Genomic DNA, 57020 nt, shown 5'->3' with positions numbered 1-57020 from the left:
TAACCGGGACCCCCACATAAAAAAATTGACTTGGCGAAGGTTGTTGACCTTTGCACAAGTCAATAATAAATCTCGCGGGAAATGGAAAATTTTTGGAAAATACTTGAAGATTCTGGGAGATTCCTGTATAATCATTCTTCGCACGACTTTAAAATTAGGAAGGGACTGTTATTGTGGACGAGATCGAACAAATTTACTCCGGAGAGCTCTACCGGCCGTTTCTTCTTTACTGTGAACGGCATCATTACAAAACCATGGCGGATCTGGCGCGATGCCGGTTTGATCAGCTGGCGGCCTCGGAGGGCCTTCCGCCGCGCTTGGTGAGCCGGATTAAGACGATGTTCCTGATGTATGTCAAACAGCATACGGAGGCGTTCTTGATCGACCGTAGGGCGTCCAGGCCGGCTGCAACGCAGCAAAAGGCGCAAACAACCTCCAATTTGGAAGGGGAACTGGAGAACTTCTTTAAACAAAATCCAGACCGTTTGATCCGTATGCCGGAGGTCACAAAAGCACTCAGCGGAAAGGTGAAGCGCAGCGAGGTCTTGGACATCTTGGAGCGTTCCGATTGGTGCAAAGTGGTGGATGGGACCACCTTCTTCTATTCTTCGGGATGTTGATCGATTCCCACACAGAGAGCTGTTTTGGCTCTCTTTTTTCTTTTCTGCGCAAGTGCTGTTGCGCAACGAAGAGGCCCTCTTTCCAAAGATTGGGAAAGAGGGCCTCAGGCGCCGGTGCTTATGTTTGGGATTCGGGCCTTGTAGGAGGATAGAAAGAAGGGAAGAAGGAGTCCGGCGATTCTTTAAAGCGTTTTACAAGGTCGTCTTGGAGCGTCCCAGCGGCCTTCGGTTTGCGCATCCACGAAGGTTCCGGGTTTTCTTTTGGGTTCATACAGTGGTACACATTCATTTTTACAACCATGTTTCACACCTCCATCCATAGTTTATTCGGCAGGGATGGATTGGTGTCCAAAACGAACAAAAGGAGAGAAAGGGGAAACGATCTATGAAGCGGTATTTTTTCAGGGAGCACAAATGGGATGCAGTGAACGGCCTGTTTGGCGGGCAGAAGGATTTTGATCCGCGCCGTTATGAAACGTATGAGGAATTGGAGGTTGTACAACAGGACGACGGCCGTTTCTCGGTATGGGGGAATTTTGCAGAGGACACGGACCTATTGCGGGATACCCGCAAGGACACACAGGGGCTTTTCGCCGCAGTTGCGGCTCTCGCGGACGAAGTGGTGGTCGAAGAGGGTTGACGGGCATTTAAACAGGACCAGTTTCACGGAGAAGTTGGATTTTTTCCATAGTAGTATGGTACTGTTGGAGCTGTTCCCGCAATACGGCCAGCTCAATCTTCGAATCTTGGTCCGCAGCGGATAAAAAGGAATCCTCCATCAGATGGATGTTCCTGGCACAGCGGAATTCCATCTGATGCAGCGCCTCGCAAATGTTTTCCAAGTCGGCGTTGTTTAGCAGCATCGACATGCCTCCTTTTCAGACAGATTTGTCGTTAGTATGTCCGGCATGGAGAAGAATACTGCAATTGCTTGTATGAACAGGGCCATTTTGACCGAGACTTGAAGGATAAGGAAGGTGTTATCCATGAAATGGCTCAGTCAAATGGAACGCAAATTTGGGCGCTATGCAATACCGCATTTGATGTATATCCTGTCTGGAATCATGTTGGCCGTGTACTTGATCGACCTCTTTTTTCCCGGCACGCCGATGCAGTCCCTGCTGGCTTTGGACATGGATCTAGTCGCGCGGGGACAGATTTGGCGTTTCCTGACCTTTCTCTTTTTACCGTCTTCCAGCTCGCCGCTGTGGGTCCTTTTAAACCTTTATTTTTATTGCCTATTGGGGAATGCGTTGGAAAAGGAATGGGGCACGTTTCGCTTGAATCTATTCTATCTAAGCGGAATTCTCGGGAGCGTTTTGGCCGCGCTAGTCACCGGCTACGGCGTGAACCGATATTTAAACTTGTCGCTGTTTTTGGCGTTTGCAGCGCTCTACCCCAATTTTGAATTGCTACTGTTCTTTGCCGTCCCGGTCAAAGTGAAATATCTGGCGGTGATCGATTTGCTTTACAATGCCAGTTCGTTTTTCTATGGGGATTGGGCATCTAGGGCCGCCATCCTGATGTCCCTGCTCAATGTCCTTCTCTTCTTCGGCGCGGACCTCTTCCATTGGATCAAACGAAAGGCAGACTACTGGATGATGCGGCGGAATTTCCGGAAATATCACTGGTAAAGGAAAGTTTTGGAATTTTTGTATAAAATCGGTTGCGTAATTCTGGCCTTTGGTGGTATAATCTGTTTGAATCTTATAGAAAATGTGAGGAGGCGTTTTATGAAACGGGTTTTCTGTCTGTTGCTGGCGGCAAGTCTCTTTTTGCTCACCGGCTGCTTTGGAAAAAGTGAAGGGGAAGAGACTTCTTCCGAAAATCCCGCGCCTACGTCCTCCACGGTGGGAGAAGGGGATTCTAGTTTCATTCCTGCGTCTTTGCCACCATTGCCGGATGTACATCTGACGATTGGAAAGATTGTCAACATCATTGAGGGGAGTTATGCCAACGTGCGCAGCGCCCCGGACCAAAACAGCGAACCGATTGGACGTGCATACCCAGGGGACGCTTTCCTAGTGGACCCGCTGGGGAGTTCTGGCGACTGGGTCAAAGTTACCTATGAGGGGCAGAGCGGCTTTATTTTTCAGGCATACATCTCTGTAGAGGAGTAAAGCAGGACAGGCTCTTGAAGCAATAGGAGCTTTGCCGACAATACAAAAGAGGCATTCCTACAATAAGCACTTTTCGGAGTGGCGCAGGGCGAAAGCGGCGCCACTCTGTTTTTTTATGGAAGCGATCGCGTTCGAAAAGACGCATATAGCGGTCTTTTCGACCAGCATCATAAATCCCTCTGATGTAGGCGCGTTCTGCTACATCAGAGGGATCGTACGATGGTTTGTATTCTTTTGAGTTCGTCTGACAAATCAGGGACGGATGGCTTCGGCAAAACGGGTGAAGTTCCGCTCCCCGAAGAATTGTTCTTCCCAGACTTTGCGGCAATTGGCGCGCAGGGCCTGCCGTTGTTCCTGTGGAAGGCGGGAGAACGCCACAATTTGCTCTGCCAAAACATTTGGTGCAAACTCCATGGGAAGCAAAAAGCCGGTTTTGCCGTCTTGGACAATCTCGGAGGTACCGCCGACGTCGGTGGCAATGGCCGGGATCCCAAAGGAACACGCCTCCATGATGCTGACAGGAAGCCCTTCCGAGCTGCTGGTGTTGATAAAGAGGTCTGCGGGGTGTTGCTGATAATAGCGCATGAGCGCCTCGTTTTGAATGGGCCCGGCAAGCTGGCAGTCCATAAAACTGAGATGCTCCTTCGCATAGGCTTTTAAGGCGTCGAGGCCGTCCCCGCCGCCGAAGTGCGTCCAGTGCAATTTGAGGCCGCTGTCCTCCAAGAGGGATAGGGCTTGCGCCAAAAGCTCTACGCGTTTCACTGGGGAAATATGGCAGCAGCTCACGATATGCAGCTCGTCCCCTTGCGGCTCCGGGGAGAGGCCGAAATCGCGGGTGCCGAGGTATGCGGTCTCCACCTTTGTCTGGTAAGCGGGGTAGCTTTTTTTCAGAAGGTTACTCCCGTTGGCGGAGCAGGGGTAGACGCGGTCCAGATGCTCCAGCAGATAGGGGCGCAGCGGGAGATAGCCGGTTGCGTTGCGGTCCGCATAAAGGTCGTACCGGTGCGCACGGCTGACGGCCCGTTTTGCCTTTGCCCCGCAGTGGTCCCGCAGGCGGACGGCGGCAAGCGCGATGTCGTAGAACCAGTAGCTGTAAAAGGTCACGCCGTCGTATTGCTCTAAGTTGCAATCGGCCAGTTTTTCGGCCACTGCACGGTAGACGGCTTCAGATTTAGCCAAAAAGTAGGTCAAAAAGCCCCGGCGCTTCAGGGAGCCTTTGACGGCGGCGCGCTCTTCCGGGCCGGCGTATCCACGGCAATTGGTAAACGGCAAATAGGAGAGCGCCGCTCCCGGCAGCGCCCGTTTGATGCGGGAAGCAGGAATGTGTAAAATGGTAGCGTTGGCTGGGACAGAACGGGTTTGTTCCGGTGCATCGGAGGTGCTGGTAGCGGCGATGACGAGGCGGTCAAAGGCCTTGGCCAGCAGGGGAACCTCGTCCTCGATAAATTCTTCCCCCTTGTCAAAGGGGTAGGTTTTGGTCAGGAGAACCAGACAGGTCTTCATGAACAATGCCTCCATTCAAGATCTATGCAAGGTTTGTCACGCTTCCAATGTTTAAGCGTACGGTGTGGATCGGCGTTTTATTGCCCCGCAGGGCTTCGTCTTTTCCTCTGACTATAGTATACTATAATCAAAGGAAAATCAAAGGCTTTCTACTTGCCCTCCCTGGGGCAGGATGGTATAATTTGTACAATCAATATGGAAAATAGAGAAGGGATGATTCCCCGGAAAGAAGGCTTTGCCATTCATGAAATTGCTGTATCTCACCTTCCAGGAGGACGCGCCGCTCTACCTCGGCGTTACACGGAAGATTCGCGGGCAGGCGTCCGCGTTTCAAAAGCTTGGCTATGAGGTGACTTATACCCTGTGGCGGGAGAAGACATTTTGTTTCTGCGGTGAGGACCGCCACGAAGTACAGATCGGGCCGGGCCGCGTGATGAAGCAGTTTTTCCAAATTGCAGCGGACTATGTGGCTGCGCACCGGTTCGACGTCCTGTATATCCGCCTGGACCGGATCAGCTTTGATGTGATTCATCTTTGCAAAGCCGCCCGAAAAGCCGGAACCCGGCAGATCGGGGTGGAAATCCCCAATTATCCCTATTTGAAGGATTACGCGCGAAACATTCAATACGCCAAGGGGATCAAAGCGGGCGCAACGACAGCGGCCAAGATTGCGGCCAATATCGCGGCGGACCGCCTCTCCGGACTCTCTTTAAAGGGGCTAGTCGATGGCGTTGTGCTCTATGGGAACCATGCAGACCACTTCTTCGGTGTAAAAGCAATCAATGCGGACAACGGCATCGATACGGATTCCATCCCGGTGGTTGCGCCGAAGCCGGAAGGGGAACCCATCACTATGTTGGGGGTGGCCGGGACGCTGTGGTGGCAGGGATACGACCGCATCCTGCGCGGCATGCAGGCGTACCGGGCGTCCGGCGGGCGTCATCCGCTGCGCTTTGTGCTGGTGGGCGGCGACCGCACCGAAATGCCGGGATTCCTGGCGCAAGTGAAATCCCTTGGCCTGACGGAGGACGTGCTGTGCCCGGGCTTTCAAACGGGTGACGAGCTGAACCGCACCTACCGTACAGCGGATGTGGGGATTTCCACACTGGGATGCTACCGGCGTGGGTTGACCCGCTGTTCCTCGCTGAAGGCGAGGGAATATGCCGCGGCGGGATTGCCGTTCCTCTACGCATATGACGACGACAGCCTCACCGGTAAGGAGCCGTTCGCGCTCCGTGTGCCGAATGACGATACACCGGTGGATATGGAGCAATTGATTGCATTCGTTGAGCGCTGTAGGCGGCAGGCGGATTGCAGCAGACAAGAACGAACATTTGCAGAAGAACAATACGATTGGAAGGCGATGATGCAGCGCATCCTTGCGTTCCTCGGTGCATAAGGGAATCGGAAAGGAGGCTTTTACGTGCCGAAGGTCAGTGTGATTGTACCGGTTTACAATGTGGAAGACTATTTGGAACAGTGCGTAAAAAGTATTTTGTCCCAAACTTTAGAAGATATAGAGGTTTTGCTTGTAAACGACGCTTCGACGGACGGGTCGTTGAAGGTTGCCCGCTCCTTTGAAACGGACAAGCGGGTGCGTGTCCTGGAGAAACCCCACGGCGGGTTAGGGGATACGCGCAACTATGGTGTGGCGCGCGCTACGGGCGAGTACCTCGCCTTTATCGATTCCGATGACTGGGTGGACCCGGAAATGCTGGAAACCGTCTATGCGGCGGCAAAGGAGCAGGAGGCCGACCTGGTGGTGTTTAACTATATGCGCGAAAACCTGATCGATGGGGAGAGCCGCGCGTGCAGCGTGCCATTGCAGGCGGGCGAGTCGGATGAAGAGCGCAACCGGGCATTGTTGGAAGAATTGATCGGCCCATCGGTGAGCGGGAGTTCCTGGCGCACCACGGAGATGCTGGGCTGTGCATGGCGCAGGCTCTACCGGCGTGCCTGGTTTGTGGAAAATCATCTGGCGTATTTCAATGAGCAGGAGATCATGCTGGAGGATCTGCCGGTGTCCATTATGGCGCATACATTGGCCAAGAAGATCGTCTTTGCCAAAGGCGCTTATTATCACTACCGTTACAACCCGGAGTCCCTCAGCACCCGTTACCGTCCGCACAAGATGGAAATGATGACGAAGTGCTACCAGGTTGTGCAGAAATTTCTGAAACAACAGGGGATGGATAAGCAATACCGGGAACGCCACTTGGCTTGGCTGCTCCGCAATGCAGCGCATTCTGCGCTGGTGAACTGCTTCAGCCCGCACAACCCTGCGGACGCCAAGCAGCGCAAAGCGGAGGTGAAGGGGATCTTGGAGACCCCGCTGTTAAAAGAAGCGGCGGCTTCTTCCTATCTGTTGGGCGGGAATCGGTCCGATCAATTGATCTTGCGGGTGATCCGCACGGGGAATCCGTCGATGGTCTATGCATTTTATCGCTTCTATAGCCATATGCTGTTCCGTGATACGCAAAAAAAATAACCGGAGGAGGGGTCGTTATGTCCCAGAAAAAACAGGTGCTTTTTATCAATTACAGTTTGCACAGCGGTGGGATTGAGAAAAGCCTGGTGACATTGCTCTCTCTGTTCGATTTTACAAGATATGACGTTGATTTGCAGCTTTTTGCCAATGAAGGGCTTTTTTTAGAGCGCGTTCCGCCCCAGGTGAACTTGCTTCCGCCCCTTTTCCCGGCAGAGTATAAGCTGAATATCCGCAAAGCGCTGTTTGCCTTGGTAAAGAGCGGCCACCCGCTGGTAGCGGTCTGCCGCTTGCTGGTGACCTTTGCAGGGAAAACCCCTGGGGGGATGGGGGACCGTTTGGCGCGCATGTGGAAAATTGAAAAGCACTTTGTGCATCCGGCCCGCAAAGAGTACGATGCAGTGGTGGCCTTTATGGAGGGGCAGCCCATCTATTATGCGGTCACCAAGGTGCAGGCCAAGCGGAAGATTGGGTTTATCCACGGGGACTACAACGCTATGGGGTTGAGCCAGGACTTCGACCGGCCCTATGTGAAGCAGCTGGACGCACTATGTACGGTCTCAGAGGGCTGTAAGATGGCGTTGGAGGATAATTTCCCGGAGTTCCGGGAGAAATTCCATGTGGTCTATAACATCCTCTCCGCGCAGTTCCTGCGGAAAATGGCGGAGGCGCCCGTGGATTTTGGGGACCGCTATTCGGGCAGCCGTGTGTTGTCCATTGCGCGTCTCTCCGTACAGAAGGGGTTAGACCTCGCCTTGCCCGCGGTTGCTTCCCTCCGCGAGAAAGGGCTGGAATTCCGCTGGTATATCATCGGTGTCGGTCCCGAGGAGGCCGCTTTGCAGGAGCAAGCGCGCTCCCTTGGCATCGAGCAGGACGTCTGCTTCCTGGGGGAACAGGCGAATCCTTATCCGTTTCTGCGGGCCTGCGATGTGTATTTGCAGCCGTCGCGCTTTGAAGGGAAGTCCATTGCCGTGGACGAGGCAATGGTGTTGTGCAAGCCTATTTTGCTGACGGATTTCTCCACAGCAGCGGATCAGGTGACCTCCGGGGAAAATGGCCTGATCGTCCCCATGACGCCGGAAGGGATTGCGGAAGGCCTGGAAAAGCTGTTGACCGACGGAGAGCTGCGGCAGCGCTTCCACGACGCCTTGGAAGCAGAGGACTATACAAACGAAAACGAGATCGAAAAGGTATATTCACTGATCGGCTCGGAATAAACATAATTGTTTCCAATAGAAACAATGAACGATGGAAAGGAAGCGCCCTTTTGGACGCATCGGGGAAAGGTTATGCTTTTAAAAGATTTACTGGAAGGGTTGGAATATCAGAGTTCCGGCAGTACGGAGTTGGAAATCTCCGCTCTCATTTATGATTCGCGCAAGGCAAAGCCTGGGTGTGCGTTTATCTGCCTGTGCGGGGCGAACGCAGACGGCCACCTCTATGCACAGCAGGCGGTACAGGCAGGGGCTGTGGCGGTGATAGCGCAGCACGAGGTGGACGCATCGGGGGCCACCGTCGTAGTGGTGGAGGATACCCGCTATGCGCTTGCCGTGCTCTCTGCGGCGTATTTTGGGCATCCCGCGAGGGATCTGCGCGTTGTGGGCCTTACGGGGACGAAAGGAAAGACCACAACCTCGTATATGATCCGTTCCATTTTGGAGGATGCGGGGATCAAGACCGGCTTGATCGGCACCATCGGTACGGTGATTGGCGATCAGGTGATTAAGACGGAGAACACAACGCCGGAGTCGTATGAAGTGCAGAAGTCCCTCCGCCGGATGGCGGACGAGGGGTGTGGGGCGGCAGTGATCGAAGCTTCCTCCATCGGCCTGCGGGATCACCGGGTATCCGGTTTCACGTTTTCCATCGGCTTGTTTACGAATTTTTCGCCCGACCATATCGGCGGAAATGAACATAAGAGTTTGGAGGAGTACCGCGCATGTAAGGCGATGCTGTTCCGCCAGTGCGAGCTGGGGATCGTCAACATCGACGATGAAAATTGGAAGGCCATCACAGAAGGGCACACCTGCCAATTGGAGACCTATGGTTTCCATCCGGAGGCGCAGCTGCGCGCCAAAGGGGAGCGCTTACTCTCCTGCCCCGGCTATTTGGGGGTGCATTTTGAATTGGATGGGCCCTATCAGTTCGGCGTGGATGTGGATATCCCAGGGCATTTCAGCGTGTATAACGCGCTGGCAGCCATCGCGGTTTGCCGTCACTTCGGCGTAACCGAGGAGAACATCCGGCGCGGTTTGAATGCGGTCAAGGTGAAAGGGCGTGTGGAGCCGGTCAAGGTGCCGGGAAATTATACGCTGTTGATCGATTATGCGCACAACGCCGTCAGCATGGAGAACATCCTGGAAACGCTGCGGGAATATCATCCAAACCGGCTGATCTGCCTGTTTGGAGCGGGCGGCAACCGGGCGCGCTCCCGCCGGTATGAAATGGGGGAGGTCAGCGGGCGGCTGGCGGACCTTTCCGTAGTGACCGCCGACAACTCCCGGTTTGAGGATGTCATGGACATTATCTCGGATATCGAAGTGGGGCTGCACAAAACAGACGGGAAGTATATCGTGATCCCGGACCGCAAAGAGGCCATCAAATATTGCATGGACCACGCGCAGGAGGGGGACATTATTGTCCTCGCTGGCAAGGGACATGAAGATTATCAGGAGATCAAAGGGGTCAAATACCATCTGGACGAACGGGAAGTCGTTGCGGACATTTTAAAAGAGGAAGGGTTGTCCTGAATTTGGAACGCCCTAGAACATCCAAGAGAAAAGGAGGCAGAACCATGAAGATGACGGTGGAAGAAATTCGTAGAGCCTGTGGAGGGAAACTTCTGTGTGGGGACCCGGAAGCGGTTGTGACTTCTGTGAGCACCGACAGCCGGAAAATAGAGCCCGGCGCACTGTTCGTCCCCATCAAAGGGGAACGGACCGATGCGCATGCATACATCACGGCGACATTTGCGGCCGGCGCGGTGGCAACCCTGACAGAAGAACATACGGAGATGGAGGATTCCCATGTTTGGATCCGGGTCCCCAATACCCTTTCCGCGTTGCAGCTGATCGCCACCGCATACCGCCAGCGGTTTTCAATCCCGGTGGTCGGCGTGACGGGAAGCGTCGGGAAGACGACGACGAAAGAGATGATCGCGCTTGCCCTTTCTGCGGAAAAGAAGGTTATGCGTACGGAAGGAAACCACAACAGCCAGGTCGGATTGCCGCTGACGATGTTCCGTCTGGAGCCGGAGCATGAGGTCGCTGTTGTGGAGATGGGGATGAGCGATTTTGGCGAAATGAGCCGTCTGGCGGAGATCGCAGCGCCCAATTGTGCGGTGATCACCAATATCGGGATTTCCCACATTCAGCAGCTTAAGACACAGCAGAACATCCTGGGGGAAAAGCTGCATATCATCGATCGTTTTCAGGAGGATTCTGTCTTGTTTTTGAACGGAGACGACCCCATGCTGGCGGGCTTGCGGGGAAAGCTCCGGGTAAAAACGCGGTACTTTGGGATGCAGCCATGGTGCGATGACCGCGCCGAACAGATCGCTTTCCACCCCAATGGGGTCCGGTTTGTCTTCCGAACAAATGGGATTGCACAGGAAGTGGATCTGCCCGTTTTGGGGTTGCACAATGTGACGAACGCATTGGCCGGCCTCGCGGTGGCACATTTCCTTGGAGTGGACTTGGAAAAAGCGGCTAAAGCCCTGAAAGAATATCAGCCCCTTGCTATGCGGCAGCAGCTGCACCGCCATAAGGGCATCACGGTTATCGACGATTCATACAATGCAAGCCCGGATGCACTCAAAAGCAGCCTGGATATGCTGGAAAACCTGCGGGAACAGGATGGGCGTTGCATTGCGGCACTGGCGGATATGCTGGAGCTTGGTGCCCTGGAGCACCGCGCGCACTTTGAGGTGGGCGCTTACGCAGCCGGAACCGGCGTGGATGCATTGGTGACGGTTGGAACGCGTGCGGCGGCCATTGCAGAAGGAGCGCGTTCTGTCAAACCGGAAATTCCCTGCCATGTTTGCGCTTCCAATGAGGAAGCGGTAGAGGTCTTAAAGGGGCTTCTTCGCTGCGGGGATGTTGTTTTGGTAAAGGGGTCCCGCGGGATGCACACCGATGAAATTGTGAAAAAGCTCTTGGAATATCTTGGCTAAGGGATTTTGTCCCTATTGTTTTACCGCTGGTAACATTTTTGTTACTTTCTAGCTCGGAAAACCTGCGTAAAAGATGGATTCTTCCCGTCTTTTGCGCAGGTTTTTATATGTTTTTGAGGATTTTCTCCCTCCAACTGGTTACAATTTGTAATTTTTTTTCATGAAAGGGCTTGTCATCCAGTATAATCTGTGCTATACTGTAACCAATTTGTTACAGATTGTAATTTGTATGTAAAAATTGTTACATACTCGAATAAAACGGACAAGCTGTTTCCGCGGGAAGCGGCAGAAAATTGGAGGGGTTACCATTGAATCGGATAAACCGGAAATTTTTGCTTTTCTTTACGTTGCTGTTTGCAGCGCTGACGATTACAGCATCGTTTGGACACAGTGTGACGGCGCAAGCAGCGGAGGAAAAAACCGGCGTGGATTTGGCGGATCATGTCCTTTTAGCATATAAGAATGGCTGGAAATACCGCAGCGGTTGCTATGGACAGTTCGTGGGAAATAAGCGTGCGAGCGATTGTTCCGGTTTGATTAAATCCTACCTTTGGTGGCAGGGAGAGGGCCAGAATCCAAATCCGGGATCGATGTCGGTGGCTGGCAGCTCCGGTGCGATGCTCCAGAGTGCCGAGGTTTCCGGAGACATCAATTACAATGATCCTTCCTCTCTTCCGCGTATCCACGGCTTGATCCTCTATCAGCCTGGCCATGTAGGGGTTTATGTTGGAAACAATACGGCGATTGATAATCGAAGCTCCGGGGAAGATATGAAATATGAAGAGGTCTTCGGGCGTAGAAACATCAAGTGGACAAAGTGGTTTAAGCTTCCCCAGATTACATATCCGACGACGGGATGGGCTACATATGATGGGGACAAGTACTATTATGAAAACGGACAATATGCGATCAACACGATCCGCATTATTGATGGTATTTCTTATACATTCGGTGAAGACGGAAAGATTGTAGAGCAAAAGCCATATGTCGCTTCATAAAGGGAGGGAATAATCCTCTGCAAAGAGAATCTCTTTGCAGAGGATTATTTTGTTTTGCATTGTTTCAACAAAGTACCGGTTGTTTTTTTATCTTCCATTGTTTGAATCATATGTCAAAAATAGGTTTTCATAAAAATATGAATAAATTTTAAAAAAGGATTGCCCTAGTTTGTCCACTTTTGCAATTTTTTGTCGTTGTTAATAGATGTATCAATTTTAAAGGAGGCAGTTCCTATGTTTAAGAAATTCGCAGCCGTATTTTGCGCATTCTGCATGATTGCCAGCGTTGGTACCAACGCGATGGCCGTGGCAGAAGTGCAGCCCGATGAAGTAAGCGCGATTGAGATCCAGCCCCGCTACACTTACGCAGACTATGTAGACAGTTGGCTGGATGTCAGCGGAGGCACCGCTTATGTAGAGGCGGAAGCGGCAGGTAAGTCCAATGTAACCAGTATCCGTTTGACTGTTACGCTTCAAAAGAAGAGCGGCAGCAGCTGGTCGTCTGTCCGCAGCTGGACAGAGTCGGATTCCAGCGATTTTGTAAGCCTCTCCAAGGAGTTGTCCGTTTCTTCCGGAACGTATCGTGTGAGAGCAACAGCCGTCTTCAACGGTTCTGAAACGGTCACGGTTTATAGCAACACAGCACCGTAAGCTACCGATCTTTTATTTAAGACCGTCTAACGGATTTTGGATCAAAATAATTCCATGCGGATTGTTTTGATGGTGTCTTTCCAGCCGCGGGACTACAGTGGCTGGAAAGTGGGTTTCTGTTTTGTACCAGCGGAGCAAGCTCCGTAAAATCTTGCCTACATGCATTTACCAATACAACCAAACGAGAGGGCCGCCCTTCCCCGGGCGGTCCTAGTTTTTTGTCATAAATAATATAAAAAATACCGCTGTAGCGTTTTAACACTACAGCGGTATAGGTCTTTATGGGTGAATTTTTATCGATTGCCGATCATATAATTCAGGAACATGCTCTCATCTTCCGGATTTTCCACCTTCAACTCAGCGGAAACCTTGGAGCTTTTTGCTCCATCCAAGAGAGCCCGAACACCATACAACTGGCACAGCTTGCTTTTCAGGTTGAGGGTGTTTCCATCCTCTGTTACCAAATATACATTTCCTTGTGCTTTATCAAGAAGGTCAAGAAGCTTTTGAATATCGATGTCGTAAAGTTTCATAGTTACTCCCTCCAATGAATTTATAACTTGGGTCTATTATACCATGTAAACTACAGAATTACAATGTGAATGATAGACAAGATTCCAAAGGTTAATCCGCCATTATGTCTTAGTCCACCCACTTACTTTTGCGCAGCGGGACATCCAATAACGGCAAAACATTTCTTCATCTTCTTTGTCTTCAACGATAATTTCAGGAGAGATTTTGTTATCTTTTGAATCCTCGAGCAGCATCTTAATGCCATACAGCTGTGCCAGTTTGCTGTTCATTCCAAAAGAGACGCCCTCTCCCGTAACCAGATAAATGTTCCCTTTTGCATGTTCAAGCAGGTTCACAAATTCACCCACGCTAATGTCGTATAGTTTCATGTTTCCCTCCTTGTAGTTTACATAAAGGATTATATCATACATGTTGCATAATTGCAAGCCTAATTCTTTGTGCAATATTTAAAATCCTGTAAAAAATTGGTAAAGGAATTGTGTATTATTGAGAGATAGGCTCCCACTTGCACACTTTTGCTTCATTGGGTTAAAGTATGCGGGCAGCGCCAAGCATGCTACAGGATTCTTTCGATACGTTATCAAAAGGCGAGAAAAACGGGTAATCACATTCACTTCTTGTCCTTGTAGCACATAAGATGGAGTGGCGTTTTTTATAATCAGTAAAGGAGAGAGTTTTCATGCCATCAATTGTTTATACAGTAAGAGAGGGAGATACCCTTTGGAATATCGCAAAAGCTTATGGCACGACTGTCAACGATATCGCCCGATATAATGGAATTGTCGAAACCGATGTGATTTATCCTGGACAGAGACTGCGGATTTTTGTCCCGGAGGAGAGCACACCGAAATGGTATGTCGTCCGTCCCGGTGATACCTTGACAAAAATTGCGGAGAAGTTTGGGACAACAGTGCAACGCTTGATGTGGCTCAACGATATTTCCGACCCGAATCTGATCTATCCGAGGCAGAGGCTGCGGATCCGTCCGTAAGTGCTTTTACGGCGGCTAGACATAGAAAATCCCCGCTCCATAGATCCTGATGGGGCGGGGTTCTCCTTTAAGAGTTTTTAGAATACGGGTAAACCTTTTCACTTAGCGGTGTACGGCATTTGCCTACCGAGGCAGAGTTTTGGCTGTACAACATTACAATTTCCCACATATCACGGATGAACGTGCGGTACTCTTCCTCAGTAATTGGCTTTGGCCAGCTTAGGATCAACAGCTGATGCGGCGTACAACCCTTTTGATAGGAGGGATGAATATAATAATATCCGTTGTAGTGAAAGCCCAGTCGCTCGTAAAAGCTTTTTCTCCGAATGGATATGTCGTCGATCGGCGGGTCGATCTCTAAAACGATCTTTTGGTTCCGTTTGCAGAATTCTTCTAGGCACCGGGAACCGATACCGCTACCCCGTAGGCTAGGTTCAATGGCAAGATGCTCAATATATTGAAATCCGCTCAATTCCCAATAAAATATTAAGCCGCAAAACTGTTCCCCCTCCCAGATGGTTTCACAGAAAAACCTTGGGTCAGCTAGCGCACGGATGTGGTCATCCAGGGAACGCTGTTCCTTCTCTGGGAAACTCACCTGATATAGAGAAAATGCCTTTTGAAATATGTCGTCCTTTTGGTCCATGTGCCGGATAAATTTCATAATATTCTCGTCCCTTCTATGTTGATGGATTAATTTCTTCATATGGTTTTGGAGCAGACCATTTCCATTCTAGCATATGCCTTGTAAAAAGTCACGGTTCCATGTTTGAAAGGGGAGAGAATCCTTGGCCGTTTAAGAAAACTGGAAGAAAACGCCAATTGATATCAATTCAGAAAATCAGACACGGCGGCAGCCGCCTTGCTTTGCTAAACAGAGAAAAATTTACATATTGTTAATTAAATACTGATGGAGGATATAGTAGAATACTAACGAGTCCAATTTATAGAATTTCGAATGAAAATCGAAAAAACGCGGCGAGGTTCCCTTTGAAATTGGCACGTGGATAGCGGGCTTTGCTTGCAGGTAAAATGCCTATAAGGGGGTGGCCTTGTGTTTGGATATGTCCGGCCTCAGAAGTCTGAGTTACGTGTGCGCGAATATGAAGCATATCGGGCGGTTTATTGTTCGTTATGCCGGCAGCTTGGAAAGAGCTATGGGATGTTCGCAAGAATGACGCTCAGCTATGACTGTACCTTTTTCGCATTGTGGCTGATGGCGTTGCACAAGAAATGCTTGGGTTTTCGAGAAGGCCGTTGCGTGGTGAACCCTCTCAAGAAATGTGGAGCTTGTATAGGGGGGGGAGACGAACTCCGTCTGGCTTCTGCGTTATCGGTGATTATGGTTTACCAAAAGGTGCGGGATAATATTGCAGATGACCGTTTTTTAAAGCGTATGAAGTCCTACATGGTACTCCCGTTTGTCTCCCAAATGCGCAGGAAAGCCGCAAAGGACTATCCGGAGCTGGACAAGATCGTGGCCTTGGCGATGATGGAGCAGGCGGCTGCGGAACAAAATCCAGGGCAGAGTATTGACTTTTATGCAGAGCCGACCGCGAAGATGATGGAGCAGGTTTTCGCCTTTGGTGCGGCTGCCCCGGAACTGAGCCCCGAGGACCGTCTTGTGCGGCAGGCGGGGTATTTTTTAGGCCGCTGGGTCTATATTATAGATGCGGCGGACGATTTGGAAAAAGATTTATATGAAGGAGCATTTAACCCTTTTATCATTAAGGAGCAGTTGCAGCCCAACTGTCCGACGGAACGGCTGAAAGAAGTCAAAGAGGAAGCAAACCGGATTTTAAATGCGACGCTTTCCCAGCTGATCGCAGCAGTCAACTTGATGGACCTTGAGCAGCTCGGCGCGATTGTTTCCAATGTGATGTTTCTCGGCTTGCCGGAGATGCAGCGAGCAATCCTGTTTGAGAAGGAGAAAGAAAAGCATGTCTGACCCGTATAAAATTCTTGGGGTACCTCCCACTGCAACGGACGATGAGGTCAAAAGTGCTTACCGGGCACTGGCAAAAAAATATCATCCCGATAATTATGCCGGCAGCCCTGTTGCAGATCTCGCGGATGAGAAGATGAAGGAGATCAACCAAGCGTATGACACAATTATGGCCCAACGCAAAGGACGCACAACAAGTGGTGCGCAGCAGACGGGGTGGGGTTATACAGGATATTCCTCCTATGCCAATCCTAGGTCCGGTTTTAATGATGTGCGAAACTTGATTATGACCGGCCGGATTGCGGATGCAGAGCAGATTTTGAATGGTGTCCCTGCGGAAGGGCGCGATGCGGAATGGCATTTTCTGAAAGGGACGGTGCTGTATAAACGCGGCTGGATGGAAGAGGCATACAATCATTTTTCAAGCGCCTGCCAGATGGACCCCAATAATATGGAGTACCGGGCGGCAATGAATCAGGCGATCAACCAACGCAATGGCGTTTACGGCGGATACAACCCGAATGTCCAGACCGTGGGTGGTTGTAGCTTTTGTGATATTTGCGCAACGGCAATTTGCTGTGATGCTTGTTGTAATCCGTATGGTGGGGGCGGCTGCTGTTGAGAAACAATACCATAAAGCTGGCGTTCAGCAGTATGCTGGCTGCATTGAGCACGGCGCTGATGTTTATGACCAATTTGTTTCCCGCTGCATCCTATACGCTTCCAGCGATCGCGGGGGCTTTGATGATGCTGACGGTGATCGAACTGGGCAAGAGATGGGCTTGGCCATCGTTTGTAGTGTCGGCTGTATTATCGTTTTTGGTGGTAGCCGATAAAGAGGCGGTCGCGATATTTGTCCTCTTTTTTGGATATTATCCCATTCTAAAAGCAAATTTCGAACAGCTCCCCAAGCGGTTGTTCAGGTGGCTTGCCAAGTTCCTTTTGTTCAATGTAGCGATGGTTGTGGAGTTTTTCCTCTCCATCCATTTGCTGGGCGTGCCGGAGGAAAGCTTTACGGTTTTTGGCGTGTATCTCCCTTGGGTCTTCCTGTTGGTCGGGAATGTGGCGTTTTTGCTGTACGATTATTGCCTTTCCTGCTTAGTCGTCGTCTATTGCCAGCGGATGCATAAAAATGTACAACGGTGGCTTAGGCTGAAATAAAGCTTGATTTTTCAAAATTTTGGTCTTAATATAGAGTGGAACCGTTTTCGCCCTGTGGGCGGCGAAAACAGCTCCACTATTTTTTGCATGATTTGTGGAGGTTGCCGTCGTTTTCTGCATGCGATCGGGCGGCAAATCCGATAAAATACACCGCTCGGAGATGGGATTTGAAATGAATAACTTGTTGACCGCCAGAATTCAAAACAAAATGACCAGTTTTTCGAAAGGCCAGAGACTGATTGCAAAATATATACTGGAGCATTATGACAAGGTGGCGTTTATGACAGCTGCCCGCTTGGGTGCTACGGTTGGCGTGAGCGAATCGACCGTAGTGCGTTTTGCCACGGAGATCGGTTACACAGGATATCCGGAGCTGCAGCAGGCCATGCAGGAGATGATCCGGAACAAGCTTACCTCGGTCCAGCGCATGGAGGTTACGGCCAACCGCATCGGGGACAACGATATCCTCGACTCGGTATTCAACCAGGATATCGACATCATCCGGCGGACCATGGAAGAGACCTCCCATGAGAATTTCTATAAGGCGGCGGACGCGATCTCTTCCGCGCGGAAGATCTATATCTTGGGCGCGCGCAGCTCCTTGGCGCTGGCGACGTTCCTTTCGTATTACATGCACCTGCTGTTTGAGAATGTGCTTCTGGTGCAGTCTACCAGCGAGGGGGAAATCTTTGAACAGATGATCCGCATCGATGAAAACGATGTAGTGATCGGAATCAGCTTCCCGCGGTACTCCCGGAAAGCGGTCAAGGCGATGAATTTTGCCCGCAAGCGTGGGGCGAAGGTGGTTGCGATCACAGACAGCACCTTGTCCCCGTTGGCAGAACCTGCCGACTATCTGCTTTTGGCGCGCAGCGATATTGCCTCCATTGTCGATTCCTATTGCGCGCCGCTCAGCTTAATCAATGCCCTGATTGTCACCATTGCCCTGAAAAAGTCCAATGAGGTCAAAAAGGTCTTCCAGAACCTGGAGGACATCTGGGATGAATACGGAGTTTACGAAAAGGTGGATGAACACAAGAGTGAGCCAAACGTATGATGCGCTGGTGATCGGCGGCGGAGCGGCCGGGATGCTCGCCGCAGGGACGGCCGCGGCCCGTGGACTGCGGACCTGCCTGGTGGAAAAGAATGCACGGCCCGGCCGGAAATTGATGATTACCGGCAAGGGCCGCTGTAATGTAACAAACGATTGCGATGTACAGGAGCTGATCGCCTCGGTCCCCTCCAACGGGCGTTTTTTATACAGCGCGGCATCTGCGTTTCCCCCACGGGATGTGATGGCTTTCTTTGAAGCGCAAGGCCTCCCTCTCAAAGTGGAGCGGGGAAACCGCGTGTTTCCGACATCTGACCACGCGGTTGATGTCGTGGATACGTTGATCCGGTACATGAAGCGCAGTGGTGTGGAAATGCTAACCGGGGAAGCCAAACAACTGCTGTTGGAGGATGGCACGGTGCAGGGGGCGGAGCTGCAGGGCGGCGCACGCATTTTGGCCCGGAATGTGTTGGTTGCGTGCGGCGGTGTGTCGTATCCAGGGACGGGCTCCACGGGGGATGGCTATGCGTTTGCACGTCAGGCTGGCCATATCGTCACGCCGCTGCGCCCCTCGTTGGTGCCCTTGGTGGCCGCCGGGACGGACTGTCCGGAGATGATGGGACTGTCGCTGAAAAACACGGCGATCCATGTCTGGGACACGAAAAAAAAGAAAGAGATTTACCACGATTTTGGGGAGATGCTTTTCACGCATTTTGGCCTTTCCGGCCCGATGGTCCTGAGCGCCAGCGCGCACATGCGCGATATGGCGCCTGACCGGTACCGCGTGGTGGTGGACTTAAAGCCGGCGCTGCGCCCGGAACAGCTCGATGCGCGCCTCCAGCGCGACTTTGAAGCGAATAAGAACCGCGATTTTTCCAATGCGCTTTCTGCACTGTTGCCGCGCAAGATGATTCCCGTGATAGTGCGCCGTTCCGGTATTGCACCGGACACGAAGTGTAATCAGATCACCCGCGAGCAGCGGCGTGCTTTTGCGGAGCTTTTGAAGGCATATCCTGTGGAGATTACGGGATTCCGGCCGGTGGAAGAGGCGATTGTCACCTCCGGCGGCGTATCCGTGAAGGAGATCAACCCGAAGACCATGGAGTCCAAGCGTGTGGCGGGGTTGTACTTTGCCGGGGAAGTGATTGACGTAGACGCCTATACCGGCGGATTTAATTTGCAGATTGCTTTTTGTACCGGCCGCCTCGCGGCGAATTCCATGAGTTAGGGAGGATATACGATGATTGCAATTGCCATTGACGGCCCGGGCGGGGCTGGAAAAAGCACGATGGCCCGCGCTTTGGCCAAAGAGCTTGGATATATCTATGTGGATACCGGGGCGCTCTATCGGGCGATCGGCCTGTATATGAGGCGGAAAGGCATCCCCACGACCGACTTTGCGGCGGTTGCCGGAAATCTGGGAGGCGTGGAGGTCCGGTTGGCCTTCCGCGATGGGGAACAGCGCGTGTTCCTTGCGGAAGAAGATGTTTCCGACGCCATCCGTACGCAGGATATTTCGATTGCAGCTTCCAATGTCTCCGCTGTCCCGGAGGTGCGCGCTTTCCTGTTTGACTTGCAGCGGGATCTCGCAAAGAAAAACCATGTGGTTATGGACGGCCGGGACATCGGGACGGTTGTCCTCCCGAATGCACAGGTTAAGATTTTCTTGACGGCTTCTCCCGAAGAGCGCGCCCAGCGCCGCTATTTAGAGCTTCGGGAAAAAGGCTTAGAGGCCGATTATGACCAGGTCCTGACGGAGCTCAAGCAGCGTGATTACGATGATTCCCATCGCGCGGTCGCGCCGCTCGTTCCGGCAGAAGACGCCATTATGGTGGACAGCACCGGTTTAACGCGGGAGCAGGCCTTCCAGCGCCTTTTGCGCACTGTTCAGGATAAGATTTCTTAAAAGGCCGTTCTCCCAGGGAAGACGGCCAAAACAACACCGGGATTTCCCGGAGATCGGTGGTTTGAAAATGAAGCGTACGCCTCTTTATGTATTTGCGAGGGCAATCGCAGAAAAGGTGACCTTTCCGTTTGTGCCCTATACCGTTAAGAATAAAGAACGGTTCCCGAAAGAGGGCAGGGTGGTGATTTGCTGTAACCATTTGTCCAACTCCGACCCCGTGCGCTTATCCTGTTCCCAGAGACGGCAGATTTTTTATATGGCAAAGGCGGAACTTTTTCAATTTAAGCCTTTTGGCTTCATTCTGAAAAAATTGGGCGCGTTTCCCGTGCAGCGCGGCAAGGGGGATGTCGAGGCGATCGACTCCGCTGCGGAGCTGTTGCATGAGGAATGCGCCATAGGGGTATTCATCGAGGGAACACGGTCCAAGGACGGTGAGTTGGGAAAACCAAAAGCGGGTGCCGTGATGCTTGCCTACCAAAACCAGGCCCCGATCTTGCCGGTTTGTATCACGCCGGTCGGCAGTAAAAAGCCCCGGCTGTTTCACCGTACGATCATTTCCATTGGAGAACTTATTCCCTGCGAACAGCTGGGCATTCAAGAGGGTACCGGTGTGGAATTTCGGAATGCCAGCCGGCTGGTGATGGACAAAATTCGAGAATTGCGGGAACGTGATTTGCGAGAGATGCAGGGATAACGTTCCTCTTTGAGCGTGAGGGCATGTTTACATAGAGCGCAAAGGGGGCCCGGCTATGTCTGTCTATCCATTTTGGAGGAAGCTTTTGGCGCCGGTCGGGAAATGGCTGTTCCGTCTGCAGATAGAGGGAACGGAGAATATCCCAAAGCAGGGACCGTTCATCCTTTGCAGCAACCACCGGTCGGTGCTCGATCCCTTTTTTATGGCGGTAGCGGTTCCCCGAACGATCCGTTTTATGGCAAAGTCCGAGCTTTTTGAGGATCACGGCCGCTTTGCGCGCTGGCTTTTGTACGTCTTTGGCGCATTTCCCGTCCGAAGGGACAAAGGGGATGCGGAGTCGGTGCGGACGGCGGTTCACATTTTGCAGGACGGCGGTGTGGTTGGGATTTTTCCGCAGGGCCGCTGTGTGTTCGATAATTCCCCTTTTCAGCCGAAGGCGGGCGCGGTGTTGGTGGCAGCGAAGGCGCAAGCCCCGATTTTGCCGGCCTGTATTTTTTTCAAGGGGCGTATCCGCCCTTTCAAACGCGTTGTGGTACGGTTTGGAGAAGTCCTTTCGATACAGGCGCTCGACCTTGCGGACGGTTCGCTTCGACATGTACGCGGGGCGGCGGGGCGATTGGCAGAAAAAATTAACGGTTTGCTTGAAAGAAATTGAGCTTTTGCGTTGTATTATCAGTGATGGCGGGAGAGCGTTCGAAAAAGAAGTTTCTTTTTGGAACGAAAACAGGCTTCTTTTTGGATCGCGCAGAGACGCCTTTTTCCCGTGAAAGGGTTCATAATTGGAGCGGGGCCGGGTAAACTTTTTGTAAGACCGGCCGGACAGGAGGACGGATTTTTGAAGGTAACCGTAGCAAAATCGGCCGGTTTCTGCTTTGGCGTGAACCGTGCGGTTCAGATGGTATTTGCATTGTTGGATGCGGGGAAACAGGTGTGTACCCTGGGCCCGATCATTCATAACCCGCAAACGCTGCAGGAGCTGGAATCCCGCGGCGTCCAAATCGTGGAATCGCCGTCCCAAACGCCGCAGGGCGCGACCTTAGTCATCCGCTCGCATGGGGTATCGGAGGCTGTCCTAGAGGAGATCCACCGCTTAGGGATCGCTTATGTGGATGCCACCTGCCCTTTTGTGGCCAAGATTCATAAAATTGTTTCGGAGGCCTCTGCAAAGGGACAAACCGTGCTGATTGCGGGAAATGCCACCCATCCGGAAGTGGAGGGAATTCGAGGCCATTGCCAATCCTGCTATGTTTTTAAAAATGCAAAAGATTTGGAAAATTTAACGAATAATTTTCCAGATTTAAAAAATAAACCGGCATGTTTTGTCGCACAGACGACTTTTAGCGTGGCGGAATGGGAAAATTGTTTGGAAATCATAAAAAAGGTATATACAAATGCCACAATTTTTGATACAATATGTAATGCTACTGCAAAGCGTCAATCTGAAGCGGTCGAATTGTCCGAGCATTGCGATGCGATGATCGTCATCGGCGGCAGGCAAAGTTCAAACACTGCGAAACTCCGCGATGTTTGTAGGCAGAACTGCACTACATATCTCATCGAAACAGCGGAGGAGCTTCCGCTGTCGGCTCTGAAGGGAGCCGCTTCCGTTGGCATTACTGCCGGCGCCTCAACACCGGCAAGCATTATAAAGGAGGTACTAGTTACCATGTCAGAAATTATTGAAAACGCAGGTGCGAATTCAACGGAGAATGCCGATACGAGCTTTGAGGAGATGCTTGAAGAATCCCTCAAAAGTTTAAATACAGATGAGAAGGTACACGGTGTGGTTGTCGGCATTGCCCCCAACGAGGTCTATGTAGATGTTGGGAGAAAGCAGGCCGGATTTATTCCGGTTGCCGAGCTGTCTGCTGACCCGAATGCAAAACCCGAAGATCTGGTAAAAATCGGCGACGAAATGGACCTCCTGATCATGCGCACCAACGATCAGGAAGGTACGATCATGCTTTCGAAGAAGCGCCTCGACGCAGCAAAGGGCTGGGAAACCGTCGCGGCTGCAGAGGAGAGCCAGGAGATTCTGACCGGTGTTGTAACCGAAGTGATTAAGGGCGGCGTGATCGCTGTGACCAACGGCGTGCGCGTGTTTATCCCCGCTTCCCAGGCAACGGCGTCCCGCAACGATCCTCTGGAGGATCTGCTGAAGAAGGAAGTCCGCTTCCGCATCATCGAGGTCAACCGCAACCGCCGCCGTGCGGTCGGTTCCATCCGTTCCGTCCTCAAGGACGAGCGCAAGGCTCTGGCGGACAAGTTCTGGGAGACCGCAGAGGTCGGCAAGGAGTACACCGGTGTTGTGAAGTCCCTGACCGCTTATGGCGCGTTTGTGGACCTGGGCGGCATCGACGGAATGATCCATATCTCCGAGCTGTCCTGGAGCAGAATTAAGCATCCGAGCGAGGTCGTCAATGTGGGCGACACCGTAAAGGTATACATCAAAGGTCTGGACCGCGAGAAGGGCAAGATTTCCCTGGGCTACAAGCGTGCAGAGGACAACCCGTGGGAGATCCTCAAGCGCGAGTATCCGGTCGGCACGGTTGCGGATGTCACCGTGGTTGGCATGACCACCTTCGGTGCGTTCGCAAGAATTATCCCGGGCATCGATGGCTTGATTCATATCTCTCAGATTGCGGATCACAGAATCGAGAAGCCGCAGGATGTGCTGAAGATCGGCGATGTGGTCAAGGCGAAGATCACCGACATCGACTTCGAGAAGAAGCGCGTCAGCCTTTCCATCCGTGCGTTGCTTGAGCCGGCGGCTGCTGAAGAAGAAGCGGCTGTTCCTGCACAGGAAGAAGCTCCGGCTGCGGATGCAGAATAAGTTTTTAAAATTTTTCGGGCACAGAGGGATGTTTTCCCCCTGTGCCTTTTTGTTTCTCTGAAATCAGAAAAAGTCTGCACAGCTTTTTTCCTTTTGCGTATGATGGAAAAGAAGCAAAAGGAGGGATGCGCCGTGAGACGATGGAGAAGAAGCAGGCCGCGCCGCCACAGACGTGGAGGGTGGATCGGAAAAGCGGTGGCTATCGTAGCACTGTTGGGCGTAATCTTCCTGTTTCTGGATTGGAGATTGCATCCGGTCGTCGAATCCATGGTGACCAATCAGGCGCGGATCACCTCGGTGGAGGCGATTAACGGGGCGGTCATGGAGGAATTGACTGCAAATTCCGTCTCCTACACAGACTTGGTGGACATCGAGCGCGCAGAGTCCGGGCAGATTTTAGCGGTTACAACCGACATGAATCAGATGAACCAACTCAAAGCATCGATCTTGCAGAGAGTGCAGGAACAACTGGGAGAGCATTTGGACACCGGTGTGCCGTTGGGAACGCTGCTCGGCAGTGAACTGCTGCATGGACGTGGGCCCAATATCCCTGTGCGTCTGTCCCTTTCCGGCAATGTGACGGCGGATTTTGAGAGTACATTTGAATCAGCGGGGATTAACCAGACGAAACACCGCATCTGCCTGCGGGTGCATGCCAGCATCTATTCGTTTTTGCCGCCTGCCTACAATGGCACGACCGAGATTACAACCGATATCCCTGTGGCGGAAACGGTGATTATTGGGGAAGTTCCTCAATTGATGGCGAATATTCAAGCATAAATTTTCCCAGCATCCCTTTACGCGTATAGGCTGGATGGAGTATAATCAAACTAATCGAAAACGGGCCGCCGGGCGGGATACGCCGGCGGCCTCTTTGACGGCGGGTGCGTGGAAAATGCTCGCGCAAAAGAAGGAGAAAAAGCCATGGAAGAACAAGCGGTAAAGCAGCAGATGCAAGAGTTGATCGCACAGATCAACTATCATAACCAAAAATACTATGTGGAGGACGCCCCGGAGATCGATGATTATGAATACGATATGCTGTACCGGCAATTGCAGCAGCTGGAAAACGACCATCCGGAGTGGATTCAGCCCGATTCGCCCACCCAGCGCGTGGGCGGCGCGCCCTTGAACACCTTTGAAAAGGTGGAACATGAGGTCCCCATGGAAAGCCTGCACGACGCCTTTTCCGAGGAAGAGTTGATGGACTTTGACCGCCGGGTGCGCGAGGTCGTGAGTGATCCGGTCTATATTGTGGAGCCAAAATTTGATGGGCTGTCCGTTTCCTTGGAGTATCGCGACGGCCTCTTTGTGCGCGGTTCCACCCGCGGGGACGGCTTGGTGGGAGAGGACGTCACTGAAAATTTGCGGACGGTCCGGACCGTGCCTTTGAAGCTGAGCCGCCCGGTTCCGTATTTGGAGGTGCGCGGCGAGGTTTACATGTCGCATGAGAGCTTTTTCAAGTTGGCAGCGCGCCAGGAGCTCAACGATGAAAAGCCCTTTAAAAACCCGCGCAATGCGGCGGCGGGTTCTCTGCGTCAGAAGAATCCGCGGATCACCGCGACACGGACCTTGGACATCTTTGTATTCAATGTGCAGCAGGTCTATGGGGAAGAACTGCATTCCCACAAGCAATCGCTGGACTTTTTGAAGGAGCTAGGCTTCCCGGTGCCACCCTCTTACAAAGCTTGTCCTACCATGCAGGAGGTCATTGAAGAGGTACGCCGCATCGGGGAACTGCGCGGTTCCCTGGGATATTCCATCGACGGCGCTGTCGTAAAGGTGGACGACTTCTCGCAGCGTTCCCTTTTGGGGAGCACGGCAAAATTCCCCAAATGGGCGGAGGCGTTCAAATATCCGCCGGAGGAGAAGGAGACAAAGCTCCTGGAAATCGAAATCAATGTCGGGCGCACGGGCGTCTTGACGCCGACCGGTATCTTTGAGCCGGTCACGCTGGCGGGCACAACCGTCAGCCGCGCGACGCTGCACAACCAGGATTTCATCACAGAAAAAGACATCCGCATTGGGGACACGGTTGTCCTGCGCAAGGCGGGGGAGATTATCCCGGAGGTGGTCTCCGTGGCCGCGCACAACCCGGATGCGGAGCCCTACCGTATCCCGGAGGTATGTCCCTCCTGCGGTGGCCCGGTCACCCGTGAAGAGGGCGAGGCCGCTATACGCTGCACAAATCCGGAGTGCCCCGCACAGCTGGTGCGCCACATGATCCATTTCAGCAGCCGTGACGCGATGGACATCGACGGGCTGGGCCCGGCGTTGATCGAGCAGTTGGTGGAGCGCGAGCTGGTGGCATCCCCGGCGGACCTTTACCGCCTGACCCAGCCGCAGCTACAGGAGCTGGAGCGCATGGGGGAGAAGTCCTCGCAAAATCTGCTGCAAGCCATTGAACGGAGCAAGGAAAACGACCTCTACCGGCTGGTTTACGCCTTGGGCATCCCGCACATCGGCCTGAAAGCTGCCAAACTGCTGGCCGCCCATTTTGGCAGTATGGATGCCATCTTCCAAGCGAGTGCGGAGGAGATTGCCGCGATTGACGGCTTCGGCGGCATCATGGCGGAGAGTATCCGGCAATTCTTCGATCTTTCCAGCACCGCGCACTTGATTGGGCGCCTGCGCGATGCGGGAGTGAACCTGCTGAGCAAGACCGTGGTGAACGATACCCGGTTTGCGGGAAAGACCTTTGTCCTAACGGGGACGCTCCCGACAATGACGCGCGCGGAGGCTTCGGCGGTGATCGAAAAGCTCGGCGGGAAAGTGAGCGGCAGCGTTTCGAAAAAGACCAGCTATGTCCTTGCGGGAGAGGAGGCCGGAAGCAAGCTGACAAAAGCACAGCAGCTCGGCGTTCCGATCCTCACAGAAGAGGAGTTCCTCCAGATGGTCGATTGACCGCGCATATTGCTTTATGCGGCTTGACTTGACAAAAAAACAAATCTTTTTTATACTGTAAACGTCAATTTTGAAAGTTAATCTGCGCTAACTTGCGGCGCGGAAATGAATGAGGAAAGTGGGAGCCAGATGAAAAAGCCATTTGTCACCAATGAACAATTGCAAAAAATTGTCGAAGAATATCCGACGCCGTTCCACCTGTATGACGAGAAGGGCATCCGCGAGCGTGCACGCAATCTCCAGAAGGCGTTCGCATGGAACAAGGGCTTCAAGGAATATTTTGCGGTAAAGGCGACGCCGAATCCGTTCATTTTGAAGATTTTGCAGGAGGAGGGCTGCGGCGTCGATTGCTCCTCGCTGACCGAGCTGATGATGTCCGAAGCGTGCGGCTTCTCCGGAAGCGACATCATGTTTTCCTCCAACGACACGCCGGCTCAGGACTTCCAGTATGCGGCAAAGCTGCATGCGACGATCAACCTCGACGACTTCACCCACATCGACTTTTTGAACAGCCTGGTGGGGATCCCGGAGACGATCAGCTGCCGGTACAACCCGGGCGGGAAGTTTGCAATCAGCAATACGATCATGGACAACCCCGGCGATGCGAAGTACGGCTTTACCAAGGAGCAGATGATCGAAGGCTACAAGAAATTGCAGGGATTGGGTGCAAAGCATTTTGGCATCCACGCCTTCCTGGCCAGCAACACCACGACAAACGAATACTACCCCACCTTGGCGCGCATTTTGTTTGAGCTGGCGGTGGAGCTGAAAGAAAAGACAGGGGCCCATATTGCGTTTATCAACCTTTCCGGCGGCGTGGGAATCCCATATCGCCCGGAGCAGCAGGAAGTGGATATCCTGGCCGTGGGCGAGGGGGTACGCAAGGCGTATGAAGAGGTCTTGGTTCCCGCCGGAATGGGCGACGTGGCGATCTTTACAGAACTGGGCCGCTATATGCTTGGGCCGAACGGCTGCCTGGTGACGAAGGCCATCCATGAGAAGCACATCTACAAGGAGTACATCGGCGTGGACGCTTGTGCCGCCAATTTGATGCGCCCAGCGATGTACGGCGCGTATCACCACATCACGGTGATGGGCAAGGAGGATCAGCCCTGCGACCACCAGTATGATGTCACCGGAGGGTTGTGCGAGAACAACGATAAGTTTGCCATCGACCGTATGCTGCCGAAGATTGACATGGGGGATCTGCTTGTTTTCCACGATACCGGGGCGCATGGTTTCTCGATGGGATACAATTACAACGGCAAGCTCCGCTCTGCGGAGGTCCTTCTGAAGGAGGATGGGACCACCCAATTGATCCGCCGCGCGGAAACGCCGAAGGACTATTTTGCCACCTTTGATTTTACGGGATTGTTCGACCAATATTGAGTTTGTCTTTCCAAATTTTATACGCATTGCAACTGCCCGCGGGTTTCTGCGGGCTTTTCTTTTTGAATATCAGTATAAATTTATTGAAAAACGATAAAAATATATTGCAAAACGATTTCAAGCGTGCTAGAATAGAAGCAGAAAAACAAAGGAGGAACCGCGATGTGGACGAAATCCAAATCTCTTATGTTGTCCATCTTCTGCACCAGGCTGTTTTTGGTATTGTTGGTGGCTGGGGTGATCTTTGCCCCGCAGATCGTGGCCTGGTACTTTGGGGAATCGCCGGACGCACAAGCCATCCATCTGGCGTTCCGGATTACGATTTACTGCTGTGCGGTACCCGGCCTATTTCTGCTTCTGTGTTTACACCGCCTTTTGCGCAATCTTCGCCGGGAGAGGGTGTTTGAGCAGGAGAACGTCACGCTGCTGCGGGCAATTTCCTGGCTGTGCATTGCAGTGGGGGTGGTGACCCTGGTTTCCGGCTTTTATTACACGTCGTTTTTTCTGGTGGCGGCTGCGGCGGCCTTCTGCGGGCTGATTGTGCGGGTGGTCAAGAATGTATTTGAACAGGCCATTGAGATTAAGACGGAAAACGATTACACCATTTGACGCCCACGGGCGATGAAAGGAAGAGCGACATGCCGATTGTTGTCAATCTGGACGTCATGATGGCCAAGCGGAAGATTTCGGCGGGAGAGTTGGCGGAGAAGGTCGGGATCACCCCCGCAAACCTGTCGATCTTGAAAAACAACAAGGCCAAGGCGATCCGGTTTTCAACCCTGGAAGCGATCTGCCGCGCGCTGGACTGCCAGCCGGCGGATCTTCTGGAATATCGAGAATCTTAAGAAACATACGGAAAGGAGCATCGGACAAATGCATATGGAACCGAATCATGAGGGCGCGGCAAGCGTACCCCAAACCACTGGTGCGCCCATTTTGCCGGCGGAACGCGTCTATCAGGACCCATCGGTGCCTGCCGGCCTCAAGGACAAAAAAGAACCGTCGATTCCCTTCACAGGGGTGGATGCCTGCTTTGCGATCCTGGCACTGGTGTGCGGGTATCTCTTTGTCTGGCTGGTAAACCCACTGGCGCTCTTAGCGCCGTATTCCCTCGGCGTAGGCGTTACAATCTTCGCCGCCTGTTTCTATACGACGGCCTTACTCTACATGCGGAAACAGAAGATCTCGCCGCCCAAGAGCAGCTATGGCTGGTTGGGGCTTTCCATGGTCTCCACACTCTACTTTGCGCTGTTCTCAAATGGAGTGTTGAAATTTTTCAACCTATTCTTTTGCATGATCGTGACTGTGTATTGGATTGCAGCGGCGTGCGGCTCCCGGCTGGAACCCTCCCTCGGTCGGTTTGTTGTGCCGGACCTGCTGGATCAATTGTTTCGGATTCCCTTTTCCAATTTTACTTGCGGCCCCAAGATTTTGCGCGGTGCAGCGGGCAAAAGCCGCCGGAGCAAAAATGCGCTGGCGGCTGTCTTGGGCATTTTGGTGGCGATCCCCCTCGTCATGGTTGTGGGGACGCTGCTGACAAGGGCGGACCAAACCTTTGCGCGGATGGTGCAGGAAATGACCGCGGAATTCGGGGAACGGTTGCTGGAGTTCCTGCTGCGGCTACTGCCTGCGGCGCTGGTGGGATGCTATTTCTTTGGAATGTTCTACGGAAACCTGCAAAAGCGCTTCGTAGCGGTCCGCGGGAAAGAAGATGTGGAAAAAGCCCGTGAGAAGCGCCGCAAGCTGCCGCCCGCGATGACAGTCACGGTCTTGGCGCTGCTCACCGGGGTTTACCTCCTGTTCTTTGGCGCCCAGGCAGCCACCCTGTTTTCTGCATTTGCGGGCGTGCGTCCGGAGGGGCTCACCTATGCCGAATATGCCCGCCAGGGCTTTTTTGAACTCTGCGGGGTGGCGATGATCAATCTGGCGGTGTTGGGAGGCGTGCGCCTGTTCACCGTGAAAAAGGGAGAAAAACCGGTGCGCCCGCTGGTCGTGTTCTCGGTATTGCTCTCCGCGGAAACCCTTCTGTTGATTGTGACGGCTCTGAGCAAGATGGTCTTATACATCCAACAGTATGGATTGACCCTCCTGCGCGTGTACACCAGCTGGTTTATGGTTCTGCTGTTCATCGTTTTTGCCATCGTGATCGTCGCGCAATTTCGCAGAGTTAATCTGGCCAAGGCATTGGTGCTCGCCTTTTCCATCTGCTTTTTGCTCCTGTGCTACAGCAATGTGGACGGACTGATCGCACGGTACAACATCGGCCGCTATCAGGCGGGGACACTGGATTCGGTGGACCTCGAAGCCCTATACGCTACGCCGGAAGCCTCCCTGCCCTATGTCAAGGAGCTCTACCAGGAGACGGATGACCCGGCCTTGCGCGCTGAGATCCGCAACTATTGGGGCGGTTTTGGGCAGTACGACGTCCCGTTCCACGAACAGAACTTGGAGCATTTTCTAGCACAAGAAAACACGATTTAACCAAAATGGCATTGTTTGCCGGGCCTTCCCAAGATATAATGAAAGAAAACATGGAAATGGGAAGGGTATGGGATGGAACAGGAATCTCTTGGGCGGCGGTGCGCGGCGCTGTTCGTCACCTTTTTAAAGATCGGCGCGTTTACCTTTGGGGGAGGCTATGCCATGATCCCGTTGATCCAGCGGGAGACGATTGAGTCGCGCCATTGGATTGACGATCAGGATCTGCTGGATATGTTAGCGATTGCAGAATCAACGCCGGGGACCATTGCGGTCAATTCCGCTACGTTTGTCGGTTACCGTGTGGCGGGGTTCTTAGGGGCCCTTTTTGCCACGATCGGTGTGGTGCTGCCTTCTTTTCTGGTCATCCTGCTCTTGGCAGGGGTCTTGGAACAGTTTAAGGAGCTGAAATATGTCAGCTATGCCTTTGAAGGTGTTCGCGCCGGGGTAGCTGTGCTGATTATAAACGCGGTTTTTAAATTGTCCAAACAATGCCCGAAGAATGTGTTTGCGATCGTGGTGGCAGCAGCGGCCTTTATCTTGGTGGCACTGTTCAGCCTGAACGTGATTGTTGTGATTATATGCGCTGCGGTTGCCGGGATTGCCTTTCAGCTTTGGCAAAAGCGGAAAGGGGGAGAGGCGCCGTGATCTTGCTGCATCTGTTCCTGACGTTCTTTAAAATCGGGCTTTTCACCATCGGCGGCGGATATGCGATGATCCCGCTGATTCAGGAGGAGGTCCTACAGAACCACTGGCTGAGCTTCACGGACCTGATCGACTTTATTGCGGTGAGCGAATCCACGCCAGGGCCGTTTGCGGTGAATATCGCAACGTATATCGGTGCGGAGACGGTGGGGATTTTGGGAGCGGTCTGCGCGACGGCCGGTGTCGTGCTGCCGTCCTTTCTCATCATCCTGCTGGTGGCAAAGTGGTTCTTGTCCATGCAGGAAAACCACTTTGTCCAGGGGGCGCTGTATGGTCTGCGGCCCGCCGTAGTGGGGTTGATCGCGGCGGCGGCATTTTCCGTCTGTACGACCAGCTTCTTTCCAGAAGGAAGTTTCACTGCGGTCAATTGGATTGGTGTCTGCATTTTTGCATTGGCGCTGGCACTGTTGCTCTGGAAAAAGCCGCACCCGATCCTGTTGATCCTATTCTCAGCAGGACTGGGGATTGTATTTTGTACCATACAGGAGCGATTCATCGCTTGAATAACAGAAAAAGGCCGTCCCGGAGCTCCGTTTGGATACGCCGGGACGGCTTTTTTGTAAAGAAGATGGGGAAAACCTTCGAGAAAATTAGAGCTTTTGTACAGAAAAGCAGGTGGAAAGTTTGTATCTACATAAAAAAACAAAAAAGTCAAGGTAAAACCACAAATTACCTTGACAAACACTATATATTGTTATAAAATATTAAACTGCATCATCATGGAAAGATATACGCATATCCATGCTTGCTTATCATATCACAACTCCCCCAAAAAGGCAAGCCCCTCTTGCAAGAGAGTTGTGTTTCCCATTATAGATGCCACAATCAGGATGGTAAATTTTTGAATGGAGTGATTGAGCCAATGGTGAATGTCAAACCGGTACAGGTCGGCAAAAATGTCCGCATGAGCTTCTCGCGCATTGACGAAGTGCTGGATATGCCCAATCTGATCGAGGTCCAGAAAAATTCCTATAAGTGGTTCCTGGACGAAGGCTTAAAGGAAGTTTTTAAGGACGTCTCAGGGATTACGGACTATACGGGCAATCTGGTCCTCGATTTTGTGGACTACAAACTGGATGTCGACAAGCCGAACTATAGCGTGGAAGAGTGCAAGGAGCGCGACGCCACCTATGCGGCTGCACTCCGGGTGACCGCCCGCCTCTTGAACAAGGAGAGTGGAGAGATCAAGGAATCCGAGGTCTTTATGGGCGATTTCCCGCTGATGACGGAAAGCGGCACCTTTGTGATCAATGGCGCGGAGCGCGTCATCGTATCCCAGTTGGTTCGTTCTCCCGGCGTCTATTACAAGATGGAGTATGACAAGACCGGCAAGGAATTGTTCAGCTCCACCGTTATTCCGAACCGCGGCGCGTGGCTGGAATACGAAAACGACGCCAATGATGTGTTCTATGTCCGCATCGATAAGAACCGCAAGATCCCCGTGACAGTCTTTATCCGCGCTCTGGGTTTGGGCAGTGACGAGGAGATCCGCGAGTACTTCGGCGACGACGACCGCATCAACGCAACCATCGAAAAGGACCCCTGCAAGAACATGGAAGAGGCGCTCTTCGAAGTCTATCGGAAGCTGCGCCCGAGCGAGCCCCCCACCATTGAGAGCGCACAGTCCCACATCAACGGCCTGTTCTTTGACGCGCGCCGTTACGACCTCTCCCGCGTGGGCCGCTACAAATACAACAAAAAATTGAACCTTGCGGGCCGCATCACCGGACAGCAGCTCTCCCGCCCGATCGTCAACCCGCTCACCGGCGAGCTGATGGCGGAAGAGGGCCAAGTCGTTTCCCGTGAGCTGGCAAAAGAGATCGACGACGCCGGCGTCAGCGTGGCCTATGTCACCGTGAACGAGCGCGAGGTCAAGGTCATCTCCAACGGCATGGTGGATATTCAGAAGTTCGTGAATTTTGATGCAGCTGCGGAGTGCGACATCAACGAGCGCGTTCGTTTCAGCGTCTTGGCGGAGATTCTCGGCGAGTGCGGAGACGACGAGGAAGCGCTCAAGGACGCGGTCCGTTCCCGCAAGGACGAACTGATCCCCAAGCACATCATCATCGACGACATTTTCTCGTCCATCAACTATATGAACTGCCTGGCGGTTGGGCTGGGCACGGTCGACGACATCGACCATCTGGGAAACCGCCGCATCCGCTCGGTGGGCGAATTGCTGCAGAACCAGTTCCGTATTGGTTTTTCCCGTTTGGAGCGTGTTATTCGCGAGCGCATGACCCTGCAGGCGCAGGACCTGGAGGTCCTGACCCCGCATTCGCTCATCAACATCCGTCCCGTGGTGGCTGCGATCAAGGAATTCTTTGGCTCTTCGCCGTTGTCCCAGTTTATGGATCAGACCAACCCGCTGGCGGAGCTGACGCATAAGCGCCGTCTTTCCGCGTTGGGTCCTGGCGGCCTTTCCAGAGACCGCGCCGGATTCGAAGTTCGCGACGTACACTACAGCCACTATGGGCGCATGTGCCCAATTGAGACGCCGGAAGGTCCGAACATCGGCTTGATCTCCTATCTGGCCACCTTTGCCCGGATCAACCAGTATGGCTTCATCGAGGCGCCTTACCGCCGGGTGGACAAGGAGACGGGCATCGTCACCAACGAAGTGGTCTACATGACCGCCGACATGGAGGACGAATACATCGTTGCGCAGGCAAACGAACCGCTGGATGAAAACGGGCGCTTCCTGCATACAAAGGTCAATGCCCGTTCCCGCGACGAGTTCGTCGAAGTGGAGCGCGAGCGTGCGGACTTTATGGACGTGTCTCCGCGGATGGTTGTTTCCGTGGCAACGGCAATGATCCCCTTCCTGGAGAACGACGACGCAAACCGTGCACTGATGGGTTCCAACATGCAGCGGCAGGCGGTTCCGCTGCTCAAGACGGAATCCCCGATCGTGGGCACCGGTATGGAATATAAGGCGGGCGTTGACTCCGGCGTTTGCGTGCTGGCAAAGCACGCCGGCGTGGTACGCAGCGTCAGTGCGGATGAGGTCCGCGTGACACGCGACGACGGCGAGATCGATACCTACCACATCATCAAGTTTATGCGCTCCAACCAGGGAACATGTGTCAATCAGGTTCCGGTGGTCAGCGTAGGCGACCGCGTCCAGGAGGGCGACGTCATCGCAGACGGGCCGGCGACCAAGGACGGCGAGATCAGCCTCGGCAAAAACGCCCTGATCGGCTTCATGACCTGGGAAGGTTACAACTATGAGGACGCGGTTCTGATCAGTGAGAAGATCGTCCGCGACGACGTCTATACGTCCATCCACATTGAAGAATACGAGACCGAGGCCCGCGATACAAAGCTCGGGCCGGAGGAGATCACCAGAGATATTCCGAACGTCAATGAAGACCTCCTGCGCGACCTCGACGAGAGCGGTATCATCCGCGTGGGTGCAGAGGTGCGTGCGGGCGATATCCTGGTCGGCAAGGTTACGCCGAAGGGCGAAACGGAGCTGACTGCGGAAGAGCGCCTGCTGCGCGCGATCTTTGGCGAAAAAGCCCGCGAAGTGCGCGATACTTCTCTGCGCGTGCCCCACGGCGAATACGGCATCGTGGTCGATGTCAAGGTCTTTACCCGTGAGAACAGCCACGACGAGTTGAGCCCCGGCGTCAACAAGGTTGTGCGCTGCTATATTGCCCAGAAGAGAAAGATTTCCGTCGGCGATAAGATGGCGGGCCGTCACGGAAACAAGGGCGTTGTGTCCCGCATCCTGCCGGTGGAGGATATGCCGTTCCTGCCGGATGGCACGCCGCTCGATATTGTGTTGAACCCCCTGGGCGTTCCGTCCCGTATGAACATCGGTCAGGTTTTGGAAGTGCACCTCGGCATGGCGGCCAAGGCGTTGGGCTGGAAGATCATGACGCCGGTTTTCGACGGCGCGCATGAGGACGACATCCGCGAGTGCTTTAAGCAGGCGGGGATGCGTGAGGACGGCAAGATCATGCTGAAGGACGGCCGTACAGGTGAATATTTCGACAACCCGGTCACAGTCGGCTATATGTATTACCTTAAGCTGCATCACCTGGTTGACGATAAGATTCACGCGCGTTCCACGGGCCCGTATTCGCTCGTTACGCAGCAGCCGTTGGGCGGCAAGGCGCAGTTCGGCGGCCAGCGCTTCGGCGAGATGGAAGTTTGGGCGCTGGAGGCATACGGCGCTGCTTATACCCTTCAGGAGATTCTGACGGTCAAGTCGGACGACGTGGTCGGCCGCGTCAAGACCTACGAGGCGATTGTGAAGGGACAGAATATCCCGAAGCCGGGTGTTCCGGAGTCCTTCAAGGTCTTGATCAAGGAATTGCAGTCCTTGGGACTGGACGTCAAGGTGCTTGACAAGAACAACGAAGAGATCGACCTCAAGCAGAACTTCGACGACGATGACGACATGGGCTTCACCCCCTCGGACGATCTGTTCGACGAGCCGACCGTGGAGGATGGAGAACTGGACGGTTATTCGACGGAAGAACATGAGGACGACGACCTCTTCGGCGGGGACGATTTCCCGTCCGATGGGGACGACGACCTCTTTGAAAAGGAGGAACCCTTTGACATTTCTTCTGATGTAGACGGCGAGCAGGAATAAAGAGAAGGGGGTCACAAAATGGAATTCAACGAATTTGAATCAATAAAAATCGGGCTGGCTTCGCCGGATAAGATCCGGGAGTGGTCCTATGGCGAGGTCAAGAAGCCGGAGACGATCAACTATCGTACCCTAAAGCCGGAGCGCGACGGCCTCTTCTGTGAACGCATTTTTGGACCGCAGAAGGACTGGGAGTGCCATTGCGGAAAGTACAAGCGCATCCGCTATAAGGGCAAGATCTGCGACCGCTGCGGCGTAGAAGTCACGCGGTCCAAGGTCCGCCGCGAGCGTATGGGCCACATTGAGTTGGCAGCGCCCGTATCGCACATCTGGTACTTTAAAGGAATCCCCTCCCGTATGGGTTTGATTCTGGATATATCCCCCCGTATGCTGGAAAAGGTGCTCTACTTTGCCCTGTATATCGTCACAGATCCCGGCAATGTCCGGGAATTGCAGAAGAAGCAGCTCCTGACGGAGAAAGAGTACCGCGATCTGCGGGAAAAGTATGAGGATGACTTCCAGGCCAGCATGGGCGCGGAGGCGATCAAGACCCTGCTGGAAGAGATCGACCTGGAGAAGGAGTCCACAGAACTCAAGGACGAATTGGCGACGGCTTCCGGCCAGAAGCGTGTGCGCATTTTGAAGCGCCTGGAGGTTGTGGAGGCGTTCCGTCTCTCCGGCAACCGCCCGGAGTGGATGATCCTCGACGTGGTACCGGTTATTCCGCCGGACATCCGCCCGATGGTCCAGCTCGACGGCGGCCGCTTTGCCACCTCCGACCTGAACGACCTCTATCGCCGTGTTATCAACCGCAACAACCGCTTGAAGCGCCTGTTGGAACTCGGTGCGCCGGATATCATTGTCCGCAACGAAAAGCGCATGCTGCAGGAGGCGGTTGACGCTTTGATCGACAACGGCCGCCGCGGCCGTCCTGTGACGGGCCCGAACAACCGCCCGTTGAAGTCCCTCTCCGACATGCTGAAGGGCAAGCAGGGACGTTTCCGCCAGAACCTGTTGGGCAAGCGCGTGGACTACTCCGGCCGTTCGGTTATCGTGGTTGGGCCGGAATTGAAGATGTACCAGTGCGGCCTGCCGAAGGAGATGGCGCTGGAGCTGTTCAAGCCCTTTGTGATGAAGCGCTTGGTGGAAACCGGCGCCGCTGGCAACATCAAGGCGGCAAGAAAGGCGGTCGAGCGCGCGAAGCCAGAGGTGTGGGATGCGCTGGAAATCGTCATCAAGAACCACCCGGTGTTGCTCAACCGTGCGCCGACGCTGCATAGACTGGGCATCCAGGCGTTCGAACCGGTCCTGGTGGAAGGCCGCGCCCTGAAGCTCCATCCGCTGGCATGTACGGCGTATAACGCGGACTTCGACGGCGACCAGATGGCTGTGCACGTTCCGCTGTCCTCCGAAGCGCAGGCGGAGGCCCGCTTCCTGATGCTGGCGGCTGGCAACCTGCTCAAGCCTTCCGACGGACGTCCGGTGACGGTTCCGACGCAGGACATGGTCCTGGGTTCCTATTACCTCACCTTGGAAAAGGACGGCGAGCCGGGCGAAGGTAAAGTCTTCCGCGACTTCGACGAGGCGATTATGGCATATGATGCGCATATCGTCGGCCTGCACGCGAAGATCAAGGTCCGCCGCACCATGGAGATCGACGGCAAGATGGTTTCCCGCCTGGTGGATACCACGGTGGGACGCATGATCTTTAACCGCCCGATCCCACAGGACCTCGGCTTTGTGGACCGCTCCGATCCGGAGAACCGCTTTAAGTTTGAAATTGAATTCCTGGTTGGCAAGAAGCAGCTGGGAAAGATTATTGATAAATGCATCAAGGTACACGGCGTTCCGAAGACCTCGGAAGTGCTGGACGCGGTGAAGGCGCAGGGATATAAATATTCCACCAAGAGCGCCATCACAGTTGCTGTCTGCGATGCAACGATCCCGCCGCAGAAAAAGGAGATCATCTCCGAGGCGGAAAAGAAGATCGACCTGGTCACCGATCAGTTTAAGAACGGTTTGCTTTCCGACAGCGAGCGTTACAACGCCGTACTGAAGACTTGGGAAAAGGCGACCAACGATGTAACCGACGCCCTGCAGAAGGGCCTGGACCGCTACAACCCGATTTTCATGATGGCGGATTCCGGCGCTCGTGGTTCCATGAGCCAGATCCGTCAGCTCGCGGGCATGCGCGGCCTGATTGCAAACACCTCCGGTAAGACGATCGAGATCCCGATTCGTGCAAACTACCGTGAAGGCTTGAACATTTTGGAATACTTCATTTCCTCCCGTGGCGCCAGAAAGGGCTTGGCAGATACCGCTCTGCGTACAGCGGACTCCGGTTACCTGACCCGCCGTCTGGTTGACGTCTCGCAGGATGTCATCATCCGCGAAGAGGACTGCGGTGCAACCGACGGCCTGGAGGTCTTCGATATTAAGGAAGGCAAGGAGTCCATCGAGTCCCTGCACGAGCGTTTGATCGGGCGTTACCTGGTGGAAGACTTTGTCGATCCGGAGACGGGTGCCGTGCTTGTTTCCAAGGACAAGATGATGGACGACAACGATGCGGACATCATTGTTGGGCACGGCGTGGAGCGCATCAAGGTGCGTTCGATCCTGAATTGCCGCGCGCGCCACGGCGTCTGCAAGAAGTGCTACGGCGCAAACCTGGCAAACGGCCAGCCGGTCACGGTCGGCGAGGCGGTCGGCATCATCGCGGCCCAGTCCATCGGCGAGCCTGGTACGCAGTTGACCATGAGAACGTTCCACACCGGCGGCGTCGCCAGCGCAGAGGATATTACACAGGGTCTTCCCCGCGTCGAAGAGCTGTTCGAAGGCCGCAAACCGAAGCATTTGGCCATTATCAGTGAGATTGGCGGCCGGGTGACGTTTGAGGACATCAAGAAAAACCGCCATGTGGTCGTGACCGATCAGGAGAGCGGCGAGAGCAAGTCCTACCTGATCCCGTTCGGCTCCCGGATCATCGTCAACGAAGGCGATGTGATCGAAAAGGGAACCCGGATCACCGAAGGTTCGGTCAACCCGCACGATGTGTTGGCCATCAGCGGCACGCATGCCGTGCAGGATTACTTGATCGAAGAAGTGCAGCGTGTTTACCGGATGCAGGGCGTTGACATCAACGACAAGCACATCGAGGTCATCGTGCGTCAGATGATGAAGAAAGTCAAGGTCGAAGATCCGGGCGATACAAAGCTGCTGCCCAGCTCTTTGGTGGAAAAAACCGAGTTTGAAGCGGAGAATCAGATTGTCCGCGAGCGCATTGCCGCCGGAGAGACCGATCTCCGCGAAGCGACCTGTTCGCCGACGCTGCTCGGTATCACAAAGGCGTCTTTGGCAACCGATTCCTTCCTCTCCGCAGCTTCCTTCCAGGAGACGACCCGCGTGCTCACCGATGCTGCAATCAAGGGCAAGGTGGACCCGCTGCTCGGCTTGAAGGAAAACGTCATCATCGGCAAGCTGGTCCCGGCCGGTACGGGCATGAAATGCTACAGTGGCGTCGAGATTCAGCATGAAGGTGAGGACTTGACAAATCAGGCCATTTAGCGCTATAATATTCAATTGTAACGGTGGGCTGGAGAAGATTCTTCCAAATGCTACAGTTTGTGGAAAGGATGAATAAAATCCGCAGGAAATGCTGGGGAAATTCAGCATATTTTGCCCCCGTGTTGTGAAGTTTATAAAAATTTATCCTGTTCCAGGAATTCCTTTTCTGGAACAGGATAAAATTGTGTTTAATCCCTTTTTATTTGGTGTTTAGCGGTTTTCCGCTTAACATATATTAACTTTTATGTGAGGAGGTGTCGTATGCCAACATTTAACCAGTTAGTTCATACTGGCCGTGAGGTAAGCGAAAAGAAGGCGAAGGCTCCTGCACTTTTGAAGGGTTGGAACTCCAAGAAGCGCATTGCGATCGATCAGGATTCCCCGCAAAAGCGTGGTGTTTGCACGTCTGTTAAGACGGCTACCCCGAAGAAGCCGAATTCCGCACTTCGTAAGATTGCCAGAGTAAGGCTCTCCAACGGAATCGAAGTCAGTGCGTATATCCCTGGCGTGGGCCACAACCTGCAGGAGCACAGCGTCGTGATGATCCGCGGCGGCCGTGTTAAGGACCTGCCTGGCGTTCGTTATCACATTATCCGCGGTACGCTGGATGCGCAGGGCGTTGCCAAGCGTATGCAGGCTCGTTCCAAGTATGGTGCGAAGCGTCCGAAGGCTGGTAAGGCTACAAAGTAAGCCGGCCCCCACACTCTAATTTGACAATATCCGAACGGCTGCATGTAAAACATGAATGACAATGCAGCGGCGTTTTATATAGATTTTCTATAGCGGACGCCTCTGTATTGGCCAACGGGAGTTTGTCGCTTTCGAGTACCTATGATATCATTCTGTGAAGGAGGGAAGTAAAGTGCCAAGAAGAGGAAATATCGCAAAACGTGATGTTTTGCCCGATCCGCTTTACAATTCGAAGCTTGTAACTCGTCTGATTAACAATGTCATGTACGACGGCAAGAAGGGCGTTGCCCAGAAGATTGTCTATGGTGCATTCGACATTATCCGTGAAAAGACCGGCAAAGAGCCGCTGGAGGTCTTTGAGCAGGCGATGGAAAATGTCATGCCGCAGCTCGAAGTCAAGGCCCGCCGTGTTGGCGGCGCTACCTATCAGGTGCCGATGGAGGTCCGTCCAGAGAGAAGACAGACCCTGGGCCTGCGCTGGATGACCAACTATTCCAGACTCAGATCTGAAAAGACCATGAAGGAGAGACTTGCTGGCGAGATCCTTGATGCTGTTAATGGTGCTGGCGGTGCTGCCAAGAAGCGCGATGATACGCACAAGATGGCAGAGGCTAACAGAGCTTTCGCACATTACAGATGGTAATCGGCGCAAGCTGTCAACTATTCTCAGAACTTTAAGGAGGAAACTATGCCAAGGCAGGTATCACTCGAAATGACCCGCAATATCGGTATCATGGCGCACATCGATGCCGGTAAAACAACGACGACAGAACGTATTCTGTACTATACGGGTGTTAACCATAAGATCGGCGAGACGCACGATGGCGCTGCGACGATGGACTGGATGGCGCAGGAGCAGGAGAGAGGCATCACCATTACCTCCGCTGCAACAACCTGCTTCTGGAAGGGCCACCGTATCAACATCATCGACACCCCCGGCCACGTGGATTTCACCGTAGAAGTGGAACGTTCCCTGCGCGTTTTGGACGGTTCTGTAACCGTTTTCTGTGCAAAGGGCGGTGTTGAGCCCCAGTCCGAAACCGTTTGGCGTCAGGCGGAAGAATACCATGTTCCGCGTATGGCGTACGTCAATAAGATGGACATCATGGGCGCTGATTTTTATAATGTCGTCAAAATGATGAAGGAACGCCTCAAGTGCAACGCCGTTCCGATTCAGCTTCCGATCGGCAGTGAAGATACCTTCCGTGGGATCATCGACCTGATCGATATGAAGGCCGACGTCTACTATGACGACATGGGAAAAGATATGCGCGTCGAGGATATTCCGGAGGATATGCGTGATATCGCTGAGGAATATCACAATGCACTGCTTGAGCATGTCGCTGAGCAGGACGACGAGCTCATGGAGAAATACCTCTCTGGTGAAGAGCTCACGAAGGAAGAGATCGTCCGTACGATCCGTAAGTCCACGATTGCCAACACCATGGTGCCGGTAACCTGTGGTACTTCCTACAAGAACAAGGGCGTGCAGAAGCTCCTGGATGCAATTGTCGATTATATGCCGGCCCCGACCGACATCCCCGCAATCCGTGGTACAAACCCGGAGACCGGCGAGGAAGAAGACCGCCATGCATCCGACAGCGAGCCGTTCTCTGCGCTTGCGTTTAAGATTGCGACCGACCCGTTCGTTGGAAAGCTGTGCTATTTCCGTGTGTACTCCGGCACATTGAGTGCAGGCGCCACGGTTTACAACTCGGTGAAGGATACCAATGAGAGAATCGGCCGTATTCTGCAGATGCACGCGAACCACCGCCAGGATATCGACATTGTCTACGCAGGTGATATTGCCGCGGCAATCGGTGTGAAGAACACCACCACGGGCGACACCCTGTGCGATGAAAAGCATCCGGTTATTCTGGAGTCCATGGAATTCCCGGAGCCGGTTATCCGTGTGGCTATTGAGCCGAAGACAAAGGCTGGCCAGGAGAAGATGGGCATTGCGCTGGCAAAGCTGGCGGAAGAGGACCCGACCTTTAAGGCATATACCGATGAGGAGACCGGCCAGACGATCATCGCCGGCATGGGCGAACTGCACCTGGAAATCATCGTAGACAGACTTCTGCGCGAATTCAAGGTGGAAGCGAATGTCGGTAAGCCGCAGGTTGCTTACAAGGAGACCATCCGCAAGCTGGCGGATGTGGATACCAAGTATGCAAGACAGTCCGGTGGTAAAGGCCAGTATGGTCATGTTAAGATTAAGATCGAGCCGAACCCGGAAAAGGGTTACGAGTTCGTCAATGCAACGGTTGGCGGCGCGATCCCGAAGGAATACATTCCTGCGGTCGATCAAGGTATCCAGGGAGCAATGCTCTCCGGCGTACTGGCTGGCTACAACGTTGTGGATGTAAAGGTTACGCTGTATGATGGTTCCTATCATGAGGTTGACTCCTCTGAAATGGCCTTTAAGATCGCCGGTTCCATGGCGTTTAAAGAGGCTATGAAGAAAGCTGACCCAGTGATTCTGGAGCCGATCATGAAGGTTGTTGTTACGGTGCCTGAGGACTATATGGGCGACGTTATCGGCGACCTGAACGCCCGCCGCGGTATGATCCAGGGCATGGACGCCGTTTCCGGCGCACAGCAGATCACCGCGATGGTCCCGCTGTCCGAGATGTTTGGTTATGCAACCGACATGCGTTCTAAGACGCAGGGCAGAGGCCAGTATACGATGGAGCCTGACCACTATGCAGAAGTTCCGAAGTTTGTTTCGGATTCCATCATAAGCGAACGCGGGAAAAAGGCTGAATAAGTTACAAAATGTGCTTGATTTTTCGCCATGTCCTTGGTAAAATGATAGCATAGTTCTAACTTTAAAAAATCTCTGATCTGTATTATAAAAAGGAGGAGAATCCCAATGGCAAAAGCAAAATTCGAAAGATCCAAACCGCATATTAACATTGGCACCATCGGCCACGTTGACCATGGTAAGACCACGCTGACCGCTGCGATCACGAAGGTCCTCAACCTCGAGGGCGACGCAGAGTTCGTCGATTATGCAAACATCGATAAGGCTCCTGAAGAGAGAGAGCGTGGTATCACGATCAACACTGCGCACGTCGAATATCAGACCGCGACCCGTCACTATGCACACGTTGACTGCCCCGGCCATGCTGACTATGTTAAGAACATGATCACCGGTGCTGCTCAGATGGACGGCGCAATCCTGGTTGTTTCTGCTGCTGACGGCCCGATGCCGCAGACCAGAGAGCACATCCTGCTTGCTCGTCAGGTAGGCGTGCCGTATATCGTTGTATTCATGAACAAAGTGGATCAGGTTGACGATCCGGAGCTGCTCGATCTGGTCGAGATGGAAATCCGCGACCTGCTGAACGAGTATGACTTCCCGGGCGACGACACCCCGATCATCCGTGGTTCCGCTCTCCAGGCTCTGGAGTCCGATTCCAAGGACCCGAATGCACCGGAGTACAAGTGCATCCATGAGCTGATGGACGCTGTTGACAACTACATTCCGACTCCGGAGCGTAAGTCCGACCTGCCGTTCCTGATGCCTGTTGAAGACGTGTTCACCATCACCGGCCGTGGCACAGTTGCGACTGGTAGAGTTGAGCGCGGCATGGCAAAGGTTGGCGATGAAGTTGAGATCATCGGCCTGACCGACGAGCGCAAGAAGACGGTTATCACCGGCCTTGAGATGTTCCGTAAGGTTCTTGACTTTGCTGAGGCTGGCGACAACGTCGGTGCTCTGCTCCGTGGTATTCAGAGAACGGAAATCGAGCGCGGCCAGGTTCTGTCCAAGCCGGGCACCATTCATCCGCACACGAAGTTCCGCGGCCAGGTTTACGTCCTGACGAAGGATGAAGGCGGCCGTCATACTCCGTTCTTCAACAACTATCGTCCGCAGTTCTATTTCAGAACGACCGACGTTACTGGCGTTATCAGCCTGCCGGAAGGCACCGAGATGTGCATGCCTGGCGATAACGTCGAGATGGACGTTGAGCTGATCACCCCGATCGCTATCGAGGAAGGCCTCCGTTTCGCTATCCGTGAAGGCGGCCGTACGGTTGGTTCCGGCGTTGTTATCAAGATCAACGAGTAATTTTCTTGCTTAATAAAGGGCTTCATCCGCTTGGGTGAAGCCCTTTTTGCGTATTTGTTCCGATTTCCATTCCATGAATGCTCTTTTCGTTTGGAATCAGCCATTGACGATGGTTCCTCCGTCCGGATGCAATACCTGCCCCGTCATATAGCTGGAATCGTCACTGGCCAGAAATACGTAACAGGGGGCAACTTCAAAGGGTTGGCCGGCGCGCATCATCGGGACCTGCGAGGAATAGGTTCCAAAGGTTTCCACTTCACGGGCAGAATAGGAGGCGGGGATCAGAGGCGTCCAGATCGGCCCGGGCGCAACGCCGTTGACGCGGATACCACGTTCCACCAAGCTTAGGGAAAGGGAACGTGTCAGCGCCAGAATGGCCCCCTTTGTGGCGCTGTAGTCCAATAGTTCCGGGCTGCCTCTATACGCGGTGACGGAAGTCGTATTGATGATGGAGCTGCCCGGTTTTAAATAGGGCAGTGCTGCTTTTATCATATAGAAGAACCCATAGACATTGGTGCGGAATGTCAAATCGAGCTGCTCTGCGGAAATATCCAGGATGCTTCTTTGGACGAATTGAACCGCATGGTTGTTGACTAAAACATCGATTTTTCCGAAGCAATGCATTGTTTGCCGGACAATTTCCTGGGTGACGGCTTCCTTTTTTAGATCCCCGGAGACCACAAGACATTTACGCCCCAGTTTTTCCACATGTTGCTTGGTTTCCTGGGCGTCACGGTGTTCGTTGAAATAGGCGATGACGATCTCCGCGCCCTCCCTGGCAAAAGCATAGGCGACCGCACGTCCGATGCCGCTGTCTCCTCCGGTAATAATTGCGACCCGATCTAGGAGTTTCCCGCTTCCCTTCTGTTCCGGGTTTTCTGAGATGGGGCGCGGGTCCACGAGATATTCGGCGCCGGGCTGATTGTATTGGTGTTGCGGCGGGAATGGAATGGGAATTTCCTTGCATTTGGTTTCACGTTTTATGTACGGATACATGGGGATCATGGGAATACCGCCTTTCTTGGATATTGCGGGGTCGCTGGTGTGAGCCACTGTTTTTATAGAATATTCTGCTGGAAGGTGAATCATGCCGGAAAGGGGATGGGTCCGATACAGGAAATTGGTATCATTCATTTTTCCATCCCATATGGCTCTTCCTGGCTCAGGTTTTTACTTAAAAATGTGCGGAAGCATCCCATCAAGAAATCAGCCTTTTGCTTTCGATAATATCGAAAGAGGAAAGGAAGCCATAGGAGGCTTCCGACCAGGCAAACGATCATATCCTGCATGGTATCGGATACGCCCGTCAAGGCCACCTGCTGTGGATCACAGGGAAAAAATATACCGACCAGATATTCGCCGATCTCCCATAATCCAGCAGCCGCCATCGATGCGGAAATGGAGAAAATGGCTACCAAGGGAAAATCCTGCTGCTGCACCCGCCGGCCGTGTTTCAAGATATAGAACAGTACCACGCCCAGAAAGGTTCCGAAGGTACCCGACAGAGTATGCATCACTTTGTCGTACAACGGGATAAAATGGTATCCCTGCATGGCGAGCCCCACAACGTAGGCCAAAAAACTGAACCCGTAGAGAAGAAAACGAAACTGGTAGACGGGGACAAGGCCGCATACACGCTCAAAAGCGGCTGGCAGTAAGAGGAGAAGAATCCCTCCCAGCCCCAAGGTCGCATAATAGAGTCGCCCATTCGCCAGATAGTATGTGATGAGGCAAATGCTGAAGATCAAATAGAACCCCACGAAATAGATATTCAACTTTTGGTACCAAATTTCTTTTTCCATAAGATCCTCCATGTTAGCCTTTTTGGTTGAATATCCATATGCATAAAGAGGAGAGTGAACCAATGGATAATCCCATCTTGCAGAGCCTTTGGGATCGAAAATCGACGCGTGTTTTTTTAGAGAAACCGATCACCAAGGAGGCGCAGGAGATTATTTTAGGAGCTGCGATGCAGGCGCCGACCGCCGGAAATCAAATGCTATACACCATTTTGCAGATCACCGATCAGAATTTGAAGGAACGCCTGGCGGAAACATGCGACCACCAGCCATTCATCGCCAAAGCGCCGCTGGTGCTGGTGTTTTTGGCGGATTTTCAGCGCTGGTACGACGCGTTTGCATCCGCGGGATGCCATCCCCGTCTGCCGGCGGAAGGCGACCTGATGTTGGCTGTAGCTGACGCGTGCATCGCCGCCCAGAACAGTGTCGTAGCGGCGCAAAGTTTGGGAATCGGTTCCTGCTATATCGGTGACATTTTGGAGCAGGTAGAAATCCATCGAGAGCTGTTGGATTTGCCCGATTACGTGATGCCTGCCGCAATGGTGGTCTATGGGTATCCGACGGACCAGCAGCAAAACCGAAAGAAACCGGAGCGTTTTGCTCCGGCGTATATTGTCCAGGAGAACCGTTATCACACATTCTCTGCGTCCGAACACGAAAAATGGTTCTGTGAGCGTGCGGAGCGTGAAAAGCAGACGGATTTTTCGTATCCATCCTATATGGATGCGTTTTGCAAACGAAAGTACCTATCTGCATTTTCCAGGGAAATGTCGCGTTCTGTGGCGGTCTATTTGGAAAAATTTAAACATTCCTAAAAAGCAGAAGAATCCGCATGTGTAGATGCACGATGCGGATTTTTCTTTTCCGGTTTGCGTTTATTCGTTCCCTTTGGGACATATTGGCCGGCACAATTTGTAATGCTCTTGATACGCCGCCTTTGTGCCGGATAACAGTCCAAGCTGTTCGCCGATTACTTGGAATAAGTTACCGAGCAAAGCCAAGTCTTCTGGCGGACATTCCTGTGCAAGCTGGAAAGCGATGGCAGTCCCGGCGGCGATTAGTTTCTCTCCATAGCAACAATCGTTCATTGATCCCACCCAAAATAGAAGAAAATAGGATACAGCGTTTCGGACGTTCGCCCCTTTTTGTAGTTCGCTGTATGCCAGTCTATGAAATGGATGGGAATTGGTGCGGTCAGCCCTGTGCGGAATGGTTGGCCAAGTGGTCTACAAAGGCTTGCATCTCTTGCTTGGAATGAATCTGATGGGTATGGTCGATAACCATACGCTGCTCTTCATCGGTAAGCGCACAGAAGCGCTGCATGGCTTCGGAGCGCTGTGCCAGGGCCATGCCAAAGCCGAGCGGTAAATCTTCCATGGTTTTTCCTCCTATCTGCATAAGTGGTACTAGTGTTTACGGAAAAGGGGCAAAACATGAAGGTTCCGGATTGTCAAAACCTGGCTATCCAGCAAAAGCGGTATGATTTCCCTGCTTTGTGTAACAATAGTTTTGGGAAATACACCCCGCAAAGCTTGAAGAACAGGGATGAAGCAATCAATGAGAAAAAGAAAATCCAAAGTAAAAATGTTTTTTCTTTCCGTTGGAGCCTTGGTCGCCGCAGCCGTCACCACAGCGGCAGTGAGCACCGTTTTTATTTTTACTATGGAACAGGCTTCGGCAAAACCGGAAGAAGCCCCGGCAGTATCCGAGGTCGAGAGCGAACCGGCCTTCTCATCCGCACAACCGCCGAAAAGCGGGGCGGCACAGGCAAATGCAAAGCCGGAGGAATCCCCTGCTGAAGACGACCGGATCGTGCTAGTCAATTATGCGGAAACCATGCCGGAGGATTTCCATCGCAATATTGTCAATCTATACGGCGTGGATGTGGACGAGCGCATTGTGGAGCCATTTCAACAGATGCAGGCGGCCGCCCAAGCGGACGGTATCTCACTGTGGATTTCCTCCGGGTATCGCAGTGTACAGCGGCAAAGCGAGTTGTTTGATCGGGCGGTAGAAGAAAATCTGGGCAATGGGATGGGGCAGCAGCAGGCGGAGGCAGTCGCGGCGCTTTCCGTGGCGCGGCCGGGATGTAGCGAGCACAATACGGGGTTGGCGATCGATTTGAACGGCGTCCGGGAGAATTTTGATACCACCCCCGAATACGAATGGCTGACGGAACACGCGGCGGAATATGGATTTATCCTGCGCTATCCGGAGGATAAACAGGAGATCACGAAAATTCGCTTTGAACCATGGCATTATCGCTATGTAGGGGTGGAACACGCGAAAGCGATGCAGGAACGCCACTTTTGCTTGGAGGAATATGTGGAATACCTGGAAAATCAACGTTGAAATCCTGTGTATATTTGGTATAATAAAAGAATTGAGACGCCGGAGGATTCCTTCGGACGTGAGGGGCGCGCTGGATAGTTTTCCGGCGCGCCGATCAAAAGGAGAGGCGGATTTAGGAATGCAAAACGAGACAGTGAGAACACGGTTTGCGCCGAGCCCCACAGGGTTTATGCATGTGGGAAATCTGCGTACGGCGCTGTACGAATATTTGATTGCCAAGTCCATGGGCGGCCAATTTGTGCTGCGCATTGAGGATACCGATCAGGAACGTCTGGTGGAGGGCGCAGTCGATGTGATCTACCGGACGCTCGACCAGGTAGGCCTGAAGCACGACGAGGGTCCGGATGTTGGCGGCGATTATGGTCCGTATGTCCAGAGCAAGCGCAAGGATCTCTATAAGCCCTATGCGGAGCAGCTGGTCCGGGAAGGAAAGGCGTACTATTGCTTCTGCACCAAGGAACGCCTGGACGCTCTGCATGAAGCGCAGGAGGGCGGCGGATACGACCGCCATTGCCGCGATCTTCCCCAAGAAGAGGTGGACAGGCTCCTGGCTGCTGGGACGCCCTATGTCATCCGCCAAAAGATGCCGGTCGAGGGGTCCACAACTTTCCACGACGTTGTATATGGCGACATTACCATTGAAAACCGCGAGCTGGAGGACCAGATCCTTTTGAAATCCGACGGCTATCCTACATACAATTTTGCAAACGTCATCGACGACCATCTGATGCACATCACGCATGTGGTGCGTGGGTGCGAGTATCTAACCTCGACGCCCAAGTACAACCTGCTTTACGAAGCATTTGGCTGGGATGTGCCGACCTATGTGCATCTGCCCCTGATTATGGGCAAAAACGAGGACGGCAGCGTGTCCAAGCTTTCCAAGCGGCACGGTGCAACCGGTTTTGCCGATTTGATGGCAGAGGGGTATCTCCCGCAGGCGATCACCAACTATATTGCGCTGCTGGGCTGGTGTCCAAAAGAAAACCGCGAGCTGTTTACGCTGCCGGAATTGGTGGAAAACTTCTCCATCGAGGGCATCAGCAAATCGCCGGCGGTGTTCGACTATGACAAACTGACGTGGTTTAATGCGGAATACATCCGCGCTATGACGCAGGACGAATTTATTGCGGCGGCAATGCCGTATTTCCAGCAGGTGTTTGGCGACAAGCAGATGAATTGGGAGGTTTTGGCCTCCATCTTGCAGCCTCGTGTGACCAAGTTGATGGAGATCCCGGGGATGATCGGTTTCTTCCAGGAGCTGCCGGAGTATTCGGTCGATCTCTTTGTCAATAAGAAGAGCAAGACCAATTTGGAGAATTCCGTCACGATGTTGGAGGCCGCGATTCCAGAGCTGAAAAGCGTGTCGAATTGGCAGTTGGATACCATCCACGATCAATTGATCGCCTTGGCACAGCGCTTGGAGGTTAAGAACGGCACATTGCTCTGGCCGGTGCGGATCGCAGCGGCAGGAATGCAGGTGACACCGGGCGGCGCGATGGAAATTTTGGCCATTTTGGGCAAGGAGGAATCCCTGCACAGGCTGGAGATTGGCTTGGAGAAGCTGAAGAAATAAAGAGGAGATGGCAACATGAGCGACGAGATGAAGAAGCCAGGGGAGACCGAAGGCTGGAGCAATTTTATCCACGACTTTATTGACGAAGATATCGCCGAGGGAGGCCGCTATGCGGGCCAAACCGTGCATACCCGCTTCCCGCCGGAGCCGAATGGCTATTTGCACATCGGCCATGCCAAGGCCATCTGTATTGATTTCGGCACAGCGGAGAAATACAACGGTGTTTGCAACCTGCGCATGGACGATACCAATCCCACCAAAGAGGATGTGGAGTATGTCGATGCGATCAAAGAGGATATTGCATGGCTGGGATTCTCCTGGGAGGACCGGTTCTATTATGCATCCGATTACTTCCCGAAGATGTATGAGGCGGCGGTGCAGCTGATTCAAAAGGGCCTGGCGTATGTGTGCGAGCTGACGCCCGAGCAAATGCGCGAAAACCGCGGCGATCTGACGCATCCTGCGGTCAGCCCCTATCGCGACCGGCCGATCGAGGAAAGCCTGGACCTCTTTGCCCGCATGAAGGCAGGGGAATTCGAGGACGGGAGGATGACGCTGCGCGCGAAGATCGACCTGGCCTCTGGAAACTTTAACATGCGCGACCCGGTGATTTACCGGATCAACCACTTGCACCACCATCGGACGGGCGACCGTTGGTGCATTTATCCGATGTACGATTTTGCCCACCCGATTGAGGACGCCTTGGAGGGGATTACCCACTCCCTGTGCACCTTGGAATTTGAGGACCACAGGCCGTTGTACGATTGGGTGATTGAACATGTCGACCTTCCCGCAAAACCGCGGCAGATCGAATTTGCACGTTTGGGAATCGACCATACGGTGATGAGCAAGCGCAAACTGCGCAAGCTGGTGGAAGAGCACTATGTCTCCGGTTGGGACGACCCGCGCATGCCCACGCTGTGCGGCCTGCGCCGCCGCGGATATACGCCGGCGTCCATCCGCAATTTCTGCGAGCGCATCGGCGTTTCCAAGGTAAACAGCACCGTGGAATACGGCTTTTTGGAGCACTGCCTGCGGGAAGACCTCAACGAGCACGCACAGCGTGTGATGGCCGTCCTGCATCCGGTCAAACTGATTCTCACCAATTATCCGGAGGGGCAGACGGAGACCTTTGAGGTGGAAAACAATCCCGGAAAGCCGGAGGATGGAACCCGCACGGTTTCCTTCTCCCGTGAGCTTTGGATTGAGCAGGAGGACTTTATGGAAGAACCCGTAAAGGGTTATTTCCGTTTGTTCCCGGGCAACGAGGTGCGCCTAAAGACCGCCTACGTCGTGCGCTGCACCGGCTGCAAAAAGGATGCGGACGGCAATGTAATCGAGGTCTATGCGGAATACGACCCGCAGACCCGCGGCGGCAATACGCCGGATGGCCGGAAGGTCAAGAGTACCATTCACTGGGCGGACGTTCAGACCGCTATCGATGCGGAAATCCGTCTCTACGGCAACCTGTTCTCCGTACCGGATCCGGATGCGCACGATTTCTTGGAAGTCCTCAACCCGGATTCCTTGGAAGTGCTCACCGGCTGTAAGGTGGAGCCCTGCTTGGCGCAGGCAAAACCCGGCCAGTCCTTCCAGTTCATGCGGCAGGGATATTTCTGCGCGGATAACCGCGACAGCACCCAGGAGCATCCTGTGTTCAACCGTTCCGTCTCCCTGAAAGACGGCTTTAAACGGAAATCATAAGAAAACAAAAATCGGCCCATTGCAGAATAGTAACACTGCGATGGGCCGATATGTTTCTAGCAAAAAAGAGAGCATGCACAAGACAACCATCTATGGGAAACTTCATACGTCTATTTCCTTGCGATGGGCTGAATATCCCGAGACACATTAAAAAGGTACATTGCGTTTTTTTCACGCGGGATCAAGCACGTTTCGAGCCTTCCGGATTCGGAAGATGTTCCCCATAGATTCCCTGGACAACGACCTCCCCGGCGTTGATGGATATACGGCCGCCTCCATCCCGCTCCACGATCAATTCACCGGAGGGGGAGACGTCCACCGCCATTCCTGTCTGCTGCTCACTGTTCCAGAAGAAACCCACGCGGCGGTTCAGGGAGACACAGAGGGATTTATACTCGTCAAGAATCTCCTGGAAGGCGCTGCCTGCCTTGGCGTTCAGCAACAGGGATTCCAGCTCCTCCAAGACGGCGCGCAGTATGGCGGCGCGAGGGAAAGCGCTTCCGGCTTCGATCCGCAGGGAGGTGGCCTTTTCCGCCAATTCCGCGGGGAAGGCTTCCGTATTGGCATTGATTCCAATGCCCAAGACCACGTATTCCACCCGCTCGATTTCCGCAGCCATCTCGGTCAGAATGCCGCAGACCTTGCGGCTTCCAATGACCACGTCGTTCGGCCACTTGAGCTTAGCCGCACATCCGGTCACAGAGCGGATGCCCCGGCAGACCGCAATGCCGGCCAAAAGGGTGATGCTGCTGATTTCCGACGGGACCAGGCTTGGCCGCAGCAAAACGCTGAACCAAATCCCCGTGCCCGCTGGGGATTCCCATGTGCGGCCCAAACGTCCTTTGCCGCCCGTCTGCCGTTCCGCGAGGAACACACTGCCGTCCGGTGCGCCGCATTGCGCTTGCCGTTTGGCCTCTTCGTTGGTGGAATCTACCTCTTGCAGCGCAACGATGTTTTTGCCGATTGCCCGCGTATGTAATCCACAGCGGATCTCCTCTGGGGTGAGGACGTCGGGCGATGCGGTCAGGCGATACCCCCGGTTCGTGGCCGAATCAATGGCATAGCCGGATTCCCGCAGAGCAGTAATGGCTTTCCAAACGGCCGCGCGGGAAACGCCCAGCGTTTCGCTGAGCTGTTCGCCGGAGAGATACCCCTCGGTCTGGCGAAGGCGTGTTAAGATTTCCTCTTTTGTGTTCATGGAACCCCTGCTTTCTATCGAGCCTATTTGAGAAATAGTATAGCACAAAAGGGAAGCTTCTGCACGCGCTGGCGGCGTTGGGAGAGAATCCCAAAAAAACATTGTCTGTTTTGTGGGATTGGTGCTATAATATATTCTCGAACGCATGAAAATCACTTGAGAATGGAGGTGCGGATGCAGATGGATGTGCGTCCTGGCGACCGTTTACAGATGAAAAAACCGCATCCGTGCGGCGGCAAAGAATTTTTGGTCTTGCGGGCCGGCATGGATTTTAAGATCCGCTGCACCACCTGCGGCCATGAGGTTATGCTGCCGCGATTGAAATGCGAGAAAAACATTAAGAAAATCATTCGGGAAAACACAGGGGACGAACTCTAGCTCCTTTGCCTGTAAAATGTAATGGATTTGCAAAGGAGAATGGATATGTTTGAAAATATACAGGTGTTTGAGAAGCGCTATGAAGAGCTGAACCAAAAACTCTGCGACCCGACCATTTTGGCGGACCCAGCTGTCTATGCGGAGCTGATGAAAGAGCACAAGTCCATCACCCCGATCGTCGAAAAATATCGCGAATATAAACACGCGGAAGATTCGGAAGCGGAGGCGTTGGCCCTGCTGGAAGAAAGCGGCCTGGAGAAGGAATTGCGGGAATTGGCGGAGCAGGAACTGGAGCAGGCAAAAAAGGATATCGCCCGCACGTCGGACGAGTTGAAAATCCTTCTGCTGCCGCGCGACCCCAACGACGAAAAGAACGTCATCATGGAGATCCGAGGCGGTGCAGGCGGCGAGGAGGCGGCGCTCTTTTCCGCAGTCCTATTCCGCATGTACAGCATGTATGCCGAGCGCCACGGCTGGCAGACGGAGCTGCTCAACGTGAATGAGACGGAGCTCGGCGGCTATAAGGAGATCAGCTTTATGATCTCCGGCGACGGGGCATATTCCCGCTTGAAATATGAGAGCGGCGTGCATCGCGTACAGCGCGTGCCGGAAACGGAAACACAGGGCCGTGTGCACACGTCCACGGCGACCGTTGCCGTGCTTCCCGAAGTGGACGACGTCGAAATCGAGATCAATCCAAAGGATTTGCAGATCGATACCTTCCGTTCCAGCGGCGCGGGCGGCCAGCACATCAACAAGACGTCGTCCGCCATCCGGATCACGCATTTGCCCACGGGCATGGTGGTGGAATGCCAGGACGAGCGCAGCCAGTTCAAAAATAAGGATAAGGCGATGCGGGTGCTGCGGTCCCGGCTATATGAGATCGAGCAGGCAAAGCAGGATGCGCAGGTGGCGGCAGACCGCCGTTCCCAGGTGGGCACGGGCGACCGCTCCGAACGGATCCGCACCTACAATTACCCACAGGGCCGCTTGACCGACCATCGGATCGGCTTGACACTCTACCGCCTGGACGACATCCTCAACGGGGATCTCGATGAGGTGATCGATGCGCTTGTGGCGGCGGACCGTGCGGCCAAACTTGAGCAGTCGGTGGAAAGCCAGGGATAAGGGGGCATAGATATGCAGACACAGCTTTTACAGGCGGATGCGCCAGGTGCAATCCAAACGGCCGCTGCCATCCTGCAAAACGGCGGCTTAGTCGGCATTCCCACGGAGACCGTCTACGGCCTGGCGGCCAATGCGTTGGATGGGGCAGCGGTGGCAAAGATTTTTGCCGCGAAGGGCCGCCCGATGGACAATCCGCTGATTGTGCACATCAGCCATTTTGAACAGATTTATGACCTGGTGCGCGAAGTACCGGAAGCAGCCAAAAAGCTGGCCGAACAGTTTTGGCCGGGTCCATTGACCATCATTCTGCCTAAATCGGCCCGCATTCCAGATGAGGTGAGCGCAGGGCTGGATACCGTCGCGGTGCGGTTCCCCTCCCATCCGGTAGCGCGTGCAGTGATCGACGCGGCGGGTGTGCCGCTTGCCGCGCCATCTGGGAATCTCTCCGGGCATCCGAGCCCCACGACAGCGGTCCACGTGATGAACGATATGGACGGAAGGATTGAAGCCGTGTTGGACGGCGGCCCATGCTCCGTCGGGGTGGAATCCACCGTGGTGACGCTTGCTGAACAGCCGCCGCGCCTTTTGCGTCCCGGCGGGATTACGTTGGAGCAGCTTCGAGGGGTGCTCGGCCAGGTGGAGATGGACGATGCGGTCCTTCACCCTCTGGCGGACGGAAAGCGCGCCGCTTCCCCTGGCATGAAATATAAACACTATTCCCCAAAGGCAAATGTGATTATTTTGGACGGTTCCTTGGAACACTATATCGACTACGTCAACACGCACGCAGGGGACGGCGTCGCGGCGCTGTGCTACGATGGAGAGGACAAAGCGCTTCAGGTGCCGTCGATTTGTTACGGCGGGGAAGAGGACTGCGGCGAACAGGCGCGCGAGCTGTTTGACGCACTGCGGGAGTTGGACGAGCAGCTCCATGCAAAGACCGTCTATGCACGCTGTCCAGAGCCGGAGGGCGTGGGGTTGGCGGTATACAACCGTCTGATCCGTGCCGCGGGATTTGAGGTGATCGACGTTGGATAAGCCTTTTGTGATCGGCCTGACCGGTCCGACCGGCGCGGGAAAATCCACCGTGGCGGCGGCGTTTGCCTCGCTTGGATGCGATGTGATCGACTGCGACTGCGTTGCGCGGGAAATCACCGATACCCCCGCATGCCTTTCGGCGTTGCAGGACGCCTTCGGAAGCGATATTGTGTCCAATGGGATTTTAAACCGTCCACTTTTGGCCGAACGCGCCTTTGCGGATGCGGTTTCCTCGCAAAAACTGAACGGCGTCACCCATCCGCTCATCATGAAAGAAGTGCGCCGGCGCATTGCAGCCAGCGGCCGGGACATCGTCGTGGTGGACGCGGCGCTGCTGTTTGAGAGCGGGGCGGATACACTCTGCCATGTCACGGTGGCGGTCGTAGCGGACCCGGCCCTGCGGATGCAGCGGATTATGCGGCGGGACGGCATCACAGAAGCGCAGGCGCGCGCCCGCATGGATGCCCAGCAGCCCAACGCATATTATACGGAGCGGGCTTCATATGCTATGGACGGGGGGATTGACGCCGCCCAGGTCCCGCAGGAGACAGAAAAATTGCTGCAAGTCCTGCTGTCATCCCGTTAAACGGAGGATTTCCCATGAGACGATCTGTAAAAACCATCCTTCTTTTGATTGTCCTGGTGGTTATAGGCGCGGCCGTATTGCGGCTGGGGCATGATTACTTTATGCGCACCGCCTATCCATTGGGATACAGGGAGATTGTGGAGGAAGAGGCCCGCACGCAGGGGGTTGACCCGGCCCTGGTGTATGCGGTGATGAAAGCAGAGAGCAATTTTGACCCGGACGCCACCTCGCACGCGGGGGCGCGGGGCCTGATGCAGATTACACCGGATACATTCGATTGGCTACAGACCAAACTGCGGGAAGGGGTTTCCTATACGGCGGATGACCTCTATACGCCGCGGGTTAATATCCGTTATGGGTGTAAATTTTTACAGATTTTGCAGGATGAATATACCGAACAGGTCACTGCACTCAGTGCCTATAATGCGGGCATGGGGACGGTGAACCGTTGGCTAAGAGATCCCAGCATTTCCGAGGACGGCGTGGAGCTGAACCGCATCCCCTATCCGGAGACGGAACGGTATGTAAGCGCTGTGCTGCGGAATTATCAAACATACAGGGAACTCTATGAATTTGATGAAATAGGAGGAACATTTCATGGCTAAGAAAAAGGAACAGGTGGATGTGGAGCAGCTCCGCGAGGAATTGCTGATCTGCCGCAAAAATGGATACCAGAAGCTCTCCGATGATCGCGTAAAGAAGGCGGATGCCTTCTGCGAGGATTATAAGGTATTTCTGGACCACAGCAAGACCGAGCGCGAGGCGGTGAAGTCCGCTATTCTGCGCGCGGAAAAAGAGGGCTTTGTGGCGTTTGATCCCAAAAAGACCTATAAGGCCGGGGACAAGGTGTATTACAACAACCGGGGCAAGGCATTGATTCTGGCTGTGATCGGCAAAAACGGCTGCAAGGACGGTGTCCGCATTGCAGCGGCGCACATCGATTCCCCGCGTCTGGACCTCAAGCCCCATCCGCTCTATGAAAAGGACGAGCTGGCGCTCTTCAAGTCGCACTACTATGGCGGGATTAAGAAGTACCAGTGGACAGCCATCCCGCTTTCCATGCACGGCTTGGCCGTTCTGAAGGACGGCACGCATGTGGAAATTCGTCTCGGCGAGGAACCCGGCGAGCCGCAGTTCTGTGTGACCGACCTGCTGCCGCACCTCGGCACGGAGCAGATGTCTAAGAC

General features: G+C 53.7%; 54 protein-coding genes (1 of these 54 only partly in view). 45 read left to right on the top strand and 9 right to left on the bottom strand.

Translation table 11 applies throughout. The features are described 5' to 3' along the window. Window positions 1-173 precede the first annotated feature (173 nt). On the top strand, window positions 174-620 hold the full coding sequence (locus I2G69_RS09855) for a hypothetical protein (RefSeq protein ID WP_087229004.1): 447 nt from the start codon (window positions 174-176) through the stop codon (window positions 618-620). Between the two features lie 385 nt (window positions 621-1005). Then, a complete protein-coding gene (locus tag I2G69_RS09850; protein ID WP_087228998.1) occupies window positions 1006-1260 on the top strand; it encodes a hypothetical protein in 255 nt (84 codons plus the stop codon). Window positions 1261-1267: 7 nt separating this feature from the next. Here the strand turns inward: I2G69_RS09850 and I2G69_RS09845 are convergent, their stop codons facing one another. Beyond that, entirely contained in the window at window positions 1268-1483 is a 216-nt protein-coding gene (locus tag I2G69_RS09845) for a hypothetical protein (protein ID WP_191405513.1), read from the bottom strand. Between the two features lie 123 nt (window positions 1484-1606). Here I2G69_RS09845 and I2G69_RS09840 point away from each other — a divergent pair, with 123 nt between their 5' ends. Further along, window positions 1607-2254, top strand: a complete 648-nt coding sequence (locus tag I2G69_RS09840) for a rhomboid family intramembrane serine protease (protein ID WP_191395543.1) — start codon at window positions 1607-1609, stop codon at window positions 2252-2254. A 99-nt stretch (window positions 2255-2353) separates the two neighbouring features. Further along, window positions 2354-2740, top strand: coding sequence for an SH3 domain-containing protein (locus tag I2G69_RS09835; protein WP_087228989.1), 387 nt, complete (start codon window positions 2354-2356; stop codon window positions 2738-2740). A 252-nt stretch (window positions 2741-2992) separates the two neighbouring features. Here the strand turns inward: I2G69_RS09835 and I2G69_RS09830 are convergent, their stop codons facing one another. Beyond that, window positions 2993-4243 carry a glycosyltransferase gene (locus tag I2G69_RS09830; protein ID WP_195450928.1) on the bottom strand — a complete coding sequence of 417 codons (1251 nt, stop codon included), beginning with the start codon at window positions 4241-4243 and terminating at the stop codon, window positions 2993-2995. Between the two features lie 244 nt (window positions 4244-4487). Here I2G69_RS09830 and I2G69_RS09825 point away from each other — a divergent pair, with 244 nt between their 5' ends. From I2G69_RS09825 to I2G69_RS09795, 7 genes are all read left to right on the top strand, one after another. Then, window positions 4488-5642, top strand: coding sequence for a glycosyltransferase (locus I2G69_RS09825; RefSeq protein ID WP_087228985.1), 1155 nt, complete (start codon window positions 4488-4490; stop codon window positions 5640-5642). 24 nt (window positions 5643-5666) lie between these two features. Beyond that, window positions 5667-6731 carry a glycosyltransferase gene (locus I2G69_RS09820; protein WP_087228982.1) on the top strand — a complete coding sequence of 355 codons (1065 nt, stop codon included), beginning with the start codon at window positions 5667-5669 and terminating at the stop codon, window positions 6729-6731. Between the two features lie 17 nt (window positions 6732-6748). Continuing rightward, window positions 6749-7945 carry a glycosyltransferase gene (locus tag I2G69_RS09815; protein ID WP_191441466.1) on the top strand — a complete coding sequence of 399 codons (1197 nt, stop codon included), beginning with the start codon at window positions 6749-6751 and terminating at the stop codon, window positions 7943-7945. Between the two features lie 72 nt (window positions 7946-8017). Continuing rightward, window positions 8018-9478 (top strand): UDP-N-acetylmuramoyl-L-alanyl-D-glutamate--2,6-diaminopimelate ligase, encoded by a 1461-nt coding sequence (locus I2G69_RS09810; RefSeq protein WP_195560715.1) that lies wholly within the window; start codon window positions 8018-8020, stop codon window positions 9476-9478. Between the two features lie 44 nt (window positions 9479-9522). Next, complete coding sequence (locus tag I2G69_RS09805) at window positions 9523-10899, top strand: UDP-N-acetylmuramoyl-tripeptide--D-alanyl-D-alanine ligase (RefSeq protein ID WP_195560714.1); 1377 nt, start codon at window positions 9523-9525, stop codon at window positions 10897-10899. A gap of 308 nt (window positions 10900-11207) precedes the next feature. Beyond that, window positions 11208-11897 carry an NlpC/P60 family protein gene (locus I2G69_RS09800; RefSeq protein ID WP_243254936.1) on the top strand — a complete coding sequence of 230 codons (690 nt, stop codon included), beginning with the start codon at window positions 11208-11210 and terminating at the stop codon, window positions 11895-11897. 234 nt (window positions 11898-12131) lie between these two features. Continuing rightward, window positions 12132-12548: a hypothetical protein gene (locus I2G69_RS09795; protein WP_087228969.1), complete on the top strand. Its 417-nt coding sequence runs from the start codon at window positions 12132-12134 to the stop codon at window positions 12546-12548. A 293-nt stretch (window positions 12549-12841) separates the two neighbouring features. On the opposite strand, the gene I2G69_RS09790 is transcribed toward I2G69_RS09795, so the two are convergent. Further along, on the bottom strand, window positions 12842-13081 hold the full coding sequence (locus tag I2G69_RS09790) for a hypothetical protein (RefSeq protein ID WP_087228966.1): 240 nt from the start codon (window positions 13079-13081) through the stop codon (window positions 12842-12844). A gap of 102 nt (window positions 13082-13183) precedes the next feature. Continuing rightward, window positions 13184-13450: a hypothetical protein gene (locus I2G69_RS09785; RefSeq protein WP_087228964.1), complete on the bottom strand. Its 267-nt coding sequence runs from the start codon at window positions 13448-13450 to the stop codon at window positions 13184-13186. Window positions 13451-13761: 311 nt separating this feature from the next. Between I2G69_RS09785 and I2G69_RS09780 the strand changes: the two genes are divergently transcribed. Continuing rightward, window positions 13762-14073: a LysM peptidoglycan-binding domain-containing protein gene (locus tag I2G69_RS09780; protein ID WP_087228962.1), complete on the top strand. Its 312-nt coding sequence runs from the start codon at window positions 13762-13764 to the stop codon at window positions 14071-14073. Window positions 14074-14140: 67 nt separating this feature from the next. On the opposite strand, the gene I2G69_RS09775 is transcribed toward I2G69_RS09780, so the two are convergent. Beyond that, entirely contained in the window at window positions 14141-14737 is a 597-nt protein-coding gene (locus I2G69_RS09775; protein ID WP_195560712.1) for a GNAT family N-acetyltransferase, read from the bottom strand. A gap of 390 nt (window positions 14738-15127) precedes the next feature. Here I2G69_RS09775 and I2G69_RS09770 point away from each other — a divergent pair, with 390 nt between their 5' ends. The 23 genes from I2G69_RS09770 (at window position 15128) to tuf (ending at window position 44074) form a co-directional block, all read left to right on the top strand. Further along, a complete protein-coding gene (locus tag I2G69_RS09770) occupies window positions 15128-16021 on the top strand; it encodes a DUF5685 family protein (RefSeq protein ID WP_191362381.1) in 894 nt (297 codons plus the stop codon). After that, window positions 16014-16640 carry a J domain-containing protein gene (locus tag I2G69_RS09765; RefSeq protein ID WP_087228957.1) on the top strand — a complete coding sequence of 209 codons (627 nt, stop codon included), beginning with the start codon at window positions 16014-16016 and terminating at the stop codon, window positions 16638-16640. Before I2G69_RS09770 ends, I2G69_RS09765 begins: the two co-directional genes overlap by 8 nt. Further along, window positions 16637-17179 (top strand): hypothetical protein, encoded by a 543-nt coding sequence (locus tag I2G69_RS09760; protein WP_243254935.1) that lies wholly within the window; start codon window positions 16637-16639, stop codon window positions 17177-17179. Before I2G69_RS09765 ends, I2G69_RS09760 begins: the two co-directional genes overlap by 4 nt. A gap of 172 nt (window positions 17180-17351) precedes the next feature. Next, window positions 17352-18236, top strand: a complete 885-nt coding sequence (locus I2G69_RS09755; RefSeq protein ID WP_087229568.1) for a MurR/RpiR family transcriptional regulator — start codon at window positions 17352-17354, stop codon at window positions 18234-18236. Beyond that, complete coding sequence (locus I2G69_RS09750; RefSeq protein ID WP_195560711.1) at window positions 18208-19458, top strand: NAD(P)/FAD-dependent oxidoreductase; 1251 nt, start codon at window positions 18208-18210, stop codon at window positions 19456-19458. Before I2G69_RS09755 ends, I2G69_RS09750 begins: the two co-directional genes overlap by 29 nt. 12 nt (window positions 19459-19470) lie before the next feature. After that, on the top strand, window positions 19471-20136 hold the full coding sequence (gene cmk / locus I2G69_RS09745) for a (d)CMP kinase (RefSeq protein WP_087228953.1): 666 nt from the start codon (window positions 19471-19473) through the stop codon (window positions 20134-20136). Window positions 20137-20203: 67 nt separating this feature from the next. Next, window positions 20204-20830: a lysophospholipid acyltransferase family protein gene (locus I2G69_RS09740; RefSeq protein ID WP_195560719.1), complete on the top strand. Its 627-nt coding sequence runs from the start codon at window positions 20204-20206 to the stop codon at window positions 20828-20830. Window positions 20831-20885: 55 nt separating this feature from the next. Next, the gene (locus I2G69_RS09735) at window positions 20886-21485 is read left to right on the top strand and encodes a lysophospholipid acyltransferase family protein (RefSeq protein WP_191362377.1); all 600 of its coding nucleotides are present in this window, start codon (window positions 20886-20888) and stop codon (window positions 21483-21485) included. Window positions 21486-21665: 180 nt separating this feature from the next. After that, window positions 21666-23663: a bifunctional 4-hydroxy-3-methylbut-2-enyl diphosphate reductase/30S ribosomal protein S1 gene (locus I2G69_RS09730; protein ID WP_195560710.1), complete on the top strand. Its 1998-nt coding sequence runs from the start codon at window positions 21666-21668 to the stop codon at window positions 23661-23663. Between the two features lie 132 nt (window positions 23664-23795). Then, window positions 23796-24443: a sporulation protein YunB gene (gene yunB / locus I2G69_RS09725; protein ID WP_172749482.1), complete on the top strand. Its 648-nt coding sequence runs from the start codon at window positions 23796-23798 to the stop codon at window positions 24441-24443. A gap of 144 nt (window positions 24444-24587) precedes the next feature. Further along, the gene (gene ligA / locus I2G69_RS09720) at window positions 24588-26567 is read left to right on the top strand and encodes an NAD-dependent DNA ligase LigA (protein ID WP_195560709.1); all 1980 of its coding nucleotides are present in this window, start codon (window positions 24588-24590) and stop codon (window positions 26565-26567) included. A gap of 129 nt (window positions 26568-26696) precedes the next feature. Further along, window positions 26697-27956: a diaminopimelate decarboxylase gene (locus I2G69_RS09715; RefSeq protein WP_195450932.1), complete on the top strand. Its 1260-nt coding sequence runs from the start codon at window positions 26697-26699 to the stop codon at window positions 27954-27956. Between the two features lie 162 nt (window positions 27957-28118). After that, window positions 28119-28565: a DUF2975 domain-containing protein gene (locus I2G69_RS09710; RefSeq protein ID WP_087228937.1), complete on the top strand. Its 447-nt coding sequence runs from the start codon at window positions 28119-28121 to the stop codon at window positions 28563-28565. A 29-nt stretch (window positions 28566-28594) separates the two neighbouring features. Further along, window positions 28595-28801, top strand: a complete 207-nt coding sequence (locus I2G69_RS09705; protein WP_087228936.1) for a helix-turn-helix domain-containing protein — start codon at window positions 28595-28597, stop codon at window positions 28799-28801. A 28-nt stretch (window positions 28802-28829) separates the two neighbouring features. Next, a complete protein-coding gene (locus I2G69_RS09700; protein WP_195560708.1) occupies window positions 28830-30437 on the top strand; it encodes a DUF4153 domain-containing protein in 1608 nt (535 codons plus the stop codon). Between the two features lie 72 nt (window positions 30438-30509). Beyond that, the gene (locus I2G69_RS09695; protein WP_087228930.1) at window positions 30510-31082 is read left to right on the top strand and encodes a chromate transporter; all 573 of its coding nucleotides are present in this window, start codon (window positions 30510-30512) and stop codon (window positions 31080-31082) included. Beyond that, window positions 31079-31642, top strand: a complete 564-nt coding sequence (locus I2G69_RS09690; RefSeq protein WP_191395533.1) for a chromate transporter — start codon at window positions 31079-31081, stop codon at window positions 31640-31642. Before I2G69_RS09695 ends, I2G69_RS09690 begins: the two co-directional genes overlap by 4 nt. 359 nt (window positions 31643-32001) lie before the next feature. Continuing rightward, window positions 32002-35745 (top strand): DNA-directed RNA polymerase subunit beta, encoded by a 3744-nt coding sequence (rpoB, locus tag I2G69_RS09685; protein ID WP_191395561.1) that lies wholly within the window; start codon window positions 32002-32004, stop codon window positions 35743-35745. A gap of 18 nt (window positions 35746-35763) precedes the next feature. Then, window positions 35764-39306: a DNA-directed RNA polymerase subunit beta' gene (gene rpoC, locus I2G69_RS09680; protein WP_087228920.1), complete on the top strand. Its 3543-nt coding sequence runs from the start codon at window positions 35764-35766 to the stop codon at window positions 39304-39306. A 261-nt stretch (window positions 39307-39567) separates the two neighbouring features. After that, window positions 39568-39996 (top strand): 30S ribosomal protein S12, encoded by a 429-nt coding sequence (gene rpsL, locus I2G69_RS09675; protein ID WP_054324206.1) that lies wholly within the window; start codon window positions 39568-39570, stop codon window positions 39994-39996. Between the two features lie 172 nt (window positions 39997-40168). Next, window positions 40169-40639, top strand: a complete 471-nt coding sequence (gene rpsG, locus I2G69_RS09670; protein WP_191362370.1) for a 30S ribosomal protein S7 — start codon at window positions 40169-40171, stop codon at window positions 40637-40639. A gap of 45 nt (window positions 40640-40684) precedes the next feature. After that, window positions 40685-42766 (top strand): elongation factor G, encoded by a 2082-nt coding sequence (gene fusA, locus I2G69_RS09665; RefSeq protein WP_087228914.1) that lies wholly within the window; start codon window positions 40685-40687, stop codon window positions 42764-42766. Between the two features lie 105 nt (window positions 42767-42871). Continuing rightward, window positions 42872-44074 (top strand): elongation factor Tu, encoded by a 1203-nt coding sequence (gene tuf, locus I2G69_RS09660; protein ID WP_191395531.1) that lies wholly within the window; start codon window positions 42872-42874, stop codon window positions 44072-44074. A gap of 96 nt (window positions 44075-44170) precedes the next feature. Here tuf and I2G69_RS09655 read toward each other — a convergent pair whose 3' ends face one another. Both I2G69_RS09655 and I2G69_RS09650 read right to left on the bottom strand, forming a co-directional pair. Continuing rightward, window positions 44171-45079, bottom strand: a complete 909-nt coding sequence (locus I2G69_RS09655) for an SDR family oxidoreductase (RefSeq protein ID WP_195560718.1) — start codon at window positions 45077-45079, stop codon at window positions 44171-44173. 125 nt (window positions 45080-45204) lie between these two features. After that, a complete protein-coding gene (locus I2G69_RS09650; RefSeq protein WP_195560707.1) occupies window positions 45205-45876 on the bottom strand; it encodes a hypothetical protein in 672 nt (223 codons plus the stop codon). A gap of 62 nt (window positions 45877-45938) precedes the next feature. Between I2G69_RS09650 and I2G69_RS09645 the strand changes: the two genes are divergently transcribed. Beyond that, complete coding sequence (locus I2G69_RS09645) at window positions 45939-46688, top strand: nitroreductase family protein (protein ID WP_195560706.1); 750 nt, start codon at window positions 45939-45941, stop codon at window positions 46686-46688. Between the two features lie 379 nt (window positions 46689-47067). On the opposite strand, the gene I2G69_RS09640 is transcribed toward I2G69_RS09645, so the two are convergent. Further along, window positions 47068-47250, bottom strand: coding sequence for a hypothetical protein (locus tag I2G69_RS09640; protein ID WP_087228897.1), 183 nt, complete (start codon window positions 47248-47250; stop codon window positions 47068-47070). Window positions 47251-47430: 180 nt separating this feature from the next. On the opposite strand from I2G69_RS09640, the gene I2G69_RS09635 reads away from it, so the two are divergent. The 3 genes from I2G69_RS09635 (at window position 47431) to I2G69_RS09625 (ending at window position 51505) form a co-directional block, all read left to right on the top strand. Next, window positions 47431-48225, top strand: coding sequence for a M15 family metallopeptidase (locus I2G69_RS09635; RefSeq protein WP_195560705.1), 795 nt, complete (start codon window positions 47431-47433; stop codon window positions 48223-48225). A gap of 118 nt (window positions 48226-48343) precedes the next feature. Further along, window positions 48344-49801: a glutamate--tRNA ligase gene (gene gltX, locus I2G69_RS09630; protein WP_195560704.1), complete on the top strand. Its 1458-nt coding sequence runs from the start codon at window positions 48344-48346 to the stop codon at window positions 49799-49801. A gap of 15 nt (window positions 49802-49816) precedes the next feature. After that, the gene (locus I2G69_RS09625; RefSeq protein ID WP_087228889.1) at window positions 49817-51505 is read left to right on the top strand and encodes a glutamine--tRNA ligase/YqeY domain fusion protein; all 1689 of its coding nucleotides are present in this window, start codon (window positions 49817-49819) and stop codon (window positions 51503-51505) included. Between the two features lie 181 nt (window positions 51506-51686). Here the strand turns inward: I2G69_RS09625 and I2G69_RS09620 are convergent, their stop codons facing one another. Beyond that, window positions 51687-52703: a biotin--[acetyl-CoA-carboxylase] ligase gene (locus tag I2G69_RS09620; RefSeq protein WP_087228886.1), complete on the bottom strand. Its 1017-nt coding sequence runs from the start codon at window positions 52701-52703 to the stop codon at window positions 51687-51689. 180 nt (window positions 52704-52883) lie between these two features. Between I2G69_RS09620 and I2G69_RS09615 the strand changes: the two genes are divergently transcribed. The 6 genes in view from I2G69_RS09615 to I2G69_RS09590 are tightly spaced (at most 45 nt apart) and all read left to right on the top strand, a layout consistent with a single transcriptional unit that may run on beyond the window. Continuing rightward, window positions 52884-53081, top strand: a complete 198-nt coding sequence (locus I2G69_RS09615; protein ID WP_087229560.1) for a DUF951 domain-containing protein — start codon at window positions 52884-52886, stop codon at window positions 53079-53081. 45 nt (window positions 53082-53126) lie between these two features. After that, window positions 53127-54209 (top strand): peptide chain release factor 1, encoded by a 1083-nt coding sequence (gene prfA, locus I2G69_RS09610; RefSeq protein ID WP_191395526.1) that lies wholly within the window; start codon window positions 53127-53129, stop codon window positions 54207-54209. 12 nt (window positions 54210-54221) lie between these two features. Then, a complete protein-coding gene (locus tag I2G69_RS09605; protein WP_191448369.1) occupies window positions 54222-55247 on the top strand; it encodes an L-threonylcarbamoyladenylate synthase in 1026 nt (341 codons plus the stop codon). Beyond that, window positions 55240-55833 carry a dephospho-CoA kinase gene (coaE, locus tag I2G69_RS09600; protein WP_195560703.1) on the top strand — a complete coding sequence of 198 codons (594 nt, stop codon included), beginning with the start codon at window positions 55240-55242 and terminating at the stop codon, window positions 55831-55833. The genes I2G69_RS09605 and coaE overlap by 8 nt, the downstream gene beginning before the upstream one ends. 14 nt (window positions 55834-55847) lie before the next feature. Continuing rightward, a complete protein-coding gene (locus I2G69_RS09595) occupies window positions 55848-56438 on the top strand; it encodes a lytic transglycosylase domain-containing protein (RefSeq protein ID WP_195560702.1) in 591 nt (196 codons plus the stop codon). Next, window positions 56431-57020: the start of an aminopeptidase gene (locus tag I2G69_RS09590; RefSeq protein WP_087228872.1), read on the top strand. Its footprint extends 826 nt past the window's final position; the window shows 590 of its 1416 coding nt (coding positions 1-590); it begins with the start codon at window positions 56431-56433; its stop codon lies beyond the right edge, outside the window. The genes I2G69_RS09595 and I2G69_RS09590 overlap by 8 nt, the downstream gene beginning before the upstream one ends.

It is taken from the genome of Anaeromassilibacillus sp. D41t1_190614_C2, from assembly GCF_015558525.1.
GTDB lineage: Bacteria > Bacillota > Clostridia > Oscillospirales > Acutalibacteraceae > Anaeromassilibacillus > Anaeromassilibacillus stercoravium.
Note: the sequence above shows the minus strand (reverse complement) of the source record. Positions and strands in the feature narration are given on the sequence as shown.

Excerpts from the sequence above, each read along its gene's own strand:
- I2G69_RS09705 (WP_087228936.1), top strand. The coding sequence starts at position 28,595 with ATGCCGATTGTTGTCAATCTGGACGTCATGATGGCCAAGCGGAAGATT.
- I2G69_RS09815 (WP_191441466.1), top strand. The coding sequence starts at position 6,749 with ATGTCCCAGAAAAAACAGGTGCTTTTTATCAATTACAGTTTGCACAGC.
- I2G69_RS09750 (WP_195560711.1), top strand. The coding sequence starts at position 18,208 with ATGAACACAAGAGTGAGCCAAACGTATGATGCGCTGGTGATCGGCGGC.
- I2G69_RS09780 (WP_087228962.1), top strand. The coding sequence starts at position 13,762 with ATGCCATCAATTGTTTATACAGTAAGAGAGGGAGATACCCTTTGGAAT.
- I2G69_RS09735 (WP_191362377.1), top strand. The coding sequence starts at position 20,886 with ATGTCTGTCTATCCATTTTGGAGGAAGCTTTTGGCGCCGGTCGGGAAA.
- rpoC (WP_087228920.1), top strand. The coding sequence starts at position 35,764 with ATGGAATTCAACGAATTTGAATCAATAAAAATCGGGCTGGCTTCGCCG.
- I2G69_RS09615 (WP_087229560.1), top strand. The coding sequence starts at position 52,884 with ATGGATGTGCGTCCTGGCGACCGTTTACAGATGAAAAAACCGCATCCG.
- I2G69_RS09655 (WP_195560718.1), bottom strand. The coding sequence starts at position 45,079 with ATGATCCCCATGTATCCGTACATAAAACGTGAAACCAAATGCAAGGAA.
- I2G69_RS09785 (WP_087228964.1), bottom strand. The coding sequence starts at position 13,450 with ATGAAACTATACGACATTAGCGTGGGTGAATTTGTGAACCTGCTTGAA.
- I2G69_RS09740 (WP_195560719.1), top strand. The coding sequence starts at position 20,204 with ATGAAGCGTACGCCTCTTTATGTATTTGCGAGGGCAATCGCAGAAAAG.
- I2G69_RS09650 (WP_195560707.1), bottom strand. The coding sequence starts at position 45,876 with ATGGAAAAAGAAATTTGGTACCAAAAGTTGAATATCTATTTCGTGGGG.
- prfA (WP_191395526.1), top strand. The coding sequence starts at position 53,127 with ATGTTTGAAAATATACAGGTGTTTGAGAAGCGCTATGAAGAGCTGAAC.
- I2G69_RS09840 (WP_191395543.1), top strand. The coding sequence starts at position 1,607 with ATGAAATGGCTCAGTCAAATGGAACGCAAATTTGGGCGCTATGCAATA.
- I2G69_RS09625 (WP_087228889.1), top strand. The coding sequence starts at position 49,817 with ATGAGCGACGAGATGAAGAAGCCAGGGGAGACCGAAGGCTGGAGCAAT.
- I2G69_RS09850 (WP_087228998.1), top strand. The coding sequence starts at position 1,006 with ATGAAGCGGTATTTTTTCAGGGAGCACAAATGGGATGCAGTGAACGGC.
- I2G69_RS09825 (WP_087228985.1), top strand. The coding sequence starts at position 4,488 with ATGAAATTGCTGTATCTCACCTTCCAGGAGGACGCGCCGCTCTACCTC.
- I2G69_RS09845 (WP_191405513.1), bottom strand. The coding sequence starts at position 1,483 with ATGCTGCTAAACAACGCCGACTTGGAAAACATTTGCGAGGCGCTGCAT.
- cmk (WP_087228953.1), top strand. The coding sequence starts at position 19,471 with ATGATTGCAATTGCCATTGACGGCCCGGGCGGGGCTGGAAAAAGCACG.
- I2G69_RS09695 (WP_087228930.1), top strand. The coding sequence starts at position 30,510 with ATGGAACAGGAATCTCTTGGGCGGCGGTGCGCGGCGCTGTTCGTCACC.
- ligA (WP_195560709.1), top strand. The coding sequence starts at position 24,588 with ATGGAAGAACAAGCGGTAAAGCAGCAGATGCAAGAGTTGATCGCACAG.
- I2G69_RS09620 (WP_087228886.1), bottom strand. The coding sequence starts at position 52,703 with ATGAACACAAAAGAGGAAATCTTAACACGCCTTCGCCAGACCGAGGGG.
- I2G69_RS09645 (WP_195560706.1), top strand. The coding sequence starts at position 45,939 with ATGGATAATCCCATCTTGCAGAGCCTTTGGGATCGAAAATCGACGCGT.
- I2G69_RS09810 (WP_195560715.1), top strand. The coding sequence starts at position 8,018 with ATGCTTTTAAAAGATTTACTGGAAGGGTTGGAATATCAGAGTTCCGGC.
- I2G69_RS09700 (WP_195560708.1), top strand. The coding sequence starts at position 28,830 with ATGCATATGGAACCGAATCATGAGGGCGCGGCAAGCGTACCCCAAACC.
- I2G69_RS09790 (WP_087228966.1), bottom strand. The coding sequence starts at position 13,081 with ATGAAACTTTACGACATCGATATTCAAAAGCTTCTTGACCTTCTTGAT.
- rpsL (WP_054324206.1), top strand. The coding sequence starts at position 39,568 with ATGCCAACATTTAACCAGTTAGTTCATACTGGCCGTGAGGTAAGCGAA.
- I2G69_RS09805 (WP_195560714.1), top strand. The coding sequence starts at position 9,523 with ATGAAGATGACGGTGGAAGAAATTCGTAGAGCCTGTGGAGGGAAACTT.
- I2G69_RS09830 (WP_195450928.1), bottom strand. The coding sequence starts at position 4,243 with ATGAAGACCTGTCTGGTTCTCCTGACCAAAACCTACCCCTTTGACAAG.
- I2G69_RS09595 (WP_195560702.1), top strand. The coding sequence starts at position 55,848 with ATGAGACGATCTGTAAAAACCATCCTTCTTTTGATTGTCCTGGTGGTT.
- I2G69_RS09715 (WP_195450932.1), top strand. The coding sequence starts at position 26,697 with ATGAAAAAGCCATTTGTCACCAATGAACAATTGCAAAAAATTGTCGAA.
- rpoB (WP_191395561.1), top strand. The coding sequence starts at position 32,002 with ATGGTGAATGTCAAACCGGTACAGGTCGGCAAAAATGTCCGCATGAGC.
- I2G69_RS09605 (WP_191448369.1), top strand. The coding sequence starts at position 54,222 with ATGCAGACACAGCTTTTACAGGCGGATGCGCCAGGTGCAATCCAAACG.
- gltX (WP_195560704.1), top strand. The coding sequence starts at position 48,344 with ATGCAAAACGAGACAGTGAGAACACGGTTTGCGCCGAGCCCCACAGGG.
- I2G69_RS09765 (WP_087228957.1), top strand. The coding sequence starts at position 16,014 with ATGTCTGACCCGTATAAAATTCTTGGGGTACCTCCCACTGCAACGGAC.
- I2G69_RS09835 (WP_087228989.1), top strand. The coding sequence starts at position 2,354 with ATGAAACGGGTTTTCTGTCTGTTGCTGGCGGCAAGTCTCTTTTTGCTC.
- I2G69_RS09635 (WP_195560705.1), top strand. The coding sequence starts at position 47,431 with ATGAGAAAAAGAAAATCCAAAGTAAAAATGTTTTTTCTTTCCGTTGGA.
- tuf (WP_191395531.1), top strand. The coding sequence starts at position 42,872 with ATGGCAAAAGCAAAATTCGAAAGATCCAAACCGCATATTAACATTGGC.
- I2G69_RS09710 (WP_087228937.1), top strand. The coding sequence starts at position 28,119 with ATGTGGACGAAATCCAAATCTCTTATGTTGTCCATCTTCTGCACCAGG.
- I2G69_RS09795 (WP_087228969.1), top strand. The coding sequence starts at position 12,132 with ATGTTTAAGAAATTCGCAGCCGTATTTTGCGCATTCTGCATGATTGCC.
- I2G69_RS09755 (WP_087229568.1), top strand. The coding sequence starts at position 17,352 with ATGAATAACTTGTTGACCGCCAGAATTCAAAACAAAATGACCAGTTTT.
- I2G69_RS09775 (WP_195560712.1), bottom strand. The coding sequence starts at position 14,737 with ATGAAATTTATCCGGCACATGGACCAAAAGGACGACATATTTCAAAAG.
- I2G69_RS09640 (WP_087228897.1), bottom strand. The coding sequence starts at position 47,250 with ATGGAAGATTTACCGCTCGGCTTTGGCATGGCCCTGGCACAGCGCTCC.
- fusA (WP_087228914.1), top strand. The coding sequence starts at position 40,685 with ATGCCAAGGCAGGTATCACTCGAAATGACCCGCAATATCGGTATCATG.